Raw genomic sequence first — 56,066 nt, 5'->3', positions numbered from 1 at the left:
AGGGTACCGTTCTTCGGCGCCTCGCCCACGGTATAGCTGAGCTCGTCGCCATCCACATCGGACGCGCTGATAGCGCCGCTGATCGGGGTGTCTTCTGCGGTAGTCAGCGTTTGATCGGCGGTGACCGGTACATCGTTGACCGCGGTCACGCCGATATTCACCGTGCTAACGGTGGTACCGCCCTGTCCATCATCCACCGTGACGGTAAAGCTGTCACTGCCGTTAAAGTTGCTTGCCGGGGTATAGGTGTACTCGCCGGTAGCCGGATCCAGCGTCAAGGTGCCGTTTTTCGGCTGCTCGCCCACCGTGTAGCTCAGCTCGTCGCCATCCACATCGCTGGCGGTAATTTGCCCGATCACCGGCGTATCTTCCGTCGTGGTGAGGGTCTGATCCGACGTCACCGGTACGTCATTCACCGACGTGACGCCGACATTCACGGTACTGACCGTCGTGCCGCCATTACCGTCCGCGACCGTGACGGTAAAACTGTCATTGCCGTTAAAGTTGGCGGTCGGCGTATAGGTATACTCACCGGTGGCCGCATCCAGTGTTAGCGTACCGTTCTTCGGCTGCTCACCCACCGTGTAGCTCAGCTCGTCACCGTCCACATCGGACGCGCTGATGGTACCGCTGATCGGGGTGTCTTCTGCGGTAGTCAGAGTCTGATCGGCAGTGACCGGTACATCGTTGACCGCGGTGACGCCGATATTCACGGTACTGACGGTGGTACCGCCCTGTCCGTCATCCACCGTCACGCTAAAGCTGTCACTGCCGTTAAAGTTAGCGGTCGGCGTGTAGGTGTACTCACCGGTAACCGCGTCCAGCGTCAGCGTACCGTTTTTCGGCTGCTCGCCCACGGTATAGCTCAGTACGTCGCCGTCCACATCGGATGCGCTAATCGTACCGCTGATCGGCGTGTCTTCCGCCGTCGTCAGGGTTTGATCGGCCGTGACCGGCGTATCGTTGACGGCGGTGACGCCGATATTCACCGTGCTGACCGTGGTGCCACCCTGTCCATCAGCCACCGTCACGCTAAAGCTGTCACTGCCGTTAAAATTGCTTGCCGGGGTATAGGTATACTCCCCGGTAGCGTCGTCCAGCGTCAGCGTACCGTTCTTCGGTGCCTCACCTACCGTGTAGCTCAGCTCGTCGCCATCGACATCGCTGGCAGTAATTTTCCCGATCACCGGCGTATCTTCCGCCGTGGTGATCGTTTGGTTGGCCGTGGCCGGCGCATCGTTGACCGCGGTAACGCCGACATTCACGGTACTGACCGTCGTGCCGCCATTACCGTCCGCCACCGTGACGGTAAAGCTGTCACTGCCATTAAAGTTGCTTGCCGGGGTATAGGTATACTCCCCGGTAGCCGGATCCAGCGTCAGCGTACCGTTCTTCGGCGCCTCGCCCACGGTATAGCTCAGCTCGTCGCCATCCACATCGCTGGCGGTAATTTGCCCGATCACCGGCGTATCTTCCGTCGTGGTGAGGGTCTGATCCGACGTCACCGGTACGTCATTCACCGACGTGACGCCGACATTCACGGTACTGACCGTAGTACCGCCATTACCGTCCGCTACCGTGACGCTAAAGCTGTCATTGCCGTTAAAGTTGCTTGCCGGCGTATAGGTGTACTGCCCGGTGGCCGCGTCCAGTGTTAACGTACCGTTTTTCGGCTGCTCGTCCACGGTATAGCTGAGCTCGTCGCCGTCCACATCGGATGCGCGGATGGCGCCGCTAATCGGGGTGTCTTCCGCGGTAGTCAACGTCTGATCGGATGTCACCGGCGCATCGTTGACCGCGGTGACGCCGATATTCACGGTACTGACGGTGGTACCGCCCTGTCCATCAGCCACCGTGACGGTAAAGCTGTCACTACCGTTAAAGTTAGCGGTCGGCGTATAGGTGTACTCGCCGGTAGCGACGTCCAGCGTCAGGGTGCCGTTCTTGGGCTGCTCGCCCACGGTGTAGCTCAGCACGTCGCCATCCACATCGGATGCGCTGATGGCGCCGCTGATCGGGGTGTCTTCCGCGGTAGTCAGCGTCTGATCGGCCGTCACCGGCGTATCGTTGACCGCAGTCACACCAATATTCACCGTGCTGACCGTGGTACCGCCCTGCCCGTCAGCCACTGTCACCGTAAAGCTGTCATTGCCGTTAAAGTTGCTTGCCGGGGTATAGGTATACTCCCCGGTAGCCGCATCCAGCGTCAGCGTACCGTTCTTCGGCGCCTCGCCCACCGTGTAGCTCAGCTCGTCGCCATCGACATCGCTGGCAGTAATTTTCCCGATCACCGGCGTATCTTCCGCCGTGGTGAGCGTCTGATCCGCCGTGGCCGGCGCATCGTTGACCGCGGTGACGCCGATATTCACCGTGCTAACGGTGGTGCCGCCTTGTCCATCAGCCACCGTGACGCTAAAGCTGTCACTACCGTTAAAGTTGGCGGTCGGCGTATAGGTATACTCACCGGTGGCCGCATCCAGCGTCAGCGTACCGTTCTTCGGTGCCTCACCTACCGTGTAGCTCAGCTCGTCACCATCGACATCGCTGGCGGTAATTTTTCCGATCACCGGCGTATCTTCCGTCGTCGTCAAACTCTGATCCGCCGTCACCGGCGCATCGTTGACCGCGGTGACGCCGACATTCACGGTACTGACCGTAGTACCGCCATTACCGTCCGCCACCGTGACGCTAAAGCTGTCATTACCGTTAAAGTTAGCGGTCGGCGTATAGGTATACTCACCGGTGGCCGCATCCAGCGTCAGCGTACCGTTCTTCGGTGCCTCACCTACCGTGTAGCTCAGCTCGTCGCCATCGACATCGCTGGCGGTAATTTTCCCGATCACCGGCGTATCTTCCGCCGTGGTGAGCGTCTGATCCGCCGTGGCCGGCGCATCATTCACCGCGGTAACGCCGACATTCACGGTACTGACCGTAGTACCGCCATTACCGTCCGCGACCGTGACGGTAAAGCTGTCATTGCCGTTAAAGTTGGCCGTCGGCGTATAGGTATACTCCCCGGTAGCCGGATCCAGTACCAGAGTACCGTTCTTCGGCGCCTCGCCCACCGTGTAGCTGAGCTCGTCGCCATCGACATCGCTGGCGGTAATTTGCCCGGTCACCGGCGTATCTTCCGTCGTGGTGAGGGTCTGATCCGACGTCACCGGTACGTCATTCACCGACGTCACGCCAATATTCACGGTACTGACGGTTGTGCCGCCCTGTCCGTCCGCCACCGTGACGGTAAAGCTGTCACTGCCGTTAAAGTTGGCGGTCGGCGTATAGGTGTACTCGCCGGTAGCGTCGTCCAGCGTCAGCGTACCGTTCTTCGGCGCCTCGCCCACCGTGTAGCTCAGCTCGTCGCCATCCACATCGCTGGCGGTGATCTGTCCGACCACCGGCGTATCTTCCGTCGTCGTCAAACTCTGATCCGCCGTCACCGGCGCATCGTTGACGGCAGTAACGCCAATGCTGACCGTGCTGCTCACGGTACCGCCTCGTCCGTCATCCACCGTGACGATAAAGCTGTCATTGCCGTTAAAGTTGGCGGTCGGCGTATAAGTATATTCCCCGGTAGCCGGATCCAGCGTCAGGGTACCGTTCTTCGGCTGCTCGCCCACCGTATAGTTCAGCGTATCGCCATCGACATCGCTGGCGGTAATCTGTCCGGTGACCGGCGTATCTTCTGCGGTAGTGAGATGCTGATCAGTGATTATCGGCACCGCATTTAGTCCGACATCGTTATTGCTGTTTGTCGTCGTCAATGCCGAAGAATTGATGTCAGTTTGATCGCTTGATGTGCGTGAGTCGGCAGATAAGTTATCCGTGTCAAAACCAGTTGATACATCAACAATCTGCCCGGTTAATTCCAACACCACTGGCGTATGACTGCCGCCGCCGTCCCCGGCCTCGCCGATATCGCTATTCCCGGCTGCCGTTGGATCCAATATTTGCGTAGGGTCTTCCCCTTGAGCAATAGCGGATTGTATGGATGCGACGTCATCATTATTATCCGCCGAGGTCGTGCCTTTATTGCTCACGCCAGCAACGTCACTCCAACTGCTGTCGCGACCTAAATCCAGTGTGCGTCCATCAGGTAACGCGATCGAAACAGCGCCGTTATCTCCCGTAACGACCTCCTCACCGCTGTAGATACGTTCACCTGCGACTAATAACCGTTGACTGCCGTCCAAAGAGACGACAAAAACCTGACCGATAACGAATTTGATGATACCGATTACGCTATTCAAAATAGTTCCCCTTGCTATCTAATTATTATTTTGTGTTATGGATAATTAGTAATAGATTGCGACATCATCCTGATGACTTGCTCTTGCCGGACAAGCATACTGTAAAATTGATTTTATTATTACCGTAAACCGACTTCTTATGTGTCGATCTCTTGACTCAACGGCCAATATAATAAAAAATCCTGCCTGTTCTTTCCAGAAGAATACTCACCTTGAGTAAATAAGATGTTTTAAATGGTTTTCATTTCCTTAAAAATTAACGCACTGATATTGAATATCTTATTATCAGACTGGTTATCAAACCATAAGTGTAACTAATCTTTAGGTCGGCATAAGAAGAAAAATCACAAAATCAACATTTTTGCAGGAAAATAATATAATGGTTTATAATAAATATAGGTTATCAACTTTACTTTTCATTTCGGTTTTTAGTAATTACGTTCATGCTGATACTATTCAGGATGCAATTAAACACACTCTCAACACTCATCCAGAAGTCAGCGCTTCTATTAATAGCCGTTTTTCTGCCGACCATGATTTACGTGCGGCCAAAGGCGGATACCTCCCTTCCATAACGTTAAACGCAGGGACCGGTCGTCAAGAAACGGATAGCGCTTCCACCCGCGCCAGCGGCGATCACCGGGTCGAGTTGAGCCGTAGGGAATCCGGTATTAACGTAAACCAGATGGTTTTTGACGGTTTCGCCACGTCCAGCGAGGTCGGACGGCAACGCGCTACGGTGGATTCCCGAGCTTATAAGGTGTTAACTTCCAGCGAAAATACCGCATTAAATGCCGTGCAGGTTTATCTTGATGTGTTGCAGCGCCAGGAGTTTGTCCGCCTCGCTGAAATCAATCTCGCCAGCCATGAACGTATTTACGATCAGATAAAACTGCGCAGTCAGCAAGGCGTCGGCCGCCTTGCCGATATGGAACAGGCGGAAGCCCGTCTGGCCCAGGCCCGTAATAATGTCTTGACGGAAAAAACCAATCTTGATGATGCCCGAACCAATTACTACAGCGTAGTGGGTAAGGAACCGGAGAATCTGACTATTCCTGTCGCTTCCACGATTACTCTGCCGGCGTCTCTGGTAGAAGCGCGGAAGATCATGCTGGCCAATAATCCGTCATTGAAATCCGCCGAATCCGACATTGAAGCGACCGAAAAACAGTACGAAGCAGCCAAATCCACCTTTTATCCACGGGTAAATATTGAGCTGGCGCGCAATGTGGATAACAACATTGACGGCGTTCGCGGCCACAATAACGAATGGCAGGCGATGGTAAGAATGAGCTACAATCTGTACGAAGGCGGGAGCAGCAAAGCCAATATGGAATCAAAGGCTTATCAAATCAAAGAGGCGCAGGACGTAAGAAATAATGCCCTACGTTTGCTTAATGAAGAGTTGCGATTGGCCTGGTCTGCGTTAAATAACGCCCGTCAGCAACTTCCTATCGCCGCAGAATATGCCGATCGCAGCATGCGGGTACGCACCGCTTATCAAAAGCAGTTCAGTCTAGGCGAAAGAACGCTGTTGGATTTGCTGGACAGTGAAAATGAGTTATTTACCGCGCAACGCCGCCTGGTGGAAGTTCGATTTATCGCGCTATTTACCGAATATAGGATAAAATCGCGCATGGGGGATTTATTGAAGAGTTTATCCATTCCGGCGCCGGCAGCCAGCAATAGCCTGACGAATGTGACAACTCATGCAGAGTTACCCGTATTGAATTAATACGCCATTCGGCTATGCCAGTTCTCCGCTACGTAAGGCGGAGAACTGGTCGTTTATATTATTATGTAGCACGGATTGCGTTGCGTAAGGAAAACCCCAGCTAAATGAAGTTGCATTCTGTTCACGATACCAATACGCCTGACGAATCGGGCATCCAGGAACATAGCGACCCGCGTAGCCGGCACGACGATCCTCTGCTGGATAGCTTACTGATACTTTGCGCTTTGCAGGGGAAATCGGTCAGCAGATCAACACTCACGGCCGGTTTGCCGCTTGCCGCTCAACGTCTGTCGGTGAAATTACTCCCCAGAGCGGCGGCTCGCGCAGGCTTGCAAGGCAGAGTACTTAAGCGGCCGCTGGATAAAATTGCCGCAATGTCGCTGCCGGCGATGTTGTTATTACGCGAGGGAAGAGCAGCCATTTTATTGGGCTGGAATGCCGACGGCGATGCCCGCATCATGCCCAGTGAAACGGAAGGCGGGGAAATTACTGTCGATCGCCCGACATTAGAGCAGGACTATCTGGGGCTGGTGATGTTTGCCCAACCCCGCCATCAGTTTGATATTCAGTCCGACTCCCTTATCCCCCGCACAAAATCCTGGTTCAAAGATACGCTTAAACTCTCGCGCTTCCTTTATATGGATGCCGTGCTCGCCAGTTTGCTGGTTAATATTATCGCCCTGGCCACCCCGTTGTTTATCATGAATGTCTATGATCGGGTGGTGCCCAATCAGGCGACAGCCACCTTATGGGTACTGGCGACGGGGATTACCGGCGCGTTTATCTTTGATTTGATACTGAAGACCCTGCGCGGTATTTGTCTTGATATCGCAGGTAAAAAAACCGATCTGATTATCTCGGCCACGCTGTTTGAACGCATCACCGGGATGTCGATGAAAGCCCGTCCGGCGCGGGTCGGCAACTTTGCGCAGAATATCCATGAGTTTCAATCACTCAGAGATTTTCTTTCCTCATTAACGCTGACCAGCCTGATCGATTTCCCGTTCACGCTGCTCCTTTTGTTGGTAATCGGCATTATCGGCGGGCCATTGGTCTGGGTTTCAATCCTCGCCTATCCCATCGCGCTGCTTGCCAGTTGGGCGCTGCAAAAACCGCTAACGGCGGCGATTGAAAAAACCATGCACCTCGCCAGCGAGCGGCAAGCGACATTGATCGAAACGCTGAGCAGTCTGGACGCAATAAAAGTCAACAACGCAGAGAGCGAACGCCAGTATGTGTGGGAGCAAACCATCGGCAGCCTTAGTCGGCTGGAAATGCGCGCCAAAACATTGTCGTCGCTGGCCGTTAATCTGACCCAATGGATCCAGCAATTTGCCGGCGTCGCCATGATTGTGGTCGGCGTATATATGCTGATTGACGGCAAACTCAGTATGGGGGGATTAATCGCCTGCTATATGCTTAACGGCCGGGCGCTGATACCGATGGGACAACTGTCGGGGCTGGTCACGCGTTATCAACAAGCCCGTCTGACGATGACCACGACCGAACAAATGATGCAACTGCCGCAGGAACGCAATGAGCATGAACATCCGTTAAAGCGGGAAAACATTCGCGGCGGCATCGAGTTTCGCGATGTGACGTTTCATTACCCCGAGCAGAAAAACAGCTCTTTGCAGGGAATCAATATTTCCATCGCCGCTGGCGAAAAAGTCGGCATTATCGGGCGAAGCGGATCGGGCAAAAGCTCGCTACAGAAACTGATCGTCAATCTCTATCAGGCCGATACAGGCAATATTCTTATCGATGGCGTAGACGTACGTCAGCTGGATGTCAGCGATCTACGACACAACATCGGCTACGTGCCGCAGGATATCCAGCTTTTCAGCGGATCGCTGCGCGATAACCTGATTATCGGCGCTCGTTACGTTGAAGATGAAACCATGCTGCAAGCGGCGGAAATCGCGGGGGTTAATGAATTTGCCCGTCTGCATCCGGATGGCTACAACCTTCAGGTTGGCGAGCGCGGACAGCAATTATCCGGCGGCCAGCGTCAGTCGGTCGCGCTCGCGCGCGCGTTGCTGCTTGATCCGCCGATTCTGATTTTTGACGAGCCGACCAGCTCGATGGATAACACCAGTGAAGATCGGCTGAAAAAAGCGCTCGTTCCCGTCGTCGCCAACAAAACGCTGTTACTGGTGACGCATCGGGCGTCGATGCTGACGTTAGTTGATCGATTAATTATTGTTGATAAAGGGCGGATTATTGCCGATGGCCCGAAAGCCATCGTGATGGATGCCTTAAAAAAGGGACAGATCAATGCGTCTCGTTGAGTATGCCAAACGCATCAGGCGTTATTTTTCCGGACATGATGAAGACAGCCTTCACGCCATGCCCGAAGTCAGTCGCGCCATCGTGGAAGACTCTCCCAGAGTCATTCGCATCACCCTATGGAGCATCGGCGCTTTTTTTCTGTTTTTTATTCTATGGGCGGCTTTTGCCGACATTGACGAAGTCACCCGCGGCAACGGCAAGGCGATACCCTCCTCCCGTCTGCAAAAGATTCAGAACCTTGAAGGCGGTATCGTTACCGAACTGTTTGTTCGTGAAGGTCAGGTCGTTCAGCCCGGAGATCCTTTGCTGCGGCTTGATGATACCCGTTTCGCCTCCAACGTCGGGGAAACGGAAGCCGATCGCTTTGCGCTGATTTTGAGAATTGAACGTCTGAATGCCGAAATTAACGATCGGGAATTAACTTTATCCGCGGACATCGCGGCCCGATCGCCGGAAGTGGCCAAGGGCGAGCGGGAGCTATATAACAGTCGGCGTCAGCAATTCCACAATGAGATATCCGGGTTGGAAGAACAGTTGATACAACGCCGACAGGAACTGCGCGACTTCGTCGCCAAACAGAGCCAGTTTCGCAATAGCCTGAATTTGCTGCAACAAGAAATCAGGATGTCGGAACCGCTTATCGCCGAAGGCGCGATTTCAAAGGTGGAAGTGTTGCGCCTGCGCCGCGCGGAAGTGGAAACCAAAGGTCAGCTTGAATCCGTCACGCTATCCATCCCCCGCGCCGAATCGGCCATCAAGGAGATCGAAAACAAGATCCAGGAGACCGGCGGACGTTATAAAAGCGAGGCGTTAGCGCAGTTGAACGAAGCCCAGACCAATCTGAACAAGCTCTCGGCGACAGGCAAGGCGCTGGAAGACCGGGTCAATCGTACGCTGGTGGTGTCACCGGTACGCGGTATTGTGCAGCAAACTCTGGTGAACACCATTGGCGGCGTTATTCAACCAGGCAGCGATCTGGTGGAGATCGTTCCGCTGGATGACAAACTGCTGGTCGAGGCCAGAATCCGTCCTCAGGATATCGCTTTTCTGCATCCGGGGCAGGAAGCCATCATCAAACTCACCGCTTACGATTACACCATCTACGGCGGATTGAAAGGTCATCTGGAACAGATTAGTCCGGATACGGTAACCGACAAGGAAGGCAACAGTTTTTATATTATTCGCCTGCGCACCGATAAAAACTATCTGGGCAGCGAGGAGAAACCCCTGCTGATTATTCCGGGTATGATCGCAACGGTCGATATCATTACCGGCAAGAAAACCATTCTCAGCTACCTGCTGAAACCCATACTGCGCGCCAAAGCGGAAGCGCTGCGGGAAAGATAAATGCAAGGAGGTTACTGATAAACCTCCTGCCGCCATCATCATCCCCTACGTCAGCACGATCCCCGTCATTCCCGAGCAGTAGGCGGGAATCGGATTCTGCTGGCGACTTGTCGTATATGTGCAAGTGATCCCTGCCTACGCAGGAATCACGGATTAGGATTCGGTAGGTAGAGCTTCCTTTAATGACTTATTCAGTGAGCCGCAGTTCGGTAAGCGAACCGGCAATGGCGGCGAAAACGGCGGGCAAACTACTTACATTACTGGCATTGAAGTAAAAGTCCACCCCGCTGGCACAGTTGCTCATGACTTGAGTACCTTGTGACCCTACGTCATTACCCAAGGTTACCGTGTAGATTCTGATGCCGTTACCGTCGTTTTTAACATTCTGGCACAAGGCATTGATAAAACCGTCATAAGCACTGGTGCTTAATTTACCACGCTCTCTTTTCTCAACAACCGGCTCCATATATCTGTCTATATAGTCAGTATGGTAACCGATATCGGTACGGGTATCGGTATCATTGCAGTCTGTTTGCAAAGAACTGAACTGCGTTATCTCCCGCGGATCGTACATTTTTAGTGCATCTATCGGACACTGACGAAAAGGAATGATGCTATCGTATACATCTTTGACTGTACCTTTGTCTTTGACAGTGACTGTTGGATGAATTGTCTCCGAACGCGTCTGCATTCCTCCTTGCTCTTGATAGTCATAGGTCAATGTAAATTCCTCCGAATAGGAAAGATAAACAGGGGGTTTACTTATATTTTTATCGTTTAAGCCCTCGGGATAACCCCGTACTACAGGCCTATTCTCTCCATCCGATAGCAGTACGATAACCTTGTTCAACCTGTCGGGATTGGGATTACGCGGCCTGACGACATCCCCCCATCCCTGTTCGCCACGCCACGCTGGCGTTATCATACGCCATGCCCAGAGCAGACCAACGGGGACACCGGTATCGCCGTAAGAGGACATGCTATCGATAGCACTATCAATCACTTCCTTATTAGCACTCAGAAAAATCGCCGGAGCTTTGGTTTTTTCGGCTGGCTGTTTACAATAATTCGATTCCACCGCCAGATTGACCCGTATGGCATTATCGTTTTGTTCCGCCCATAAAATCTTCGATCCGCTAAAGCTACTAAGCCGTTTTAGCGTCTTACCGGAGCTGCTTGCAAACGGTTCATAGTTATAGCTATAAGTTAAAAATAGGGGTTGAAATCCGGCATCAGGCGTCAAAGCAGCGGCAGGCATCGGATTGTCTTGCGACCAGTTACCGCCTGGTTCGGCAATACAGCCCGACCAGATGTTTTGCAGATAATCTTCCGTTATCCTGATCCTGTCTTTTTGACTCGGATTTTTAACCCAATCCGCGTTCAACCATTTCAGCGCCTGTTCCTTGTCGCCAATCTTGACTGTGCCGGTAAACGGCACCAAACCGATATCGACCGTGTTTTGGGGTACGCCAGCCACCTGTTTATTGGCGGCGGTAAACAGGGTATTAACCAGCGTCTTGCTTGAGCTTTTTAGCACATCCATACGAGTCTTATAATCCACCCCGCTGGGATCGTCCATCGAACCGGAATTATCCAACGCCAGCACCATCTCTATGTCGCTGCGGGTGCGGCGCACCGCCTCATTTTGCGCCGAGAGATTAAATGCGGTTCTGTCGATCATACCCGTCACCAGCAGCGGCAAGGTGCCGGTGGCGGACATCGAAACAAGTTGCCCCCCGGTGGCATTGCCTGACTCATCCGTTTCTAAATCATACTTTATTATCACCTTATCTTTCGCGACGGAACTGCCGAGAAAGCCCTGCGGCATATTGCTGAAAAAGTAGCTGATGGCGTCGGCGCGCCAACTGGTTTCTTCATCCGAACCGGTGGGAACCGGTGTATAAGTATCCAGATTGCGTCCGGCGGAAATGACCGCCGTATCCAGCGCGTTCTGTAATTTACTCTGCGCCATGCTGTAGCGGATAAAGTCGATAGAGCCCAGCAGCGCCAGTAATATCACCGGGAAACAAAGCAGATAGGTCAGGGTGACGGCGCCACGCTGATCCCGTTGCAGGATAAGTAAAAACCGCTTTAATACGTTCATGGTTCCCTCCCTTGTCGTCATCATTCCAGGACGCACAATGAACTGAAACGCGGGCGATAGAATACCTCGCTGACAATTCGCTTCTCACCGCCCAGCGCCTGCCACAAGGCCGAACTGATGGCGAACGGGGTGTAGTTATAGAAAACTTCCACCGCGATCACCGAATCCTCCTTATTTTTAATGGCAGGAGCAGGGAAGTCTGTCGACGGTGTAAGCTGTGAAACGATACTGTGGCTATTGGTGCTGCCTTTATAGGCTCTTGACCAACAATTAGGCTTATCAGGCCAAACTAAATTGCCATTTTTATTAGAGGTCACTTGATAGAGACTGATAACCATTCCCCCGTTATTGTTATAATCAAGCGGAGTCATCAAGTCCGAGGCGATGGAGCTGTAGGTGCAAACCGACTTCAACAACGTACAGTCGGTGCCGTCATTTAACTTCGACTGCATAGACAGGCTGTTGGCCACTAAAAATGCCGTGCGATCCACCACCGACGCGGTTCTGAAATATTGGTACAACTCCCATGAGGCGATAATGACAAATACCCCGATAGGAATAAGCAATGCCGTTTCAACCGCCACGACGCCCCGATTGTCACGCCGAAAGCACCGTAATGTCGGTTGAATACCACGTTGCCAAAACTGGGAAAAAATGTTCATTACCAGGCTTCTCACTCATTCCGGATCAGGACGACCCGCTCGAAACGCACCTTGCTCAGCCCCAGCCAGGAGATAAAACCGGTCAGGCCGGGGCGATCGAATCCCAGACGATAAATCACCATATCGCCTCGTCCTCCGCTATCACATACCGGGATATAGTTCTCGTCGTACGCATCGCCGAACGCATTATCCCCCCCCGGGGTATAGACCTTTGCCTCGGCATAAACGTTACTGTCATCACTAATCCAGCCTGACAGGGTCTCGTTCATCACCTTGTTTACCGCCAGTTGGCACTCCCCGGTAATGCCGATACGCCCCAGGCGCGCCACCCGGTTGGCGGCCACATCCAGATGGGCGTCCGCCAGCATGATGAATGCCACCTCAATGGCGACAAAGATCACCGCAAACAATAGCGGCGCCGCCAGCGCGTACTCCAACGCGGAAACCCCTTGCTGGTTGCGGCGCAACCGCGACCACTGCCGTATCAAACGCCTCATGGCCGCCCCGCGCCGGCTTGCCCCATGTTCTGGCGCAGGTAGCGGTAAAACGCCAGATTATCCTGCACCATATCCTGCGACTGCGTGCTCATCAGGATATCTTCGGCGGCGTCGTCCCGCCCCAGCATGCCGTAAGCCAGCGCCAGATTATCCCTCTCCTGCGGCAACTTGCCGGATACGCCGGTAACCCCCAACAACGTGTTGATCGCCTCGCGCGGTTTGCCGCCAAGCGCCAGCGATAATCCCAGGTTATTGCGCAGCGCCGTATCGTCGGGATATCTCTGGAGTCCGCGCCGATAGGTGCTCTGCGCCTGACCATGATCCCCCGCCAGATCATAACTGACGCCCAGGCCGGACAACGCCCGAGGGTTGTCTGGAAAACGCGTGAGGATTGACTGGTAACGAGCAATGGCTTCCGGCAGATTGCGTTGGCGGATCTGGATCCTGGCGGAACCTAACCAGGCATCGATATTTTCCGGATCCAACCGTTGCGCCTTCACATAGGCGTTGTCAGACGCGCCAAATTCCCCCTGGAGGAAATGGGCGTCTCCCAGCCCCATCCAGACAGCGACGACGCCCGGATTACTCTGCGCCAAACGGCTATAAATCGACATCGCCAGCGTAAAGTCGCCGCTCTGCAACGCGCTGGAAGCGATGCGCAAATCGCCGGACTCCAACTCAGACTGGCTCTGAACACGTTTGCCGGACAACTGTGCGGATGGATGCATGGCCGCACAGCCCGTAAGCAATGTTGCTAAAAACAGCGCCATCGCTATTCGATATTTCCCGTCCATCGGTCTTCCCCTTTCCATTGTTTTTTCATTATTGTTGCTGAGCAAAAAAAGCGATCAGTCCCAGTACCGCCGGCCCCGCCGCCACAATTAACACCGTGGGCAGAATAAACAGCATCATTGGCAGGGTGATTTTCACCGCCAGTTTGGCGGCTGCTTCCTCCAGCCTCATCATCCTGGCGGTACGTTCGGTTTTTGCCAGAATGCGCAACGCCTGGGTGATAGCCGTGCCGTACTGGCGGGATTGCAGCAAGGTATTCACCAGGGTATTCATCGATTCCAGACCGGTGCGTTGCGCCAGTCGTTTCAGTACGACTTCGATATCGCTGCTGATCTGCAATTCGGCCGAGGTTAAACGTAATTCATCCGCCAACGCCGGACAGACGGTTTCGATTTCCACTGCGACCCGATGTATAGCGCTGTTCAGTCCCAATCCGGCATTGGTGCAAATCACCAGCAGATCGAGCGCATCCGGCAACCCTTGCTGAATCATGCGCTGACGCCGCACCACCATTCTGTCCAGCAGCACGCGCGGCAGCAGCAGCCCCAGATAGACCGCCGCCAGACAGAGCAGGACGCCGTAAATCCGCTCTCCCGCCAGCAAAGGCCAGATAAACACCCCCACCAGTGTCAGCAATACAGCGATTGACAGCAGAGCCAGCGCAATCATCACCATCAGCGCCTGCGGGTTGCGAAATCCGGCGGACACCAGCTTGCCGGCGATTTCCGTACGCTGGGCGATACTGAACAGAGGAACGGAACTGCCGATCGAGTTCAATGTGCTCATCAAACGCTGAGCCAGTCGACGCCGCTGTCCTGACAGCGTCGACGCCAGTTGCTGACCACTCTTGCGTGTTATTTCACCCCGCATGCGTTCCGTAAGTCTGGCGCGACGACTGGTGCGGGCATACAAATACAGCCCTACGCCCAACAGGGCGAACAGCAGGGAGCTTAGTTGCAGCAGAATCATGTCAAACCTCCATGCTGGCGATCTTGCGAATCGAGATCACCCCCAGCGACAGCATAATCCCTGCCGCCCACAGTAATTTTTGCCCCATAGGCGTATCGAACAACACGCTGATGTAATCCGGACTGAGCACAAACAGCGCGCCGGCGATAAAGAAAGGCAACGCGGTCAGGATAATGCCGGATAAACGCCCTTCGGCCGTCATGGCTTTGGTTTTCAGTCGCAGGTCGCGCCGGGCGCGAATAATGCCGGATAAGTTATCCAGGGCTTCAACCAGCGAGCCGCCGGTGTCGCGTTGTAATGCCAGGCAAACGGCGAAAAAAGAAAAATCCGGCAGTTCAATGCGCAGCACCGCATCATCCATGACCTCCTGAATATCGTTGCCCAGCAGCAGGCTATCGCCCATGCGGCGAAACTCCGGCCCAAGCGGCGCGTTGAAGCGTTCTCCGACATTGCGAATGGATTGCACCACCGGGATCCCGGCCTGACTGGCGCGGGTAATCGAATCCATCGCATCCGATAGCTGGCCAAGGAAATTGACCTGAAAGCGCTCCACCAGTTTGCGATAAAGAAAAACGGCGATCGCCAGCGGCGCCAGCAACAAAGCAACCGGGATGCTCCACCATGTGACCGGGATGAAACCCAGAAATAGCGACAGCATCATCAACAACAGCGTCGCCAGTGCGGCGCCGAACAGCTTCCGGCTACCCTGCGCGCCGCCGACGGTATCGATCCGGTTGAAATAGTAGCCTAAGGTACCCATCGCCTTACGCCGCCGATAGCGACGCGCCTCTGTCTGCGCCCGTTCCAAATCCTGCAAGATCTTCTTACGCGATACGTGACGCGATATCCCGGTAATCTCTTTCAATTTCTGGCGGATACGAACGGCGGATCGGCGGCGCAATACATCCATCAATACGATGATCGCCAGCCCGATCAGCAATGCGAAGGCGAAACATATTATGGTGACGACATCAACCGTGCTCATGGGTGCATCGCCTCCAGCAGTGCGGTTTCCATACCGAAATAGCGGGCGCGTTCGGAAAAAATGGGCCGCATGCCGCTGCTATCATAAGTTCCCCTGACTTCTTCTTCGTAAGCGCCGGCATCATAGTTGAAGCGGAATAACTCCTGCATCACGATGACATCGCCCTCCATGCCCGCCAGTTCGGTAATACTGGTGATACGCCGTGTGCCGTCGCGCATACGCTCAACCTGCACGATCATATGTACCGCGCTGGAAATCTGGCGACGAATGGAATACAGCGGCAGATTGCCGTTGGCCATCAATACCATGCTTTCCAGACGAATCAGGGCATCGCGCGGATTGTTGGCATGCAGGGTGGTCATCGAACCATCATGGCCGGTGTTCATCGCCTGTAACACATCAAGCGCTTCCGCGCCGCGGGTTTCCCCCAGAATGATTCTATCCGGCCGCATACGCAGGGCATTACGCACCAGGTCTCCCTGCGTTATTTTACCGCCGCCTTCCAGATTGGCCGGCCGCGTTTCCAGCCGTAACACATGCGGCTGCTGCAACTGCAATTCAGCCGCATCTTCCACGGTAATGATGCGTTCGGAAACCGAGATAAAACGCGACAACGCATTAAGCAGCGTGGTTTTTCCCGATCCGGTGCCGCCGGAAATGAGGATATTCAGCCGACTGGCCGCCGCGATTTCCAGCACCCGCGCCATCGCCGGGGACAGGCTGCCTTTCGCCGCCAGCCGCTGCAACGTCAGGTTTTTACGCGAAAACTTACGAATCGAGATCGACGCGCCGTCAATCGCCAGCGGCGGTAGAATCACGTTGACGCGGCTGCCGTCAGCCAGACGGGCATCCACCATCGGGCTGCTTTCATCCACTCGCCGACCCACCGATGAAGCAATACGCTGGGCGACGCTGACCACATGCGCGTTATCGCGAAACTTCAGCGGCGTCAGTTCCAGCTTGCCGAAACGCTCGACATAAATTTGATCCGGACCATTTACCATGATGTCGGAAATGGTGTCATCCTGTAGCAACGGCTCAATCGGCCCGACGCCGAACATATCATTAAGGATCTCCTGTCCCATCAGCTTCTGTTCGCTTTGCGTCATCGCCATCGCTTCCGCGACCACCGTTTCCGCGATGATCGCTTCCACGTCGAGCCTGACTTCATCACGCGTACGCTGTAATGCGCTGGAGACATCGATAGTGGCGAAGACGGTCTGCCGTATTCGGGCATAATGCACGGAGCGCACCACCGTATCCTCATTCCCCGGCAGACGATAAGTCGCCGGCGGCATTTCCTTGTCCAACAGCGCCTCCTGCTCGGTCAGTGCCTTGTTAGCTTGCTTGACATGCTCGCGTACGTTCGTTGCCGATACGCTTTCATCCGGCGGCGACACATCGTGATCCACGGGTTTACGGCCAAAACTCATGAAGACCTCTTAAGGCTCAGAGGCGACCACCATGCCGCTTTGGATTTACCCGGCGCTTCGCCGGTCAGGATGCCGGCAAGCTGTTTTATTCCCTGAGCAAACTCGCCGCGATCCGACAGCGGCTCCGCCAGATTCTCCGCCAGCGACAGCGACTGCGCGTCATAGCCGATCTGCACCGCAACCGGCAGATCCACGGCTTTGATAAAATCATCGCGATTGACTTTGTTACGGTTCAGCGGTTGCGGCTGGTTCACAATGTTGTATATCGTCGCCGGATTCGGATGCGCTTCGATATGGCGCGCCAGTCTGACCAGGGCTCTGGCCGAATAAACCGACTGCTCCGCGACGATACAGGCCAGGCTGGCATGGTGAAACGCCTCTGAGGACAGCGCGCCGCCCCGTTGCGGCACATCCAGAACGACATAGTGAAAATGCTGGCTCAGCGTTTTCAGTAATTCCCCCAGAACCCCTTCCGTCGCCTCATAGGGCTCCATGTAATCCAGTTCGGCGCCCAGCGCGTATAAGCGGTTGTCCGTGGTGCTGAGCGTTCGTTCCAGATACTGAAGATCCAGCCGACTGACATTTCCCAGAATCTCAACCAGCGCATTTCCTCCCGCCAGACCCAGCATGCTGATGCCATTGCCGCCGTAAAAATCGAGGTCGATATAAACCACCCGCCGATGGGCGCCGCCGGAGGATAATTGTCTGGCCAAATGCACGGCGACGCTGGTCGCGCCCACGCCGCCGCGCGTGCCGACGACCGCAATGGATTTGCCCAACCGCCGCTGCCGCACCGGATTGCGATCGTCGTCCTCCAGCACCCGGCGCAACAATTCCGTCCCCAGCGGTTTCACCAGATAATCCTGTACGCCGCGCTGCAACAGGTTACGATAGAGGCCGATATCGTTGCGTTCCCCCACCACATACACCTGTACTGAGGGTTCACAGGCATTGGCCAACCGATCCAGTTCATCCAACGGCCCGCTGGAACCGGAGATATCCACCAGCAGACGTTGAGGCGAACGACCCATTTTCTTCAGCCAGACGATAGCCTCGTCTATATTGCCTCTCTCAACCCGGCTATCCGTCACCGTACTGGTTTTGAGAAAACGAGTCAGTTCATCTTTACTGTCCGTATCCAGCACAAAGGCCGCAAAGCTCACCATACGCAGCTCACTGCGCTCTTTATCACCCAGTACACTCATATATCCGTATCCGTTTTAATCGCTAATATCCGCCGTGGACTCGGTTTCCCGCAGTGGTTCAACTTTATTTTCGCGATAGCGCGTTACCGCCAGCGACGCCGCATCCGCCTGCATACCGCTGTACCGCCGCGGCGACGTCAGATCCTGCGGACGGGCCAGGCTGGCCGCAAGATTGGTGTAAGTCGCGCAGCCGAAGGCAATCCGCCAGCGATCGTCATCCCGCCAGTCACGCTTAGGTTGCAGCATGCTCCGGCAATCAGGCGGAACCGCCACCCACGACTTCCCTCTCTGTTGCAGCTTGATAGAGGACACATCCGGCATGCCGTCGTCATCACGTTGCCATGAGCTACAGCCGGTGAGCAGACCTATCGCCCCGCCGATAAACAGTAAAACGAGATACCGACGCAGCCCGGTAAACATAACCATCATCACACTCCCTTTGCTATGGACGAACTTCCTCGACAGTGAGTTTTTAATACACAAAACCGGCCGATCCCGCTAAACGGGGAACCTTATTCTGCAAGGGGTCGACGCCGCTCTTTTTATTCAGAATATATTCGATGTCTGAATTCGCTCTCATGCTGTCCAACGGCGTCGCCAGTTGGTTGGCGGCGGTCGGACGCACCAGATACGGCGTCACAATAACGACCAACTCACTCTTGTTGTTTTGATAATTGGAAGAAGAGAACAGCTTGCCCAACACCGGAATGGAGCCCAGACCGGGGATTTTGGAAAGCACATCTCTGACGTTGTTCTGCAACAACCCGCCGATGGCGAAGCTCTGCCCGCTGGCCAGCTCTACCGTGGTTTCCACCCGCCGGACGGAAATACCGGGCACGCTCAGCCCATCCACTACAATGCTGCTATTGGAGTCGATCTCGCTGATTTCGGGACGAACCTTGAGACTGATGCGATCGTCCGACAAGACGGTTGGGGTAAAATCAAGCGCGACGCCAAACGGTTTGAACTCGACGGTAGTGGTGTCCGACTCCTGTCGGACCGGCACCGGAAATTCTCCGCCGGCCAGAAAACTGGCGGTCTGACCGGAGATGGCGGTGAGATTGGGCTCGGCCAGAATGCTGATCAGCCCCTCTTGATCCAACGCGTCGATCATGGTTTCAATCGAGGTACTGCCCGACTTGAACCCGCCGACGACGCCATAGTTGCCTGATGCCCCGGTATAGGTCGTCACCCCGCTGATGGCATCGGTTGAAGCAAAATCCCGCAATCCTCCCAATCCAAGCAGAAAGTTTCCCGGACTGGAGAGCACTTCCCAGTTCACGCCCAGTTGCTGCGTGACCGAACGCGACACCTCGGTGACCCGTACCCGCAGATGCACCTGAACCGGACTGGCGATCGCCAACGAGCTGAGCAATTCATCTTTCTCACCGAGATAGGGTCGAATGGTACGGGCAATCGCCTCGGCCGTTTCGGCGTTAGGCACCTGGCCGGCCACCATGATCGAACCTGGCGACGACGTCAGCGTCAGACGCAGTTTCGGAAAGCGCTGGCGTAATGTCGTTTGCACTTCGGACAGATTATGTCTCACCACAATGGTACGTCGAGCCAGTTGCTTGCCGGCATTATCCAGTATGTACAGCGATGTGGTACCCACCCGTTTGCCCAACACCAGCACCGAACCCGGCGTCGGCGACTGAACATCGGCGATTTCCGGATCGGCCACGAATACCGACGCCATATCGTCGGATATGTTAATCAACTCCCCCGCGCCGACGGATAGCGTCATCGCCTGCGTCTTGACGGAAACGCCCAATAATAAGCCGGCCAACGCCAGCACCAACATATGCCATGAAATTCTAGCGAGCATTAGTGACAAACTCCTGTTCCTGTCGTTGACTGCCGCGCATGATGATCACCCGTAGCGATCGAGGCGGACTGATTTTCCCTTCCGAGTCTGATACTGGCGCCCCATGTTCTCCGGCGCCCAATGCGCGGGAAACATCCCCGCCCCACACCGGGCGACTCTCATTTGCGCGCTCGCTATCCCACGCCACGACCGAGGCGGTTGCGCTCTGCACATTGTCTGAGATAACCGCATCCCGATCGTCCAGCGCGAAACTACGCAGCGCCATCGATAGATTCCCCAACTGCGCCGCCACGGTGACGGCTTCGGCGGCGCGCGGCGCCACTTCGACGGTAACGGTTCTGGCGCGGTTGGCTTTGCCGTTATCCTCCGTTTGCCGCTGAATACTCGAACCCACGGCAATAATACGCACCCGCTCGACCACCGTTTCACTGACGACCTGGCGCGCATCACGTCCGCGACTACCCGCCTGCGGGTTAAGACGCTGGGTCAGAATAATATCGACGAAATCGCCCGGCTGAATCAGTCCGGCATTGCCGGAAACATCATCCACCGGCACGGAAACCGCGCGCATGCCCGGCTTTAATACCGCAGCCAGAAAACCGGGGGCATCCGGACGGATAACATCACCGGTCAGAATCAACGCCCCTTCCTTTAATGGTTTCCTTACCAGCGCGCCATTCAGATTGGCGCCGGTACTGCCTTCACGCAGCGCGCCTTCCGGCACATGGTCCTCGGAATAGGCTTTCCAGCCCAGATCGCCCTCGCGCAGCAACAGTCCGGCCGGTAATTCAGCGGCGGCAACGCGCACCTGCACCGGTTTTTGCGGCGGCGCGCTGGCGCTGACAAACCAGATGCGGGCAACCGCGGCCAGCATTGCCGCCGCAAGCAGGATCAAGGAAAATTTCAATACTGAAGACATCAACAGGCCACTCCCGGCTTGATGATCAGATGGCTGAAAAAGCGACCTGTCGTTAAAAATCGAGGGTCGGATGGATGATGGATTAAGGCAACAGACCCCATCCCTGGCTGATTAACGCCGTTATCCCTCCGGCCACCAGTGCGACGCCGTAAGGCACCCCGCGCCGCGCCGACAGAATATGGCCAAACGACGGCAATGATTCTCTTGCCGGCGTCTCCGACGCCACCTGCGGCTTTCTATCCGCCAGCAGGTCCGCCAGCCACCCGGCAATGCCCAACAGCGCGCCGACCAGACCGATCGCTACCAAAACGGCGGCCGCCGACTGCGGCCCCGCCCATAACATTACCGCCACGCCCAATTTGACATCGCCGCCGCCGATGCCGCCGCGTACAAACGGCAACAGCAGCAGCAGAAAAACCACGACGGCGACTAAACCGTGCATCGCAAACTGAATCCAACTTATTTCCTGACTCCAGGCATAAACGGGAAACAACAGCGCGTAATAACCAATCCAGCGGTTAGGCAAACGTCGTTGGGTCAAATCGGCGCGTATTAATAGCCCAAACAGGGCTATTAATAACGCGGTGATAATTAGCTTTAAAAAAAGCATTTATAAAAAACGTTAGCCTTTAGGCGTAGCATCCACGGCCTTTTGAATAGATGTATTAGCACTTTTGAAAAGTGTTTCAATCTTCCCGCTAAATTGAGTTACACCTGTAGCCACTACCACCACAATCACCCCAGCCAGAATGGCATATTCCAGAGCCGATACGCCGCGCTCATCCTTCTTTAATGACTTAAATAATTTACGTACCATTTTTTCATTCCTTAAAAAATTAATATTAGTTAAACAACATCCGCGCACAATCAACCCGCGCCCGCCGGGTAAAATAACTCAACAGAGCGCCAGGTAAGATTATTTGCTTATACTTAATGCCCAAGGGTAATAATGAAAATTTCCTTATGTTACCCCAAAAAGACAAAACGAATCCTAATCCAAATTCAGGGCTTATCTCAATAAATTTGAGTTAAGTTTTTATTAAAATTTGATGAACATCACAAAAAAATGCAAGAAACAATTCAATAATTGTGCTATTAGCACAATAACTTACATGCAAACGTTACATTAGCATTGTTTAATAATTATTAATAAACACAACTATTTTAGCGTCAATGAGAAAAAAGTATCCTCCTTATACCTGACTCTATACGCGGATAATGACAAGAGTCTTACCCTGCCCTAGATATAGTGAAAAATTATTGCAATTAGTTCCTTTCGCCAATGGTAATTTCTCTATTCCGGTCAACAATGTTGTCTTTGCGACGATGATGACAAAATGACGAAAACCATTAAGTTAAAAAACACATTAACAATTTTATGGAGTGGAAAACCGGCCTTTTACCAGCCGGGTTCTTAAACTAATTATCACTGATGACGAAATCGGCAACGTCATCGGCAATGAATATCAGGGTAACGCATAGAGAAAGATATTAATTTAAAACCAATACTTTTAATTGCAATTATTGCATTATTAATGATTACTTAAATCATGATAAATTTGCGTCTGACCGGCCCCCATTGCTTTCGCCTGATACATTGCAGAATCAGCATTAATGGCTAATGTCAGGGAGTCTGTGCCGTGCTCAGGGTAAAGCGCAATCCCGATGCTACAGGAGATATCCATTTTTTTCCCTTCGATATCAAAAGGTTCATTTAATGCATGATGAATTTTTTCAGCAACGTACAGGGTGTTGTCCACCTCTTTGATACCTTGCAATAAAATAATAAATTCATCGCCGCTGCGCCGATATACCGTATCGGATTCTCTGACGGCGGTGCGCATACGCGCCGCTGCTTCTTTTAGTAACAGATCGCCGACGGCATGACCAAACGAGTCATTTATCTGTTTGAATTTATTAAGATCGAGGAACATCAACGCAATTTTTCTGCCTGTTTGCTTAGACAACAAAATCGCCTGTTCCATTTGTTCGGCAAAGGTTAAGCCATTTGCCAATGACGTTAATGAGTCATAATGCGCCAACTGGCGATAGTGTTCTTCACTGCGCCGCAACATATCAATGGCACGGTATCGCTCTATCGCGATGGATATTAATTGGGCCGACTTCTCTATGGAAAAAATCTCTTCATCATTAGGGACATAGACTTTTCGGTGATAAACGCTCAGTACGCCTAATACTTCTTTATTCTGCCCGTAAACCGGTTCAGACCAGCACGAGCGCAAACCCGCATAAAGCGCCAGACCTTTATGCAGAGACCAGTCCGGATGAACAGAGATATCATCTGTTATCACGCGTTTTCCGCGATAAGCGGCGGTACCGAACGAAGCCACGCCATTGGCAATCTTGACGTTATGAATCGCATTTTTATAAAAGCCGGGCAAACTGGGCGCCGACCCCAGAATCAGGCATTTTTTTTCTTTATCCACCAGCAACACCGAACAGACAATCCGGCCGGGATTTTTCTCTTCTATGCTGAAGATAATCGCATCAAGAATATCTTTTAACGGCGCTCCGCTTGATAAAAGCTCCAGAGCCCGATTATAGGAGTTATCGTGATGTTCCTGTATTTTTCTCTCCGTGATATCCAGCTTAACGCCGACATATTGCGTACAATTATTGGTTTTATTGTATATCTTTGCGATATTGGCCTTCTCCCAATACAGCTGTCCATCTTTGCGGCGGTTTATAAACTCGCCGCTCCATATTTCACCTTTATTTAAGGTAGACCAAAGATCTTCATAAACAGCCGCGTTAGTCATTCCTGAGCTTAATATATTCGGTTTTTTGCCAATAACCTCGTCGGGCATATAGCCGGACATACTCACAAACTGACGATTTACGTAAACGATCTCACAATTTTCATTCGCGATTACAATAGAAGCTGGGCTATATTCCGTTGCAAAGAACATCATATTGACAAAATCTTGTCTTTTCTGCTCTGCATTCAACTTTTGTTTAAGCTTTCTATTCTTTACAACAGACAGCAGTAGGAGTGCTGATAATATGGTTATTATTATAATTTCAGACACAATAACACTCTCCTCAGGTCCGAGAGGTCCTGATCGTGCAACTCACGGCACAGACGACGAAAAATCCCGGCAATAGCCCCTTTCCCCGTCGTTTTGCAGGATAACTGGCACATTTCCAGAGAGCGGAAAGGATAAAAGAAAAAAATCTCCAGATGACTGGAGGACTCAGAAGCATGGAAACATCAACATAAAAACCCCGCATTTCACTGTGTGCAGATAAGAAAAAAAATCCCAAAAAATGTTTAAATTTAATATTAGTAATGCTTGCGTTATAAGTTTCTCTAATGGGATTTAAAAATATGTCATGATCTACCTGATAGTACATTTTGACTATCCCGCCTTTGTAAGCAAATCATTTATACCAATAAATTTCATCGTTTTAATAAAAAAAATCTATCATAAAGCCGTTTTTGATCGTTCATAACAAACATTGATTTTTTTATCATTAAAAATCAATTAATTAAGTTAATAAAAAAGTCTACTGACTGGTGTCCTGACCTCGTTATCTCTTCCCCTGTAACCAGTCATTAAAACCATGTATCCAGCCAGTTAACAACATAAATCACGTTAAATAACAAAAAATCAAGATAAAATAATTATAAAAAGAACATCGACGAGATAACTTATCATTTATATTCATAAGTATAATTTATTGTTAAACATAGACCATTTATGCAATTGGCGAAAATTAATACCAGACAGGGAGGAAAATAAAAGAGGGATACAAATGCAGAGGAAATAGTGGTGTTGCAGGCAGATCACTAAATTAAATGTTCATTATTCAGAACTCTGTTTTTAGCGCCTCAAAGTTATCGAATGGTTGTGGACGCGACAGATAATACCCTTGTGCGGCATCGGCCTGCGAGGCTTTAACAATGGTCCACTCTTCCTGGGTTTCAATACCTTCGATAACCACATAGTTGCAAAATCGAGCGAGTAAAGAGATTAGCGCGGGAAAAACCTCACGACCTTCTCCACTTTGCTGTAGCAGGATAAAAAGTTCACGGGCAACTTTGATGCAATCATATTGCGCCAACATTAATGATGAAAAGTTCGCCACCCCGCAGCCAAAGTCATCCAACCATAACGTTTGTACTTCCGGAAGTTTGGTTAATGCTTCTTTCGGCAGTCCGCCCTGATTTTCCACCATTTCAAAGCGGAGCCAGGGCATGGCGGCAACAAGACGTTTAGCTTCATGGCTCTTCTGTAAAGCAAGCAACGTCATGCCATCAATGTTGACCGACGCCAGTAGATCGTCACGGGTAAAACGCAAGTGCCAATTCGATAGCAACTGTAGCTGTTCGACAATAATCTGTAAGCGTTCTTCCACATTGATATTGGCAAAGTATGTTTCGGGAGAGATAAAGGTTTGCGGCAAAGTCGGAGAAAAAACGGAGGTTAACAATTCAATAGCCATAAGCTTACCTGATGTGCGGTAAATTGGCTGAAAAGTATACCGCCGCAGGCATTGATTCCAGTAATCGGAACCCAATGACTCAACGTCCCCTTGCTGAGGCAGCAATAGCTTAAACTGATTAACATTCCCTTCCTGCTGCACTATGCGTTCCGCCATTAGACTGACATTGTTAATTATAAAAAAACTACGCTATACAGGTTATATCGTTATCGACTCTCCGGTCGTAAACTTTATTGACGATACAGAAAACCTGCCCCACATGAAAGCTGAAAACACAGGAGGATCAATATCATAATTAACTTAATTTGATTTTTAAATCAACAAATTAAAACCTAATAATCACACTTATATCAGTTGATTCGTATAGCCTAACGGATAAATCCAGCAGCAATTTAACGAACAGATAATGATTTTACCCCGTAACTTCGCACATCAAGAACGGTAGCGCGTGTTTTAACGGCTTTCAGCAGGTATAATCTGCGCCCTGTTTGTAAGGTAGAAGATTATCATGGCGTTACTCATCACCCATAAATGTATCAATTGCGATATGTGTGAACCGGAATGCCCAAACCAGGCGATATCAATGGGAATGGGCATTTACGAAATTGATGCAACCCGATGCACGGAATGTGTCGGACATTACGACACACCAACCTGTCAGAAAGTTTGCCCCATCGACAATACCATCATCAAGGATCCCGAACATCAGGAAGGCGCTGAACAGTTGTGGGAAAAGTATGTGCTCATGCACCATGCAGACAAGCTCTGAGCTTAACTTTCGATGATAACCGTTGCACAAGCGTAACGTCGCTCATCAGCTAATGTCACATGCACATGTTTTACGCCCAGATGGGTTGCCAACTCGGATGCTTTAGCAAAAAAACGCAGACTGGGTTTCCCCAGTTCATCGTTAAAAACCTCAAACTGAGCAAAAGCCAGTCCATTGCGAATGCCTGTACCAAAAGCCTTCGCCGCTGCCTCTTTTACGGCGAAACGCTTAGCAAGAAAACGGACTGGCTGTTGGTGCTGCTGGTATTGCGCCCATTCATTTTCAGTCAGGATACGACGAGCCAGACGCTCGCCCGAGCGCTCAATCACCGATTCGATACGGGCAATCTCGACAATATCCGTCCCAAGGCCGAGGATCGCCATTAACGACGGGCTTCCCGCATCAGCGCTTTCATTTCGGCCACCGCATCGCTCAATCCGCTCATAACCGCACGTCCGATGATTGAGTGGCCGATATTCAGCTCGTGCATTTCCGGCAACGCCGCGATGGGTTGTACATTATGGTATGTCAACCCGTGGCCCGCGTTCACTTTCAATCCTTTTTCGGTCGCATAGGCGGCGGCTTCGCGGATACGGTCAAATTCATATTGCCGGGTCCGATCGTCAGCGGCATCGGCATAGGCGCCGGTATGAATTTCAATATAGGGCGCGCCGCTCGCGATAGCCGCATCGATCTGTTTTTTATCCGCATCAATAAACAAGGAAACCTGGATCCCCGCCTGACTCAATCTGGCGACGGCGGCGTTCATCTTTTCCTGCTGGCCTGCGACATCCAATCCCCCTTCGGTTGTCACCTCCTGACGTTTTTCAGGCACCAGACAGCAAAAATGGGGCTGCAACTCACAGGCGATGCCGACCATTTCGTCAGTCACGGCCATTTCCAGATTCATTCGCGTTTGAATGGTTTTTCTCAGGATACGGACGTCACGGTCGGTGATATGGCGTCGGTCTTCACGCAGGTGAACCGTGATCCCATCCGCGCCCGCCTGTTCGGCTAAGAACGCAGCCTGTACCGGATCGGGATAGGCTGTGCCTCGGGCATTACGAAGGGTTGCGATGTGATCAATATTAACGCCCAACAACAGTTCTGACATGGTAAATCCTCGATAAAATAATGCGTAATACGAGGCAGTTTACACCGATGTCCGCGTTTCTGGGTATAAGAGAAGCTGGATTATTTATCAGAAGAAGGCGTTTTGGATAAATTAAGATTGGGTAAAAACTGGCGAAACAGTTCACGACTTTTCAGCGGTTTACCACCGAGGTAAGGTTTTAGCGCAATACGCGTAAACCGCTTGGCCGCCCGTAACGTCGCCGAATCGGGAAACTCGCGTGACGCAAGCGCACGCAATTCACGTCCGGTAAAACTAGCGTTATCGACGACCAGGCTGGCGATAAATCCTTTCTCTTCACGATATCGGTAGGTCATGGTATCCGCGACCGGCTCGCCGCTTCCCGCACAGTGCAGAAAATCCACGCCATATCCCAGATTCCCCAGCAAGGCCAACTCGAAACGACGCAGCGCCGGTTCGGGAGACGCATGTTGAGAAGCAAGCTGCTGTAAACAATCGAGATAATCAAAAAAGAGAGCGGAATAGCTGGTTTCATGCTCAAGAACGCGAATAAGCAACTCATTCACATATAAGCCGCTGTAGAGCATGATGCCGGAAAGCGGAAGCGCCAGAGAAACCGGCTCGGCATTACGTAAGGTTTTCACTTCGCCCCGACCGCTCCAGCGCGCCAGTAGCGGAGTGAAGGGTTGTAAGCTGCCTTTCAGACTGGAGCGACGGGCGCGGGCGCCTTTAGCCAGAACGCGAACCCGGCCGTCGCTTTCACTGAATAGATCCAGTAATAAACTGGTTTCGCTATAAGGTCGCCCATGTAAGACAAATGCGCGCTGCCAGCCTTCCATCGGCGCGGACCTTACAAGTCTTCACTGTAACCCAGGCTGCGCAGAGCACGCTCGTCGTCTGCCCAACCTGATTTTACTTTTACCCATAATTCGAGGTGAACTTTGGCCTCAAACATCTCTTCCATGTCCTGACGCGCTTCAATGCCGATGGTCTTGATCTTGGAGCCTTTATTCCCGATCACCATTTTCTTCTGGCCTTCGCGCTCGACAAGAATCAGACCGTTGATGTCATAACCGCCGCGCTCATTGGTTACGAAACGCTCAATTTCCACCGTCACCGAATAGGGCAGCTCTTCCCCCAAAAAACGCATCAGTTTTTCGCGAATAATTTCCGAAGCCATAAAGCGCTGGGAACGATCGGTTATATAATCTTCCGGGAAATGATGTACAGCCTGCGGCAGATGTTTGCGTACAATGCTGGCCACCGTATCGACATTGGTCCCTTTTTCAGCGGAAATCGGCACTACATCCAGGAAGTTCATTTGTTGGCTGATAAATTGAATATGCGGCAACAGTTTGGTTTTATCCGTTACGTTATCCACTTTGTTGATCGCCAGAAGAACCGGGCATTTCTGGTCACGCAGCTTGTTCAGAACCATGTCATCGTCATCGTTCCAGTGCGTACCTTCTACGACAAAAATGATCAGCTCAACGTCGCCGATAGAACTGCTGGCCGCACGGTTCATCAGGCGATTGATGGCCCGTTTTTCCTCAATATGCAGCCCTGGGGTATCCACATAAATAGCCTGATAAGGCCCTTCGGTATGAATCCCCATGATACGATGTCGTGTCGTCTGGGGTTTACGCGACGTAATAGAAATTTTCTGCCCCAGCAGCTGATTCAATAATGTGGACTTCCCCACATTAGGCCGGCCGACAATTGCGACAAAACCGCAGTATGTCTGTTCTTCGCTCATTCAAGCTCCAGTTTTTTCAACGCTTGTTCTGCCGCAGCCTGCTCAGCCTTCCGGCGGCTCGAACCGGTGCCTACGACCGATTCACTAAAACCACTCACCTGACAGTGAATAGTAAACTCTTGATCGTGAGCTTCACCTCGCACCTGAACAACCAGATAGGTCGGCAGCGGCAAATGACGCCCTTGCAAAAATTCCTGTAACCGCGTTTTAGGATCTTTTTGCTTATCGCCAGGACTGATCTCATCCAGACGGCTTTGATACCAGTTCAGAATCAAGCGCTCAATGGTCTGAATATCGCTGTCGAGAAAAATGCCGCCGATCAACGCTTCCACCGTATCCGCCAGAATGGAATCGCGGCGGAAACCGCCACTCTTCAACTCTCCGGGGCCCAGACGCAAGCATTCGCCCAATTCAAATTCTCGCGCAATTTCCGCCAGCGTATTACCGCGCACCAGGGTAGCCCGCATCCGGCTCATATCCCCTTCGTCAACCTTGGGGAAACGATGATACAGCGCATTCGCGATAACAAAACTCAGGATGGAATCGCCCAGAAATTCAAGTCGCTCGTTGTGCTTACTGCTGGCACTCCGATGTGTCAGGGCTTGCAACAAAAGTTCGTACTGCTGAAAAGTATAGCCCAGCTTTCTTTGTAAACGGTTTATTAGGATGGGATTCATGCGTTACCAATAGATCAACAATGCGTCAAAAACAACAGCACACGGAACAGCCCTGCTTGGCTAGGACCAGCCAAAACTGTTTCGTTTGCATAGGCTCCCGACCGGGAGCCAACGTTCATTTCTGAGAATATTCTACAACGGACAGCGTAATAATGCTGCGTGTTTATCATCACTGATTAGTGAATACTGCCGATTCGGCTTAACCGAACGCCCGTCGGCCATTCACCTTCTTGTTTTTCAAAGCTCATCCAAATTGCGGTGGCTTTACCAACAAGATTCCTTTCCGGGACAAAACCCCAATAGCGACTATCCAGGCTATTATCGCGATTATCCCCCATCATGAAATAATGGCCGGCCGGCACAACCCAGGTCGCGAGCGGTTGTTGTGACTGCTGATAATAGCCGCCGAGTTGATCCCGCACGCCGGGAACAATCAAAATATTGTGCGTGGCATTACCCAACGACTCTTTGCGAATGCCCAGTCGCGCGCCGGCGATTTTATCTTCACCGACCGGAATTTGGTAAAACCCGCTGCGGGACTCCAGTTCAGGTTGATTAAATGTCTGCACGAAATCGCTGGGCTGAATATTATTATAGGTAACCGCTAATGCTTTATCGCAAGTTTGCGATCCATCGCAGCCTGGATTAATCGTCACTTGCTTGGTCAACGGATTATAGCTGACACGATCGCCCGGCACGCCCACTACGCGCTTGATAAAATCGACCTTGGGATCGGCCGGATATTTAAATACCGCAATATCGCCACGCTTAGGGTGACCCGTTGCAATTAAAGTTTGCTGAGTAAAGGGTTCTTTAATACCGTAGGCATACTTCTCAACCAGGATAAAGTCGCCGATCAGCAATGTCGGCATCATGGAACCAGATGGAATCTGAAAGGGTTCATAAATAAAAGAACGCACAATTAAAACCAGCGCGACAACCGGAAATACCGATGCAACCGTTTCAACCCATCCTGGCTGCGCAACGACTTTTGGCAATTCGCTGCTGTTCGTCCCTTCACTTGATACCGCTAATTTCTTGCGGCGCGCCGGCGCCCACATAAAGCGTTCCAAGCACCAGACAATTCCCGTGATTAGCGTTACCAACGCCAAAATTACGGCAAACATATTGGCCATGCCAACTCCTCAGGATTTATTTGTTGTCTTTGCCAACGTGAAGAATAGCAAGGAAGGCTTCCTGCGGTAATTCAACGTTACCCACCTGCTTCATACGTTTCTTACCGTCTTTCTGTTTCTGCAACAGTTTCTTCTTACGGCTGACATCACCGCCATAACATTTCGCCAGCACGTTTTTACGCAACTGCTTAACGGTCGAGCGGGCAATGATGTGATTACCAATCGCCGCCTGGATGGCGATATCAAATTGCTGGCGTGGAATAAGCTCTTTCATTTTTTCCACCAGTTCGCGTCCGCGGTATTGCGAATTGTCCCGGTGAGTGATCAGCGCCAGCGCATCCACGCGCTCGCCGTTGATAAGAACATCAACACGCACCATATCGGAAGCCTGGAAACGCTTGAAATTATAGTCCAGCGAGGCGTAACCGCGAGAGGTTGATTTCAGTCGGTCAAAGAAGTCGAGCACCACTTCCGCCATCGGAATTTCATACGTCAGCGCGACCTGATTACCGTGATAAACCATGTTGGTCTGTACGCCGCGCTTTTCAATACACAGCGTAATGACGTTGCCCAGATATTCCTGCGGCAACAACATATGACATTCAGCGATAGGTTCGCGCAACTCCTGAATATTATTCAGCGGCGGCAGCTTCGACGGACTGTCGACATGCACGATCTCTCCGCCGGTCGTTTCGATTTCATAAACAACCGTAGGCGCGGTGGTGATCAGATCCAGATCATATTCACGCTCCAGTCGCTCCTGAATGATCTCCATGTGCAACAGCCCAAGGAAACCACAGCGGAAACCGAATCCCAGCGCTGTCGAGCTTTCCGGTTCATAAAACAGAGACGCGTCGTTTAAACTCAGTTTACCCAGCGCATCGCGGAAGGCTTCATAATCATCGGAACTTATCGGGAATAACCCGGCATAAACCTGTGGTTTTACTTTCTTGAAGCCCGGCAGCGCTTTTTCCGCCGGCTGACGGGCCGATGTCAGCGTATCGCCGACCGGCGCGCCCAGAATATCCTTGATGGCGCAAACCAGCCAACCCACTTCACCACAATTAAGCACGTCGCGGTCAACCTGCTTCGGCGTAAAAATGCCCAGGCGGTCGGCGTTATAGACCTGACCGGTACTCATTACCTTGATTTTTTCACCTTTGCGCATCGAGCCATTTTTAATGCGCACCAGTGAAACAACCCCCAGATAGTTATCAAACCAGGAGTCAATAATCAGCGCCTGAAGCGGCTCTTCCGCACTCCCTTGCGGCGGCGGAACATCGCGCACCAGGCGTTCCAAGACTTCGGGTACGCCTATGCCGGTTTTAGCCGAGCAGCGCACCGCATCCGTGGCGTCAATACCGACAATATCTTCAATTTCCTGCGCGACCCGATCCGGATCGGCCGCAGGCAGGTCGATTTTGTTTAACACCGGCACCACTTCCAGATCCATATCAAGCGCGGTGTAACAGTTCGCCAGCGTTTGGGCTTCAACCCCTTGACCCGCATCAACCACCAGCAACGCGCCTTCGCAGGCCGCCAGTGAACGGGAGACTTCATAAGAGAAGTCGACGTGGCCGGGCGTATCAATGAAGTTTAACTGGTAGGTTTGACCATCCAGAGCTTTGTAATCCAACGTCACGCTCTGCGCTTTAATCGTTATACCGCGTTCGCGCTCCAGATCCATTGAATCCAGAACCTGCGCAGCCATTTCACGTTCGGTTAAACCACCGCAAATCTGGATAATTCGGTCAGATAACGTCGACTTACCGTGGTCGATGTGGGCAATGATGGAGAAATTTCGTATATGCTTCATTATAAAAAGTTTTCTACCTTGATATTTCTGAAATTCTTGCCGATGGGCATGCGCATGAGGTGAAAACGACAGCGATGAGCTTCCACCTGAACCGCTGCATTCTACATGCCGAACGTCCGAAAACCTAGTCATGTCCGGCGCATTACTCCCGATTATGGCGGTTTTATTGGGAATAGCGGAACGACAGGATGAAAGAAGGTGTTAAATTGATGACAACGGCTGAAAAATCATGGGAATTACTCGGCTACGGTTTTGATTTTCAGTAACTCGCCCGGCAACGCGACTTGCAAGATAACGGGTTGATAACGACCATTTTTCCCCAGGTGATCCACCCAGCGCCTCACCGATAAAAAAGCCAGTCCGCCGCCCAGCAACGCGCCGAGAATGGCAGACAGCTCATTGGCGAAGAGCAACTGTAAAAGCGCCGCGCCGGCGAGCAATCCCACAAGCGGCACAAAATAAACCATAACGGCAGACTGTAGCAGACGCGCTTCGGCAATACCGAGCTCAACCCGCTGCCCGATTTGCAAAGGCTGCTCACAGGGTACCCGCAACTGATGCTCGGCAGGCGCCCCCAGTTGGTTCAGCAGCCCGGTTCCGCATGTTGCGCGCGATTGACAGCCGCCGCACCCCGAACGCTGCTCACAGTGCAAGACGGCAATGCCATCCTGCCATGAAATAACCGTCGCCCACTCTTTAATCATTTATTGCGCCTTCAGAATAATATTTTCCGCCACACGCTTAGCCGTGGCCGGCGGAAGCTCACCGACTACGGTGATCTCATTCTTATCACGAATTTCAGTATGTATGGTGCGTCTCCCGGTACGAACGGATTGTTCAGACTGCGTTTCGGAAGAGGGACTGATATTGATGGAGAAACTAAACAGACCATCGCTGTACAGGCGCGTTTCAATCGGAATATTGACGCCCGGCAATGTCCTTCGACTGTGAGAAACCTCTTTCATTCCCGCAGGCAGCCACTCGGCCAACCAGGCGAAGTCGCCGCTTGTTTGTCTGGGCCTTGGCAAGGCGGGCGGCAAGTTTATACTTTCCAGCGGGCGCAACGCCTTGGCAAGGTTATCATCCACGATCAGCGACGTCGCCAGAAACTGTTCCAGACGCTCGCCATTACGATCCTGCAAATCAACCCGCAGCGGCAGTTTAGACTCGGCGTCCATCCAGACCGCATAACTGTAACGCGTCGCATCCTTGGAGATGATCCTGACGCCGACGGCCAGACGATCGGCGATACGAACGCGCCCATCGGCAGGAATGAAATCGTAATACTGCGCGATGTTTTGGTAATTCGCATAGACCAGCGCGGGTAATGAATCGACGATGTGATCGCTCGACAGCGTGAAGGGCTCCAGGTCTGAATCGAAATAGCTGATTTCATTGCCGCGCTGTACGATTTCACGCCGCGGGCCGTCCATGAAAACCAGTTGCGCTAATGCGCGATCGTTCACCACGACATGGCGATAGCGCAACGACTCAAATCCCTGGAGGGTAATATTGATGAAAGAAATTTCGTAGTTTAACGAGCGACTGGCTTGGTTCATTTGTTGCAACAACGCCCCGGACGCAGTTTGCGCCGGGGCGATGCTGGAATAAAACAAACTGCCGATCAGCAAACAGACGGTTAACCAGACAGGCTTCATTACTGAGGCTGAGTTCCTAATGATTGAGTTCCTGGAACCTGGATTGCAGCTTGCTGATCATCATGATGCTGGAGTTGTTCAGCGTGCAAACGGCGCTGTAGTTCATAATCTTGCAAAATAGCATTGAGGCGATTGCGTTGCGCGTCAAATTTTTGCTGACCATTATGGGAAGCTACGCTTTCCGACGGTACGCCGAAGCTGACCGGCGAAGCGGTTCCCATTGCCGGTAACGTACTAAACGCGGCGGGTTCCGTTATCCCGCTTGCCGAATCAACCTGATTATAGTTTTGCACGCCGACAATAACGGCCAAAGATACGCAGGCTGCGACCCCGACCTGAGTCAACTGACTAGCCCACGGCCGAATTTTGTGCCAGAACGGCATCTGGGACCAACGCTCAGGGTGTGGCTGAGATTCTGGTTGCGCTTGCGGAACCAGACGAACAGGTTCTTTTTCAATCGCAGCAGCCACACGGGAGGCTATATCAAGGTGAATAACATTTTTGCCTTCACCGATATCCCCACGCAATGTATCGCGGATTAGATGATAACTTTGCCAACTTTGCTGCAACTTGTCATCTTGTGACAAGGACTTCAGCAGTTCGGAATCAACTGCCTCACCATCCATTAAAGCGGAAAGTTTCTCTTTCTGCATACCGACACCCTTACTTTGTCAAATCCATCATTAATCATACGCCATGGCTGGAACAGGCTAGCGCTGAATAAGCGGTTGTACTTTATTATCAATAGCCTCCCTGGCCCGGAAGATACGGGAACGAACAGTGCCGACTGGACAATCCATAATGGCGGCGATCTCTTCGTAACTCAGTCCATCTAATTCACGCAGCGTAATCGCCAGACGTAAATCTTCCGGTAAAGACTCAATGGTACGGAAAACAATACTTCTCAATTCCTCTGACAACATTAAATTCTCAGGGTTCGATATTTCTTTCAATGCTCCTGCATTTTCATAATTTTCCGCATCATTGGCGTCAATATCGCTGGAAGGAGGACGTCTTCCCTGGGCCACCAGATAATTTTTCGCCGTATTCACGGCGATACGGTATAGCCATGTATAAAAAGCACTATCGCCACGGAATGATTCCAATGCACGATACGCTTTGATAAATGATTCCTGTACCACGTCCGGGACGTCCCCTTGGGGGACGTAACGGGATACCAGGCTCGCCACCTTATGCTGGTAACGAATAACCAGTAAATTAAACGACTTTTGGTCGCCTTTTTGGACCCGCTCAACCAGAACCTGATCTGCTAGCTGCTCGCTCATCCGAGGTAATATCTCCTCAAACCGTTCTCCACACGTAAATAATACCGCCAGCCATAAATATAGTTATCCCAGAGCAAGCTCTACGTTAGAGCCGATATCCCGTATAAAGTTCCAGCCAAACCGTTTTATTCCCGCTATCTTGCAAGTTGCAGGCGCGTTGACATCAGTGCCCGGTTCATCGCAGAGCCCCGTCTTCATCCGATCGCCGCAAGCGGCGCTCAAGTCCGCTCCCGGCTTATTTGCCGCCCCAGCACGCTGGTTTTTATATTTATCATCAAGCATATCTGATCGATCATACGATAAATCCGCGGCATTAGCACCAACCGACCCGGTTTGAGGGTGGGTATTTATACATCTTTACAGGGGACACAAAATCAATGCATGGATAAAACATTGAGTGCTACCATCAATTCCCCTCTTTCTCATACGTGACGATACGAACATGCAACCGACCACTGAATACACTTGTGATGTATTGATCATCGGCAGCGGCGCTGCCGGGCTGTCTCTCGCGCTTCGTCTGGCTTCTCACGCAAACGTTACCGTTCTCAGCAAAGGCCCGCTGAATGAAGGTTCGACCTTTTACGCCCAGGGCGGTATCGCCGCGGTTTTTGATGAGACCGATAGCATCGAATCGCATATCGAAGATACATTAATCGCGGGCGACGGACTGTGCGAACGTGAAGCCGTCGCTTTCATCGCCGGCAATGCCAAACACTGCGTACAATGGCTGATCGAACAAGGCGTATTGTTTGATACGGAAACCGGCGCCGGCGGTGAAGAACGTTATCACCTCACCCGGGAAGGAGGACACAGCCATCGCCGAATTCTCCACGCCGCGGACGCCACCGGGAAAGAAGTGGAAAATACGCTGGTAAAAAAAGCCCTGTCGCATCCCAACATCCATATTATGGAACGCTGCAACGCCGTTGATTTAATCACCTCCGACAAACTGGGCCTGCCGGGATCCCGCCGGGTTGTCGGCGCCTACATCTGGAACCGTGAACGGGAAGCGGTTGAGTCTTGTCGGGCGAAAACCGTGGTTCTCGCCACCGGCGGCGCATCCAAAGTGTACCAATACACCACCAACCCTGACATTTCATCCGGCGACGGCATCGCCATGGCATGGCGTGCGGGTTGCCGGGTCGCCAATATGGAATTTAATCAGTTTCACCCGACCTGCCTGTTTCACCCGCAGGCGCGCAATTTTCTGCTGACGGAAGCGTTGCGTGGCGAAGGGGCTCACCTTAAACGCCCCGACGGCAGTCGCTTTATGCCGGACTTCGACGCCAGAGGCGAACTGGCTCCGCGCGATATCGTCGCCAGAGCCATCGACCATGAAATGAAGCGCCTCGGCGCTGACTGCATGTATCTGGATATTAGCCATAAGCCGGCGGAATTCGTCAAACAACACTTCCCCACCATCTATGAAAAGCTGTTATCGCTGGGGATTGATATCACTATAGAAGCTATTCCTATTGTTCCGGCCGCGCACTATACCTGCGGCGGCGTTATGGTCGATCGGCGCGGCCACACCGACCTCGACGGGCTGTATGCTATCGGCGAGGTGAGCTACACCGGTCTGCACGGCGCGAACCGCATGGCGTCAAACTCGTTGCTGGAGTGTCTGGTGTACGGCTGGTCGGCATCGGAAGATATCCGGCAACGCCTGCCGCACCTCGAGTTGATAAAAACGCTCCCGGCCTGGGATGAAAGTCAGGTTGATAATTCGGACGAACAGGTTGTTATCCAGCACAACTGGCATGAGCTCAGACTCTTTATGTGGGACTATGTCGGGATCGTTCGAACCACAAAACGGCTGGAGCGGGCGCTGCACCGCATTAATTTGCTTCAGAATGAAATTGACGAATACTATTCGCACTTCCGTATTTCCAACAATTTGCTGGAATTGCGCAATCTGGTTCAGGTAGCCGAGTTAATCGTTCGCAGCGCATTGGACAGAAAAGAGAGCCGCGGATTGCATTATACCCTGGACTATCTCAGCCAGTTCGATAGGCCCAATCCTACCGTTCTCACGCCATAGCACAGCCTGTTTATGTGGATTCCTCGTGGAATCTACATAAACAGATAAAAATATTGCGTCAGTGCCTGAAAGGCGTCGGAATAACGCTGCTCGGCATCACGTATCGCTAATTGCCGAACCAGAGTCTCTCCCGGCTGTCGTGAAAACGCGCACAAGACGCGGTGCGCGGGTCGGGAAGACGACTCCGCTACATCCATGCGCCGGCGCATAAACCAGCCCTGCCGCTGCGCCTGCCGCACAAAATCGTCAACAACCTGTATCGGCAACACCACGCAAAACAATCCGTCGGGCGTAATCAAACCGCGCGCGCAGTCCAGCAGCCGTTCGTGCGTCAGCGCGACGGTATAGCGAGCCTGAGTACGCTGCATCGTGCCGCAAGCGACGCCCGGCGAGAAATAAGGCGGATTGCTGACAATCAGGGAATAGTCCGCGCGCCGCCCCTCGGCAAAGGTCGCGATATCATCAAGGTAAACCTTCATCCGTGCCGACCAGGGAGACGCGGCGATATTTTCCGCCGCCTGCTGGGCCGCGGCGCTATCCAGTTCAACCGCATCAATCAGAACCGCATCATGAGTCCGTTGCGCCAGCATCAGCGCGATCAAACCGGAACCACAACCGATATCCAGAATTCGCCGCGCAGCGGAGACCGGCGCCCAGGCGCCCAGCAATATGCCGTCGGTGCCGACCTTCATGGCACAGCGATCGTGCGCGACAAAAAACTGTTTGAAGGTGAATCCGCCGCGACGCAGCGCCGGTTTATTATCAGATTGCTTGCTCATTATTACTCGTTCCCGATCAAAACCGTCGTAGCATAGGGTAAACATCTATACAGTAAAAGCGCGGTTGTCTGTTTAAACAGGTGAAGAACCCGGCCAATACGTCTATAATCGGCGCCCCAAACAGAGGTAGACCATGACAGCAACGAATTTTTCCGAGTTAGATCTTGATGACAGCCTGTTAGACGCCCTGCGCGATATGGGTTATGAACGTCCGACGGCCATTCAGATGGCGGCAATTCCGCCGGCGATGGACGGTCGCGATGTGCTGGGCTCTGCGCCAACCGGCACAGGCAAAACCGCAGCGTACCTCTTGCCGGTTTTGCAGCATCTGCTCGATTTTCCTCGTAAAAAATCCGGCCCGCCTCGCATTCTTATTTTAACGCCGACGCGCGAACTCGCCATGCAGGTCGCCGACCAGGCTCGCATTATGGCCGCACATACCCACCTGGATATTGCCACCATCACCGGCGGCGTGGCGTATATGAACCATGCCGAAGTATTTAGTGAAAACCAGGATATCGTCGTGGCAACCACGGGCCGCCTGCTGCAATACATTAAAGAAGAAAACTTTGATTGCCGCGCGGTTGAGACGCTGATACTGGATGAAGCGGATCGCATGCTGGACATGGGCTTCGCGCAGGATATCGAGCATATTGCCGGTGAAACCCGTTGGCGGAAACAAACGCTGCTGTTCTCCGCAACGCTGGAAGGCGAAGCGATTAAAGACTTTGCCGAGCGCTTGCTGAACGACCCCGTCGAAGTTGAAGCCGATCCCTCGCGTCGCGAACGTAAAAAAATCCTGCAATGGTATTACCGCGCCGACGATATCAAACACAAAACGGCCTTGCTTTGCCATCAGTTGAAACAACCGGACGTCACCCGCTCCATTATTTTCGTCCGCAAGCGCGAGCGGGTACATGAGCTGGTGGCCTGGTTACGCGAGGCCGGTATTACCGCCTGCTATCTTGAAGGCGAAATGGTACAGACCAAACGCAATGAAGCGATTAAGCGTCTGAGCGACGGACGGGTAAACGTTCTGGTGGCGACCGACGTTGCCGCCCGTGGTATTGATATCAACGACGTCAGTCACGTGTTCAACTTTGATCTGCCGCGCACCGCTGATACTTATCTGCATCGAATTGGCCGTACGGGCCGGGCTGGTCGTAAAGGCTGCGCCATCTCTCTTGTCGAAGCGCACGACCATCTGCTGCTTGGCAAGATCAGCCGTTATCTGAATGAGCCGCTCAAACCCCGAGTGGTTGATGAACTGCGTCCGGCGACCAAAGCGCCAAGCGCTAAAACAACGGGCAAACCATCCAAGAAAGCATTGGCCAAGCGGAAAGAGAAAAAAGAGAAAGAGAAAGAAAAAGAGAAGGTCAAGGTGAAGGTACGTCACCGGGACAGCAAAAACATCGGCAAACGCCGTCAGCCGGCCCAAAAAGCGGGCGAGTCTGGCGAATAAAGCGTCGGGATGTAAAAAAGGGAGCCTCGGCTCCCTTTTGTATTTACGTCACGCCCTCGAATAAAACGAGTTACAGGCTTTCGGTAAAAGTACGAGTAATAACGTCGCGCTGTTGTTCTGGCGTCAACGAGTTAAAGCGCACGGCATAGCCGGAGACACGGATAGTCAGCTGCGGATATTTTTCAGGATGCTTAACGGCATCTTCCAGCGTTTCACGGCGCAGCACATTCACATTCAGGTGCTGACCGCCTTCCACGCGCACTTCCGGTTTAACTTCCAGAGGTACTTCACGATATTCGATCTGGCCCAGATCGCTGACTGGAACGATTTGGTCTTCGCTATAACCAGATTTAGCGCAAACACAACGTGCTTCGGATTTTTCTTCATCCAGCAACCAGAAAGAATTGATCAGCGCGCTGTTGTCCGATTTGGTGATTTGAATACCAGTAACCATTATTGCCTCCGTAAAACGGCGTATTATTGTCTAAATTGAAGCGGCGTTAGTAACAAACCGCCATCAATTTTTAACGATTATATAAAACAAAAGAAATCTGTCTTCTTGTATACCAGTACGATAGCCGGCTTTCTTTGATTTAAATCAATTTTACTTGACTGTTAAATTTTGCCTCCACGGCAATTTATTGTTTCATATCAATTTTAACGCCAACCGCCAGCTAAAATATTTTTGTAAATTTTCAATTTTTTTCAAGGCAATCAATGTCTCCGCGCATTTTCCTGCCGTTACGGTTTTACCTCGGAACAATTGAACGGTAAGCTACGGGCAACAGAATCTCGGATAAAATAAAGAGAGCATGATGGCGACTTCCCTAACCTGGCACGACGTGCTGGCTCAAGAAAAACAACAACCCTATTTTATGAATACACTGGAATTCGTTGCTAAAGAGCGCGCGGCGGGAAAAACGATCTATCCACCGCAGAAAGATGTTTTTAATGCTTTCCGCTATACCGAACTTCATCAGGTTAAGGTGGTTATCCTCGGTCAGGATCCTTATCACGGCCCGAATCAGGCCCATGGATTATCCTTTTCGGTTCGTCCCGGCGTGCCTGCCCCGCCATCGCTGGTCAATATCTATAAAGAGCTGGCTAATGACATTCCCGGTTTTGACATCCCGAAACATGGCTTTCTACAAAGCTGGGCGGAACAAGGGGTGCTGCTGCTTAATACCGTTTTAACCGTTGAGGCGGGTCAGGCGCATTCTCACGCCAATCTGGGCTGGGAAACCTTCACCGACCGCGTTATCGCTGCCCTGAATGAAAATCGAGAAGGCATCGTCTTTCTACTCTGGGGATCGCACGCGCAGAAAAAAGGCAACATTATTGACCGCCAGCGCCATCACGTTCTGAAAGCGCCGCACCCTTCCCCGCTGTCGGCCCATCGGGGCTTTCTCGGATGCAAGCATTTTTCCCAGGCTAACCGATTACTGGAACAGCAAGGTCTTGCCCCGATAGACTGGACGCCGCGTCTGCCGGAGAATCAATAAAGCAACGCTGCCTTCAGCCGCTGGAGGCAGCAATATCAAGGCATTGAAAGAGATAATAACCCAGGGAATGATATAACAAGGAGAAGGCGTGATTTGGTGGAGCTAAGCGGGATCGAACCGCTGACCTCTTGCATGCCATGCAAGCGCTCTCCCAGCTGAGCTATAGCCCCACATCAAGTGGCCTGTTCGCGATATAAAACCAAACAGAGGGATTGTTTGGTGGAGCTAAGCGGGATCGAACCGCTGACCTCTTGCATGCCATGCAAGCGCTCTCCCAGCTGAGCTATAGCCCCGTATCTTACAGACCGTATCTGTGCGAACGGGTCGCATAATATGAGACCCGATTAGCGGTGTCAACGGCTAAATCCTTTTATGACGCCAACCGCTGAAAAAGACGCCAAACACACGCATAATCGATAACATATCGGCGTCGACCAGCGGTCGGAATAGCGTTTGAGAATGTCGCCCATCAAAAACGGCTTATATTCATCCAAGCCGGCTTTCTGTCCCGCAGTCTATTTCAGATATTTGTATTTACCCGAATGGCCGTCAGTCATGACGCCGGGCTTCTGGATAAAAAAGCCCGGCAGATTTGCCGGGCTTGCGTTGAGCGAATGCCATCAGCGGTTACTGCTGCGCTTCACGTTCCGTAATAAACGCCAGCGCTTTATCAATCCGCGCCAGCGCTCGCTGCTGACCAACCGCATGTACCGTGACATCCACGCCGGGCGACTGCCCCGCGCCGGTGACGGCCACGCGCAGCGGCATACCGACCTTACCCATGCCGACACCTAATTCATCCGCGGTTCCCTGAATCGCATGATGAATGTTTTCAGCCGTCCAGTCCGTAATCGCAGCCAGCTTGCCGCGCACCAGCTCCAACGGTTGACGCGCCACCGGACGCAGGTGTTTCTTCGCCGCATCGGCGTCAAACTGCTCAAAATCCTCATAGAAATAGCGGCAGGAGGCCGCCATTTCTTTCAGCGTCTTGCAGCGCTCGCCCAGTAAAGTCACCAGTTCGCTCAACTGCGGGCCGGTACGCGTATCAATGCCGGCCTGCTCGATATGCCATGCCAGATGCGTCGCCACATATTCCGGCGGCAGATGATTAATATAGTGGTGGTTCAGCCATTGCAGTTTCTCCGTGTTGAAAGCACTGGCTGATTTGCTGACGGCGTCTAATGAGAACAGCGCTTTCATCTCATCGACCGAGAAAATTTCCTGATCGCCTGATGACCACCCCAGGCGAACCAGATAGTTCAACAACGCTTCAGGCAGATAACCATCATCGCGATATTGCATAACGCCGACCGCGCCGTGACGTTTGGACAGTTTTTTACCGTCATCGCCCAGGATCATGGAAACATGCGCGTATTCCGGTACCGGCGCGCCCAATGCTTTCAGTATGTTGATTTGACGAGGCGTATTGTTGATATGATCCTCACCACGAATAACGTGAGTGATTTCCATATCCCAGTCATCAATCACCACACAGAAGTTATAAGTCGGCGAGCCGTCCGTACGACGGATGATCAGATCATCAAGCTCCTGATTGCTGAATTCGATGGGGCCGCGGATGCGATCGTTAAAGATAACGGAACCTTCCTGCGGGTTACGAAAACGCACCACATGAGGTTCATCATCCGCATGATGCGCGTGGGAATCACGGCAACATCCGTCATAACGCGGTTTTTCGCCGTTTTCCATCTGTTTTTCACGCAGCGCGTCCAGACGTTCTTTCGAGCAATAGCATCTATAAGCGGTGCCGTTTTCCAGCATCTGGTCGATAACGGCGTTATAACGATCAAAGCGTTTAGTCTGATAATACGGACCTTCATCCCAGTCGAGATTCAACCAGTTCATGCCATCCATAATGGCATCGATCGCGTCCTGAGTGGAACGCTCCAGATCGGTATCTTCAATTCGCAAAACGAACTTGCCGTCCTGATGACGAGCAAACAACCAGGAATAGAGCGCGGTACGGGCGCCGCCTACATGAAGATAGCCAGTTGGACTGGGCGCGAAACGGGTTTTAATTTTCATTTGGGATTACAGCCTTTTTACACAACGGCTGTCGGCAGATACCGACATGAGTTCAAATAACAGAAAGTGGGCAACATTCTATCATTCTGCTCCGATTCCTCAACGCTGTAACGCAGCGTCGCACGCTTTATTCCTTACAGAATTGAATAAGGAAGCATCGCCATCGCCCAGAAATAAGACGTCCTGACTAATTTTACAACGAACAGCCATTTTACTTTTAAAAAGCGTTGACTCACTTTCAACTATCCCTATAATGCGACTCCACACAGCGAGGGTGATTAGCTCAGCTGGGAGAGCACCTCCCTTACAAGGAGGGGGTCGGCGGTTCGATCCCGTCATCACCCACCACTCTTCTAGAGTGCCGCGTTGTGTGAAGTAAGAAGAATTGAGATTGGGTGATTAGCTCAGCTGGGAGAGCACCTCCCTTACAAGGAGGGGGTCGGCGGTTCGATCCCGTCATCACCCACCAATCTCATTCCAGCTATCTTCTTACTGAAAATGAAGTACGGAAGTGGGTGATTAGCTCAGCTGGGAGAGCACCTCCCTTACAAGGAGGGGGTCGGCGGTTCGATCCCGTCATCACCCACCACTTCTGCGGGTCGTTAGCTCAGTTGGTAGAGCAGTTGACTTTTAATCAATTGGTCGCAGGTTCGAATCCTGCACGACCCACCATTATCCGCAAAGTTTTTCCTTTCTGAAATACATTCACTCAAAATCACCATGTCGTACGCGTCGTCCAGATGAGAAAAAATCGTCGGAAACGACTTTTAACAATGCTTGCGTTATCCCAGCAAGGGCAAGACGAATAACCTGCGCTCAGGTTCAAGCCAAGCGCTTTGCAACAGCAACGCGTCCCAGGCCATAAAAAAACGCCCTTTGCAGAGCGTTTCTTCAGTATTGCGATAATCATCAGACTTAGCGGTAACGATCAGATTTCCCAGTCATGGTTATAACGTTTGGGTTTGAACTGGATAACGTCCCCTTTTTGCAAACCACGCAGGCTCAGATCGTCGCGCGCCACCTCGGCCTCTATCAGTTCCTGTTGATTGCCAATCTTTAAGGACAGGCGGGTTAATGCGCCCAGCGGACGAATATCGCGAACAATCACCGGCTGATAGCCATCCTGCGCCTGAACGGACAAGGCCACTTCATGCGGCCGGAACAGAATGGTTTCATCCGTCTGTTCAACCTTCAGCAGGTTGCTGTCGCCCAGAAAATGATAAACAAACTCGCTGGCCGGATGGTTATAGACCTCATCGGGCGAGCCGATTTGCTCAATAACGCCTTTATTCATCAGCACGATGCGATCGGCGACTTCCATCGCCTCTTCCTGATCGTGCGTAACGAATACCGATGTCAGGTTGATATCCTCGTGCAGTCGCGACAACCAGCGGCGTAGCTCCTTGCGCACCTTGGCATCCAGCGCGCCGAAAGGCTCATCCAACAGCAGGATGCTGGGCTCGACGATCAATGCCCTGGCCAGCGCGATACGCTGGCGCTGACCGCCGGATAGTTGCTCAGGATAGCGATCCGCCAGCCAATCGAGTTGAACCAGACCGAGAAGCTCATGCACTTTCTTTTCAATATCGCGTTTTGACGGACGGATATTTTTCGGCTTCATCCGCAGCCCGAACGCCACGTTGTCGAATACCGTCATGTGACGGAATAAGGCGTAGTGCTGGAAAACGAATCCCACATTACGCTTGCGCACATCATGCACGGAGACATCTTTGCCATGGAAAATAATGTTGCCGCTATCCGGCTGTTCCAGACCGGCGATAATACGCAACAACGTGGTTTTACCACACCCGGACGGCCCCAACAGCGCCACCAGCTCGCCGCTCTCAATGGCGAGATTAATTTGATTCAGAGCCTGAAACTGACCAAATTGTTTATTAATATTGCGGATCTCAATGCTCATTTTTGGTCAACTCCTGTTGTTTCTCAAGTTGCTTCGTCAGGCGGCTCTCACTCCACTGGCGCAGCAATAGAACGATCAGCGACATCACTAACAGTAGAATCGCGACGCTGAAAGCGGCGACAATGTTGTACTCGTTATAAAGAATTTCGATATGCAGCGGCAGCGTATTGGTCAGCCCGCGGATGTGGCCGGAAATCACGGAAACCGCGCCGAACTCGCCCATCGCTCTGGCGGTACATAATACTACGCCATAGATTAACGCCCACTTTACGTTGGGCAGCGTGATGAACCAAAACATCTGCCAGCCGTTGGCGCCCAGCAGTCTGGCCGCTTCTTCCTCCTGCGATCCTTGCTGTTCCATCAAGGGGATCAATTCGCGCGCCACATAAGGCAGCGTGACGAAAATGGTCGCCAGCACAATGCCCGGCACCGCATAAACAATCTCCAGATTATGCGCGGTCAGGAACGGATACAGCGAGCTCTGCGCGCCAAACAGCAGGACATAGACCAGACCGGCGACCACGGGAGAGACGGAGAACGGTAAATCGATTAACGCCAGCAAAAAACTTTTGCCGCGGAATTCAAATTTGGTCACGCACCATGCCGTCGCCAGGCCGAAAACGACATTCAGCGGCACCGAAATGACCGTTGCCAGCAATGTCAGCTTCAGCGCGGAGATCGCATCCGGTTCGGTAATGGCATCCCAGAATGCCCCGATCCCGTTATTTAATCCCTGCGTCACCACCATCAATAGCGGCAAAACCAGAATCAGAAAAAAGACAATCCACGCCAGTGAAACCAAAACATAATACGCCACCGGATTTTTTTTGGATTTTTTCAACTGGGTTTGAGTAGAAATAACCTGTTCCATTACCACTGCCTTACAGTTTCGGTTGAATACGACGCTGCAATAAATTAATCAGCAGCAGCATAATAAAAGAAACCAGCAGCATAAATACGCCAATTCCGGTCGCGCCTTTATAGTCATACTGATCGAGTTTAGAGACGATCAGCAGCGGCAAAATTTCTGTTTTAAAAGGAATATTCCCCGCGATAAACACCACGGAACCATACTCGCCCACGCCGCGGGCGAACGCCAGCGCAAAGCCGGTCAGCCAGGCGGGAAGCAATGCCGGGATCAGGACATGGCGGAACACTTGCAGCGGACGCGCGCCAAGACAGGCCGCGGCTTCCTCGATTTCTTGCGGAATATCCGCCAAAACGGGCTGCAACGTCCTGACGACAAAAGGCAGGGTGACGAAAATCAATGCCAGCGTGATGCCGATGCCGGTATAGGCGATTTTAAAGGGAAACAGCGAGCCAATCAGTCCGTTCGGCGCATATAAGGCGGTCAGCGCAATCCCCGCCACCGCCGTCGGCAGCGCGAACGGCATGTCGATCATCGCGTCAATGACCTTGCGGCCGGGAAAGGTGTAACGCACCAGCACCCATGCCAGCAGCGTTCCCAAAATACCGTTGATAAACGCGGCCATCAGCGCCGTACCAAAGGAGAGGCGAAGAGAGAAAAGCACCTGTCGGCTGGTAATCAGATCCCAAAACTGTACCAACGTCAATTGGCTGGCGTAAAGAAACATCCCTGCCAATGGAATAAGGACAATCAACCCTAAATAACTCAAGCTGAAACCTAAAGTTAATCCAAAACCGGGAATTACCGGGGAGCTACGTTGTGACATACGGTGCCTTTAATAGTCATACTCAATGATTCTGGCAAATTAAACTTTGCCGACGAATCAAAGCCGCTGAATTCAGCGGCTTTTCAACATCAGAAATCCGTTACTGCTTATTTATTAATTTCCTGGAAGATTTTGTCAAATACCGCGCCATCCTTGAAGAACGTGTCCTGCGCGGCTTTCCAGCCGCCGAAGTCTTTATCGATGGTCACCAGTTTCACCGGCGCGAACTGACCTTTAAACTCTTCGGCAATCTTTTCATTGCGCGGACGATAGAAGTTTTTGCCGATAATCCGTTGCGCTTCGTCGCTGTACAAGTATTGCAGATAGGCTTCCGCCTGTTTGCGCGTGCCTTTACGCTCGACCACTTTGTCAACCACCGCCACCGGGGGTTCGGCCAGAATGGACAGCGACGGCGTCACGATTTCCAACTGATCGCCGCCCTGCTCTTTCAAAGAGAGGTAGGCTTCGTTTTCCCAGGCCAGCAGCACATCGCCCAGTTGGCGCTGCACAAAGCTAATCGTCGAACCGCGGGCGCCGGTATCCAGAACCGGAGCATTGCGATACAGATCGGTGACAAACTTCAGCGCCGTTTCATCATTACCGCCGGGTTGCGCTTTGGCATAAGCCCAGGCCGCCAGGAAGTTCCAGCGTGCGCCGCCGGAGGTTTTCGGGTTTGGCGTAATCACTTCAATACCCGGTTTGACCAGATCGCCCCAATCCTTAATTTGCTTCGGATTGCCTTTTCTCACCAGGAAAACGATGGTGGAAGTATAAGGCGTACTGTTGTCAGGCAAGCGCGCCTGCCACTTCGGATCGATAATTTGCTGATTCAGATTAAGCGCATCGATATCGCCGGCCAGCGCCAGCGTTACCACATCGGCCTGTAAGCCGTCGATAACGGAACGAGCCTGTTTACCCGATCCGCCATGCGAATTTTTGATCGAAACATCCTCGCCGGTGGTCTCTTTCCAGTGCTTGATAAAAGCGGCGTTATATTGCTGATAAAGCTCACGGGTAGGATCATAAGATACATTCAGTAACTCGGTTGCCGCGGAAGCGACGCCGGAAAAGAGCAGCGTCGCGGTCGCAAGAGATAGTCCCAGACGGCGTATTGACATCATTATCACTCCCTAAAATTGAACTGTATTTTTAACTGTCGTTTTTCAAGTTATAGCAATATCGGCTTCCCTTCCGCCTCAGGACAACGGCTTAATGCATTATCATTTCTGATGTATTGCATCAACCGATGCCCAAAGGTGGCAGCGAATACCCGCCATGAAAATAACGATGGATGTGACTGATTAGCGCAGCTTACACAGGCATCAGGCCAACAACATAGGGGTGACAATAGAGGATATGGGAAAGGGGCAAAAATACTGTTTCGCGATAATTTATACCCTCGCGTTATATTGTTTATGGATATGTAATAGTTTTCAATCTAAGTAAATAATACCGGCCAGAACGGCGTTTCCACGGCCTCATACCGCGCCAGCGTGGTCGACAGCTACTTTTCCTCATCCAGTTGCAGAGCGATATACAACAGCAGACGGTCGTCGAAATTGCCCAAATCCAGCCCGGTGAGCTCGGAAATGCGGTTAAGGCGATATTCCAGCGTATTGCGATGAATAAATAAGGCTTTTGCCGTTGCGCCAGGCTGCACGTTATGACGAAACCAGGCGCCTAGCGTGCGGCGCAACAGACCATTGCCGTCCATCGCCGTCAGTCTGGTTAACGGACGCGCCAGTTCGTTCGCCTGCCAGCCGCCTCGCAGGCTATCCAGCAATACCGGCAACATTAAATCCTGATAATAGTAACAGCGCTGAGCAGGCATACGCTGCTTGCCGACGCTCATGGTCGTGCGGGCGGTGCGATAGGAACGGGCAATGCTGCCGGGACCGGAGAAATAGTTCCCCAACGCCAGACGAACACGCAACCGGCTGCTTTCCGCCATGCGGGACAGCAGGGTGTCCACGCGCCGGCGATGTTCTTCCGCATCCCAGCGCCCGTGGCTGTTGAGTGCGGGCTTCAACACCACCATTTCCGTCAGGGACACAATGGCGATCAGGTTGTCGCGCTCCGGCGTCGTCAATAGCGTTTGCAACTGTTGAAGTTCGGCCATCGCGCTGTCTACGCCTAGCTGTCCGCTATCAACCTCAATCACGGCCACGACGCGCGGTTTATTAAGATCGATACCTAAACGTTGCGCCCACTCCATCAACGCGGGTGACAGCTCATCCGTTCGCAACAGGTTAAGCACCAGTTCTTCACGCAGGCGACTATCCTGCGCCAGGATATGCAGCAATCTTGCCTGCTCAAGCATCATTTCCGCCGTCATGCAGACCAGTTCGCCATACTGGCGTAACTGTCCTGGATTACCGGTCAAACCAATCACCCCGACGATATCGCCGTCAATGCGCAATGGCAGATTGATGCCGGGACGAACGCCATGTAAATGCCGCGCAACCGCGTCATCGATATCAACCACCCGTCCCTGAGATAACGCCAGTAAAGCGCCTTCATGCAATTCACCCAATCGCGCCCGATCGCCGCTGCCGATGATCTTGCCGCTTGCATCCATCACGTTGATATTACTATCAATAATTTGCATGGTCCGCGCGACAATATCCTGTGCCATTTGGGCATTGAGATGATACGACGCCATTTTTACCTCGAAGAGGAACATTGACAATCGCACCAGCATAGCGCCGCGCCGGGCGTCGCACATTGTGCAAATCAACAAAGAATCGCGGATTCACCTGAAACTGTGGGAACTCTCACAAAATACAGGCGGAAGGAGAAAGGAAAGGCATAGCCGGGTATCACGATACCCGGCGGAGGTTGATGACAAAGTGCGTTGAGCGTTGAGAATGGATAGATCGTAAAGACGCTGCGAGTACATCCCTGTAAGCTCGAACCGCGCGAATAGGAATCTCATCCCTGAGATTCCCCCTTGCAGGGCCGTCGCAAGCGACGTTCAAAGGCGTTCCCAACGCCTTTGTCCCTGGCGCGGACGCTTTACTCTTCTATACCATTCTCACCGTTCCGATTCGGCAGAGACTGTTGAGGGTTATTGCATCAGCAGATAAATATTACTTTCACCGCGGCGGATACTCAGCGCCAGCACCGCCGGCTTGCTATCCAGAATTTTACGCAGCTCGCCGAGATTCTGAACCGGTTGCTGATTCACACCCAGGATAATGTCATCCTTTTTCAAGCCGATTTTCGCCGCCGCCGAGCCGGCTTTCACGTTATCGACTTTGACGCCTTTCTGACCATCGATCTGGGTATTGCTCAATTCGGCGCCTTCGATGCCGGAATACAGGTTACCCGATGCGACCTGAGCCTGAGTGCTTTGCTGCAACGTGACCGTCACCGTAACGGGTTTGCCGTCGCGCAGCAGCCCCAGCGACAGCTTGCTGCCGACCGGCAGCGAACCGACCTGCGCCCGCAATGCCGCGAAACTGCTTATCGCCTTGCCGTTTAGCGACACAATGACGTCGCCGGCTTTAATACCGGCTTCAGCCGCGGCTGATTTCGGTTGAACCTGGCTGACGAACGCGCCGCGCTGCGCATCGACTTTCATCGCCTGCGCCAGGTCTGAATTCAGCTCCGTCCCGGTAATGCCCAGTTCACCGCGTTTTACTTCACCAAACTCGACAATCTGGGCAACCAGACTTTTCACCATATTGCTGGGGATGGCAAAACCGATACCGATATTGCCGCCGTCAGGCGCCAGGATCGCGGTATTTAAACCAATCAATTCGCCATTCAGGTTGACCAGCGCCCCGCCGGAATTACCGCGGTTGATGGCGGCGTCGGTTTGTATGAAGTTTTCATAATTTTCGATATTCAACCCGCTGCGCCCCAGCGCCGATACGATCCCGGAGGTCGCCGTTTCGCCCAGGCCATATGGGTTGCCGATCGCGACAGTGTAATCCCCTACGCGCAGTTGATCGGAGTCGGCCAATTGGATCGCCGTCAGATTTTTAAAGCTTTGCAACTGCACCAGCGCAACATCGGAGCGAGGATCTTTACCGATCACTTTGGCGTCATATTTACGGCCGTCATTGAGACGAACCTGAATTTTATCCGCATTGTCCACCACATGGTTATTCGTTACCACGTAGCCTTTTTCCGCATTGATGATTACGCCGGCGCCCAATGCCTGAAAGGCCTGCTGGCGGGATGGCTGCCCGTCGCCGTCATCTCCGCCCTGACACATGGGGGATTCCTGAAACGGCGAGCCGTCCTGACAGAATGGCGAGTCTTCGCCAAAAAACGGCTGCAACTGCTGCGGGATCTTTTCCCTGGCGACGCTGGCATGCCCTTCTACAGAGATACTCACCACCGACGGCATGACTTTTTCCAGCATCGGAGCCAGACTGGGCAGTTGATTGGATGAAGATAAGGAAGGGGTCGGCTCCGCCGCATTCGCGCCAAGCGATCCCATCGCCATTGCGAGACTTAATGTCAGCGCACTTAGAACCAATGATTTTCTTTTCATGGGAATAGGTCTCACAGTAATCAACAGGCAAGCTCTCACCGCCTTTATACCCTTCATCGCGCAAGATGCGGGGTAGATGCAGAGGTGTGCTGTATAAGATAAATATGGATCAACTTGGTTCATTAATGGAAGACGCTGAACCGTAAGAAAATATTGGCGCTCTTTACAAAAGTTATTATTCCGCCGCCATCAGTCGGCGATATTCGTCATAGGCATAAAGATCGGTCATGCCGCTGATATAATCCTGTAGCAAACGCGCGCGGAAATAATATTCGCGAATTTCCCGCTCTTCATATGATAAGTGCCGCAGATTCTCCACGGCTTCGCGGTAAGCCATGCAATGTTTGCTGGATAATTTATGAAACAGCCGGGTTTCAATCGGATAGCGTTTGTGCGTTTCCTCGTTGACCAACTGACTGAAATCCTGATACGACATATCCAGCAGCGGGCTATAAATCTCCAGCAACCCGCGGATAACCCGGTAGCCCTGAAGCTCCAGTTGTTCCACTTCATGGTGATTAAAGACGTGTTTCAAGGCGACGTTTTTAAATATTTTCAATAATCGATTCTGCGCGCTTTCATCCTCCAGCAGCGCCTGATTAAACGCCCCCGAATAAATATCCGGCAGGTTATCGATAAAACGCTGGGAAGCATGCGGCACCAGCGTGGCGACCGTATTCACCCGCAGATTCATAAAAAACTGATCGTTGATGCTGCGCCAGCGGTGACGATTTCGGGTCTCATAGGATTTTCCCACCGTTTCGCTGAATAAATCCCCCGGCTGAACGTCGCCCCAGGAATGACGCAAATGCTCATAGAGCTGTTCGATGGTGAGAATATCTTTCTCGACGGCATCTTCCAAATCGGCGATGCAGTAAGAAATATCATCCGCCGCCTCCATAATATAAGTCAGCGGATGGCGATGGAATTCCCCCATCGACAGCTCTTCGCGCAGCTTGGTGACGAAGGCTTCCTCCGCCAGATAATAGCCTGGCTTTTTCATCAGATAAGAAAATTCCGGCGGCGGAGTTTCGCACCGGTACGCGGGCCTGGTGTATTTCAATATGCAGCCGACCTGGCCGTAGGTCAGATTCAGCTTAAGCAAGGTATGCACCAGGCGAATGGCCTGCGCGTTGCCTTCGAAATGACTTAAATCCTGCCGAATACGCCGCCGCAGTTCATTGAGGCCATCCTCCCGGCAACGTAAAAAACCGACCCGGCATTTATCTTCGCGTGCGTCATCCGTGACCGCATGCGCGACGTCCATTAACTGTCCGAACCAGTTATTGATCGCCGACTCGCCGAAATGACCAAATGGCGGGTTACCGATGTCATGCATCAAACACGCCATCTCCACCATGCTTTCAAACGGGGTTTGTAGTTGGGCGAGTCCCAGCGCCTCCAACCGATTGTCGCGCTTGAGGCGTTCGAGTATATCCTTGACGATGTAGCGGCCGACCTGTTGCACCTCCATGGAGTGGGTCAGACGAGAGCGCACCGCGGCATTGCGTTCCAACGGAAAAACCTGGGTTTTTTGCTGCAAGCGGCGAATGGCGGCGGAGTTGATAATACGTCCGCGATCGCTCTCGAACTGACGAACAATGGCATATTCATCTTTAGCCGCAATCGGACGACTGAGCGGACGCTGAAAACTCATCTTTTTCGCGAAATCGATATCAGACATAGGACTCCCCATTTAGTGCCGCCGCATCGCCATCTAACCCCGTAAGCCATGATAGACTAGCGGACGCTATACTCGTGCTATTTATAACAAAATTTGTGGGGAATACTATGAAAGTCGGCATTATCGGAGCTATGGAACAAGAAGTTACCCTGCTTCGCGATCGTATCGAAAACCGTCAGACCATACAGCGCGCAGGTTGCGAAATTTACACCGGTCGGTTAAACGGCGTTGATGTCGCCCTATTGAAATCCGGCATTGGCAAAGTCTCTGCCGCGCTGGGCACCACATTATTGCTGGAGCACTGCCGCCCGGACGTGGTGATCAACACCGGTTCGGCCGGCGGATTGGCCGCAACGCTGAAGGTCGGCGATATCGTCGTTTCCGATGAAGTGCGCTATCACGACGCCGACGTCACCGCTTTTGGTTATGAACCCGGCCAGATGGCGGGCTGCCCGGCCGCCTTCACCGCGGACGAAGGGTTGATTACGTTGGCCCAGGACGCCATCGCCAAGCTAGATTTGAACGCGGTGCGCGGTCTGATCGTCAGCGGCGACGCGTTTATCAATGGCGCGGAACCGCTGGCCCGCATCCGTAAAACCTTCCCTCAGGCCATCGCGGTAGAAATGGAAGCCACGGCGATTGCCCATGTTTGCCATCAATTCGCCGTCCCTTTCGTCATCGTGCGGGCGATTTCCGATGTCGCCGACCAGGAATCTCATCTGAGCTTTGACGAATTTCTGGTTGTCGCCGCCCGGCAATCCACCCGCATGGTAGAGACCATGTTACAGGCGCTGGCTGAACGTCGGTAACGCCACAATGCAATTGCGGATTCATTCTCTGTTCGGGCTTCTGCTGTTTTTCACCATCGCCGCGGCAAACGCGCTGCCGCAGCGCGTGATCAGTCTGGCGCCGCACGCCACCGAACTGGCCTACGCCGCCGGGATGGGAACCCAGTTGGCGGCGGTCAGCAGTTGGTCAGACTATCCCCCGGAAGCCCGAAAACTGGAGCAGGTCGCCTCCTGGCAGGGAATTAACCTTGAGCGGATCCTGACGCTGAAACCCGATCTTATTCTGGCCTGGCGTGAAGGCAATCCGCAAAGACCGCTGGAGCAACTCGCCAATTTTGGTATTCCCGTGGTCTATCTGGATGCCAAAACGCTCGATGATATTCCCGCAATGCTGAAGACGCTGGCGCAATACAGTTCGCATCCTGAACAAGCGGAGCAGAACGCCGCCGCATTGCGCCGGCAACTGGCGGAATTGCAGAGCCGCTACGCCGATAATCATCCTCTGCGGGTTTTCATGCAGTTTGGCGCCCACCCGCTGTTTACGTCGGCGAAAGGCACGTTGCAAAGTCAGGTTGTTTCGTTGTGCGGCGCGCAGAATATTTTCAGCGACAGCACGGTTCCCTGGCCGCAGGTCAGCCGGGAACAGGTCTTAATGCGCAAACCACAGGCTATTATCATCAGCGGTTCCGCTGATGATATCGCCGCTACGCAGGCCTTCTGGCAACCGCAATTATCCGTTCCGACGATCGCGGTGAATGAAGATTGGTTTAATCGCAGCGGGCCGCGCTTACTGCTGGCCGCGCAACAGATATGCCGGCAATTGGCCGAACTGAAAAAAAATGATTAGCAGAGTCATCATCAGCCGGGCTTAGGCAACAAAAAACCCGTGACGCGATGCGGACTCACGGGTTTTGCTTTTTTGCCGGCTGAAGCCGAATCAGATACTGAAAGAAGAACCGCAGCCGCAGGTCGTTTTGGCATTCGGGTTGCTCACGATAAAACGCGAGCCTTCCAGACCTTCGGTATAGTCGACCGAACCGCCGACCAGATATTGCAGGCTCATCGGGTCGACCACCAGCGCGACGCCCTGCTTTTCAATGGTCATATCCCCTTCGTTGATCTGATCATCAAACGTAAAACCATACTGGAAGCCGCTGCAACCGCCGCCGGTAATATAAACCCGCAGTTTCAGATCCGGATTTTCTTCATCAGCAATCAGGAGTTTCACCTTGTTCGCCGCTGCATCGGTAAATTGCAGGGGCAATGCCACTTCGTCGCTCATACTTTTACTCCCAACCTACATTCTTATCGGGTGATACGTTATTCACTCAATTATACGCTTATTATTCAATAGCGGGTTAAAACGTGCAAGATTTGACGTCAGTCAGCGCGTGACGCCGCGTATTAAGCCTTGTTCCCGCCGCAATCCGCCGCGCTTGCCGTCGAACCGCGGCGTTGTATTTTCAGTCCGTATCGCCGCACAACGATTTTCATAACCGCGGCCAGTTGATTAGAATGACCTTACTTTCCACGACAAACGTAAAGTCAGGATCCTTTAATGAACAAATCTGAAAGTCTGTACGCCGCGGCACAGCAACTTATTCCGGGCGGCGTCAATTCGCCGGTTCGCGCATTTAACGGCGTGGGCGGCGTGCCGCTGTTTATCGAACGGGCGGACGGAGCCTATCTTTACGATGCCGATGGCAAATCCTATATCGATTACGTGGGTTCCTGGGGACCGATGATATTGGGACACAACCACCCCGCCATTCGTCAGGCGGTCATCGCCGCCGCCGAGCGCGGGTTAAGTTTTGGCGCTCCGACGGAAATGGAAGTGCGGATGGCGCGGCTGGTGACCTCGCTGGTGCCGACCATGGATATGGTGCGTATGGTCAACTCCGGCACCGAAGCGACCATGAGCGCCATCCGTCTGGCGCGAGGTTTTACCGGACGCGACAAAATCATCAAATTC

Annotated in this window: 48 protein-coding genes and 6 tRNA genes (1 of these 54 running past the window's edge); 14 read left to right on the top strand and 40 right to left on the bottom strand. The window is 52.4% G+C overall.

The genetic code is table 11. The annotated features are described in order from the left end of the window. Positions 1 to 4,247 (bottom strand): retention module-containing protein (locus ABRZ28_RS18365; RefSeq protein ID WP_330521083.1); only part of this gene is annotated, 4,247 nt, incomplete at its 3' end. Between the two features lie 379 nt (positions 4,248 to 4,626). Between ABRZ28_RS18365 and ABRZ28_RS18360 the strand changes: the two genes are divergently transcribed. The 3 genes from ABRZ28_RS18360 (at position 4,627) to ABRZ28_RS18350 (ending at position 9,621) form a co-directional block, all read left to right on the top strand. Further along, positions 4,627 to 5,982: a TolC family outer membrane protein gene (locus ABRZ28_RS18360; RefSeq protein ID WP_319604285.1), complete on the top strand. Its 1,356-nt coding sequence runs from the start codon at positions 4,627 to 4,629 to the stop codon at positions 5,980 to 5,982. Between the two features lie 104 nt (positions 5,983 to 6,086). Beyond that, positions 6,087 to 8,273: a type I secretion system permease/ATPase gene (locus ABRZ28_RS18355; protein ID WP_330521082.1), complete on the top strand. Its 2,187-nt coding sequence runs from the start codon at positions 6,087 to 6,089 to the stop codon at positions 8,271 to 8,273. Then, the gene (locus tag ABRZ28_RS18350) at positions 8,260 to 9,621 is read left to right on the top strand and encodes an HlyD family type I secretion periplasmic adaptor subunit (protein ID WP_319604287.1); all 1,362 of its coding nucleotides are present in this window, start codon (positions 8,260 to 8,262) and stop codon (positions 9,619 to 9,621) included. Before ABRZ28_RS18355 ends, ABRZ28_RS18350 begins: the two co-directional genes overlap by 14 nt. A gap of 187 nt (positions 9,622 to 9,808) precedes the next feature. Here the strand turns inward: ABRZ28_RS18350 and ABRZ28_RS18345 are convergent, their stop codons facing one another. The 15 genes from ABRZ28_RS18345 to pdeH form a co-directional block, all read right to left on the bottom strand. Continuing rightward, positions 9,809 to 11,725, bottom strand: coding sequence for a TadE/TadG family type IV pilus assembly protein (locus tag ABRZ28_RS18345; RefSeq protein ID WP_330521081.1), 1,917 nt, complete (start codon positions 11,723 to 11,725; stop codon positions 9,809 to 9,811). A 20-nt stretch (positions 11,726 to 11,745) separates the two neighbouring features. Further along, positions 11,746 to 12,387, bottom strand: coding sequence for a TadE/TadG family type IV pilus assembly protein (locus ABRZ28_RS18340; protein WP_330521080.1), 642 nt, complete (start codon positions 12,385 to 12,387; stop codon positions 11,746 to 11,748). Positions 12,388 to 12,398: 11 nt separating this feature from the next. Then, positions 12,399 to 12,884, bottom strand: a complete 486-nt coding sequence (locus tag ABRZ28_RS18335) for a TadE/TadG family type IV pilus assembly protein (protein WP_330521079.1) — start codon at positions 12,882 to 12,884, stop codon at positions 12,399 to 12,401. Further along, entirely contained in the window at positions 12,881 to 13,678 is a 798-nt protein-coding gene (locus ABRZ28_RS18330) for a tetratricopeptide repeat protein (RefSeq protein WP_330521078.1), read from the bottom strand. Before ABRZ28_RS18330 ends, ABRZ28_RS18335 begins: the two co-directional genes overlap by 4 nt. Positions 13,679 to 13,706: 28 nt before the next feature. Beyond that, positions 13,707 to 14,645, bottom strand: a complete 939-nt coding sequence (locus ABRZ28_RS18325) for a type II secretion system F family protein (protein ID WP_330521077.1) — start codon at positions 14,643 to 14,645, stop codon at positions 13,707 to 13,709. 1 nt (position 14,646) lies between these two features. Beyond that, positions 14,647 to 15,630 carry a type II secretion system F family protein gene (locus ABRZ28_RS18320; protein ID WP_330521076.1) on the bottom strand — a complete coding sequence of 328 codons (984 nt, stop codon included), beginning with the start codon at positions 15,628 to 15,630 and terminating at the stop codon, positions 14,647 to 14,649. Continuing rightward, positions 15,627 to 17,063 (bottom strand): TadA family conjugal transfer-associated ATPase, encoded by a 1,437-nt coding sequence (locus ABRZ28_RS18315; protein WP_330521075.1) that lies wholly within the window; start codon positions 17,061 to 17,063, stop codon positions 15,627 to 15,629. The genes ABRZ28_RS18320 and ABRZ28_RS18315 overlap by 4 nt, the downstream gene beginning before the upstream one ends. Beyond that, complete coding sequence (locus ABRZ28_RS18310; protein ID WP_330521074.1) at positions 17,060 to 18,268, bottom strand: CpaE/TadZ family protein; 1,209 nt, start codon at positions 18,266 to 18,268, stop codon at positions 17,060 to 17,062. Before ABRZ28_RS18310 ends, ABRZ28_RS18315 begins: the two co-directional genes overlap by 4 nt. Before the next feature lie 15 nt (positions 18,269 to 18,283). Continuing rightward, on the bottom strand, positions 18,284 to 18,697 hold the full coding sequence (locus ABRZ28_RS18305; RefSeq protein ID WP_319604298.1) for a CpaD family pilus assembly lipoprotein: 414 nt from the start codon (positions 18,695 to 18,697) through the stop codon (positions 18,284 to 18,286). 43 nt (positions 18,698 to 18,740) lie between these two features. Next, positions 18,741 to 20,096 (bottom strand): type II and III secretion system protein family protein, encoded by a 1,356-nt coding sequence (locus ABRZ28_RS18300; protein WP_319604299.1) that lies wholly within the window; start codon positions 20,094 to 20,096, stop codon positions 18,741 to 18,743. Next, positions 20,086 to 21,015, bottom strand: coding sequence for a Flp pilus assembly protein CpaB (gene cpaB / locus ABRZ28_RS18295; protein WP_319604301.1), 930 nt, complete (start codon positions 21,013 to 21,015; stop codon positions 20,086 to 20,088). Before cpaB ends, ABRZ28_RS18300 begins: the two co-directional genes overlap by 11 nt. An 82-nt stretch (positions 21,016 to 21,097) precedes the next feature. Further along, positions 21,098 to 21,625, bottom strand: coding sequence for an A24 family peptidase (locus ABRZ28_RS18290; RefSeq protein WP_330521072.1), 528 nt, complete (start codon positions 21,623 to 21,625; stop codon positions 21,098 to 21,100). 12 nt (positions 21,626 to 21,637) lie between these two features. After that, positions 21,638 to 21,832: a Flp family type IVb pilin gene (locus tag ABRZ28_RS18285; protein WP_330521071.1), complete on the bottom strand. Its 195-nt coding sequence runs from the start codon at positions 21,830 to 21,832 to the stop codon at positions 21,638 to 21,640. 715 nt (positions 21,833 to 22,547) lie between these two features. After that, entirely contained in the window at positions 22,548 to 24,065 is a 1,518-nt protein-coding gene (locus tag ABRZ28_RS18280) for a sensor domain-containing protein (RefSeq protein ID WP_330521070.1), read from the bottom strand. 781 nt (positions 24,066 to 24,846) lie between these two features. Then, a complete protein-coding gene (gene pdeH, locus ABRZ28_RS18275) occupies positions 24,847 to 25,638 on the bottom strand; it encodes a cyclic-guanylate-specific phosphodiesterase (RefSeq protein WP_319604305.1) in 792 nt (263 codons plus the stop codon). Positions 25,639 to 25,990: 352 nt separating this feature from the next. Here pdeH and ABRZ28_RS18270 point away from each other — a divergent pair, with 352 nt between their 5' ends. Next, a complete protein-coding gene (locus ABRZ28_RS18270; RefSeq protein ID WP_330521069.1) occupies positions 25,991 to 26,251 on the top strand; it encodes a YfhL family 4Fe-4S dicluster ferredoxin in 261 nt (86 codons plus the stop codon). A 2-nt stretch (positions 26,252 to 26,253) separates the two neighbouring features. Here the strand turns inward: ABRZ28_RS18270 and acpS are convergent, their stop codons facing one another. The 11 genes from acpS to rpoE form a co-directional block, all read right to left on the bottom strand. Next, a complete protein-coding gene (gene acpS, locus ABRZ28_RS18265; protein ID WP_319604307.1) occupies positions 26,254 to 26,634 on the bottom strand; it encodes a holo-ACP synthase in 381 nt (126 codons plus the stop codon). Next, a complete protein-coding gene (gene pdxJ / locus ABRZ28_RS18260) occupies positions 26,634 to 27,365 on the bottom strand; it encodes a pyridoxine 5'-phosphate synthase (RefSeq protein ID WP_319604308.1) in 732 nt (243 codons plus the stop codon). Before pdxJ ends, acpS begins: the two co-directional genes overlap by 1 nt. 80 nt (positions 27,366 to 27,445) lie before the next feature. Beyond that, positions 27,446 to 28,183, bottom strand: a complete 738-nt coding sequence (gene recO, locus ABRZ28_RS18255; protein ID WP_319604309.1) for a DNA repair protein RecO — start codon at positions 28,181 to 28,183, stop codon at positions 27,446 to 27,448. A gap of 11 nt (positions 28,184 to 28,194) precedes the next feature. Further along, on the bottom strand, positions 28,195 to 29,100 hold the full coding sequence (gene era, locus ABRZ28_RS18250) for a GTPase Era (protein WP_319604310.1): 906 nt from the start codon (positions 29,098 to 29,100) through the stop codon (positions 28,195 to 28,197). Then, a complete protein-coding gene (rnc, locus tag ABRZ28_RS18245; protein ID WP_319604311.1) occupies positions 29,097 to 29,777 on the bottom strand; it encodes a ribonuclease III in 681 nt (226 codons plus the stop codon). Before rnc ends, era begins: the two co-directional genes overlap by 4 nt. 176 nt (positions 29,778 to 29,953) lie before the next feature. Then, positions 29,954 to 30,913 (bottom strand): signal peptidase I, encoded by a 960-nt coding sequence (lepB, locus tag ABRZ28_RS18240; RefSeq protein WP_319604312.1) that lies wholly within the window; start codon positions 30,911 to 30,913, stop codon positions 29,954 to 29,956. Between the two features lie 16 nt (positions 30,914 to 30,929). Further along, positions 30,930 to 32,729 (bottom strand): translation elongation factor 4, encoded by a 1,800-nt coding sequence (gene lepA, locus ABRZ28_RS18235; protein ID WP_319604313.1) that lies wholly within the window; start codon positions 32,727 to 32,729, stop codon positions 30,930 to 30,932. 236 nt (positions 32,730 to 32,965) lie between these two features. Continuing rightward, positions 32,966 to 33,433, bottom strand: a complete 468-nt coding sequence (gene rseC / locus ABRZ28_RS18230) for a SoxR-reducing system protein RseC (RefSeq protein ID WP_330521068.1) — start codon at positions 33,431 to 33,433, stop codon at positions 32,966 to 32,968. Continuing rightward, on the bottom strand, positions 33,434 to 34,387 hold the full coding sequence (rseB, locus tag ABRZ28_RS18225) for a sigma-E factor regulatory protein RseB (protein ID WP_319604315.1): 954 nt from the start codon (positions 34,385 to 34,387) through the stop codon (positions 33,434 to 33,436). Next, on the bottom strand, positions 34,387 to 35,040 hold the full coding sequence (gene rseA / locus ABRZ28_RS18220) for an anti-sigma-E factor RseA (protein ID WP_330521066.1): 654 nt from the start codon (positions 35,038 to 35,040) through the stop codon (positions 34,387 to 34,389). The genes rseB and rseA overlap by 1 nt, the downstream gene beginning before the upstream one ends. Before the next feature lie 57 nt (positions 35,041 to 35,097). Continuing rightward, entirely contained in the window at positions 35,098 to 35,673 is a 576-nt protein-coding gene (rpoE, locus tag ABRZ28_RS18215) for an RNA polymerase sigma factor RpoE (protein WP_319604317.1), read from the bottom strand. 442 nt (positions 35,674 to 36,115) lie between these two features. Between rpoE and nadB the strand changes: the two genes are divergently transcribed. After that, positions 36,116 to 37,717 carry an L-aspartate oxidase gene (nadB, locus tag ABRZ28_RS18210; RefSeq protein WP_330521065.1) on the top strand — a complete coding sequence of 534 codons (1,602 nt, stop codon included), beginning with the start codon at positions 36,116 to 36,118 and terminating at the stop codon, positions 37,715 to 37,717. A 32-nt stretch (positions 37,718 to 37,749) separates the two neighbouring features. Here nadB and trmN read toward each other — a convergent pair whose 3' ends face one another. Beyond that, positions 37,750 to 38,496 carry a tRNA(1)(Val) (adenine(37)-N(6))-methyltransferase TrmN gene (gene trmN, locus ABRZ28_RS18205; protein WP_319604321.1) on the bottom strand — a complete coding sequence of 249 codons (747 nt, stop codon included), beginning with the start codon at positions 38,494 to 38,496 and terminating at the stop codon, positions 37,750 to 37,752. A gap of 133 nt (positions 38,497 to 38,629) precedes the next feature. Between trmN and srmB the strand changes: the two genes are divergently transcribed. Further along, positions 38,630 to 39,958, top strand: a complete 1,329-nt coding sequence (gene srmB, locus ABRZ28_RS18200; protein ID WP_330521064.1) for an ATP-dependent RNA helicase SrmB — start codon at positions 38,630 to 38,632, stop codon at positions 39,956 to 39,958. Between the two features lie 70 nt (positions 39,959 to 40,028). Here srmB and grcA read toward each other — a convergent pair whose 3' ends face one another. Beyond that, positions 40,029 to 40,412 (bottom strand): autonomous glycyl radical cofactor GrcA, encoded by a 384-nt coding sequence (gene grcA, locus ABRZ28_RS18195; protein ID WP_330521063.1) that lies wholly within the window; start codon positions 40,410 to 40,412, stop codon positions 40,029 to 40,031. A gap of 361 nt (positions 40,413 to 40,773) precedes the next feature. Between grcA and ung the strand changes: the two genes are divergently transcribed. Beyond that, positions 40,774 to 41,460, top strand: coding sequence for a uracil-DNA glycosylase (gene ung, locus ABRZ28_RS18190; RefSeq protein ID WP_319604385.1), 687 nt, complete (start codon positions 40,774 to 40,776; stop codon positions 41,458 to 41,460). A 94-nt stretch (positions 41,461 to 41,554) separates the two neighbouring features. Here the strand turns inward: ung and ABRZ28_RS18185 are convergent. The 3 genes from ABRZ28_RS18185 to gltX form a co-directional block, all read right to left on the bottom strand. After that, a tRNA-Ala gene (locus tag ABRZ28_RS18185) sits at positions 41,555 to 41,630 on the bottom strand. 47 nt (positions 41,631 to 41,677) lie between these two features. Further along, positions 41,678 to 41,753 (bottom strand) — tRNA-Ala (locus ABRZ28_RS18180). Between the two features lie 334 nt (positions 41,754 to 42,087). After that, positions 42,088 to 43,503, bottom strand: a complete 1,416-nt coding sequence (gene gltX, locus ABRZ28_RS18175; protein WP_330521062.1) for a glutamate--tRNA ligase — start codon at positions 43,501 to 43,503, stop codon at positions 42,088 to 42,090. Between the two features lie 272 nt (positions 43,504 to 43,775). Between gltX and ABRZ28_RS18170 the strand changes: the two genes are divergently transcribed. The 4 genes from ABRZ28_RS18170 (at position 43,776) to ABRZ28_RS18155 (ending at position 44,175) form a co-directional block, all read left to right on the top strand. Next, a tRNA-Val gene (locus ABRZ28_RS18170) sits at positions 43,776 to 43,851 on the top strand. Positions 43,852 to 43,896: 45 nt separating this feature from the next. After that, positions 43,897 to 43,972 (top strand) — tRNA-Val (locus ABRZ28_RS18165). 44 nt (positions 43,973 to 44,016) lie between these two features. Beyond that, positions 44,017 to 44,092 (top strand) — tRNA-Val (locus ABRZ28_RS18160). 7 nt (positions 44,093 to 44,099) lie between these two features. Continuing rightward, positions 44,100 to 44,175 (top strand) — tRNA-Lys (locus tag ABRZ28_RS18155). Between the two features lie 256 nt (positions 44,176 to 44,431). Here the strand turns inward: ABRZ28_RS18155 and ABRZ28_RS18150 are convergent. The 7 genes from ABRZ28_RS18150 to dgt all read right to left on the bottom strand — a co-directional run bounded on the left by ABRZ28_RS18150 (position 44,432) and on the right by dgt (position 53,306). Continuing rightward, positions 44,432 to 45,424 (bottom strand): sulfate/molybdate ABC transporter ATP-binding protein, encoded by a 993-nt coding sequence (locus tag ABRZ28_RS18150; protein WP_319604326.1) that lies wholly within the window; start codon positions 45,422 to 45,424, stop codon positions 44,432 to 44,434. Further along, positions 45,414 to 46,295, bottom strand: coding sequence for a sulfate ABC transporter permease subunit CysW (gene cysW, locus ABRZ28_RS18145; RefSeq protein WP_319604327.1), 882 nt, complete (start codon positions 46,293 to 46,295; stop codon positions 45,414 to 45,416). Before cysW ends, ABRZ28_RS18150 begins: the two co-directional genes overlap by 11 nt. Positions 46,296 to 46,305: 10 nt before the next feature. Next, positions 46,306 to 47,118: a sulfate ABC transporter permease subunit CysT gene (gene cysT / locus ABRZ28_RS18140; RefSeq protein WP_319604328.1), complete on the bottom strand. Its 813-nt coding sequence runs from the start codon at positions 47,116 to 47,118 to the stop codon at positions 46,306 to 46,308. 107 nt (positions 47,119 to 47,225) lie between these two features. After that, complete coding sequence (locus ABRZ28_RS18135; RefSeq protein WP_319604386.1) at positions 47,226 to 48,236, bottom strand: sulfate ABC transporter substrate-binding protein; 1,011 nt, start codon at positions 48,234 to 48,236, stop codon at positions 47,226 to 47,228. A 386-nt stretch (positions 48,237 to 48,622) separates the two neighbouring features. Continuing rightward, positions 48,623 to 49,780 carry a CdaR family transcriptional regulator gene (locus tag ABRZ28_RS18130; RefSeq protein ID WP_319604329.1) on the bottom strand — a complete coding sequence of 386 codons (1,158 nt, stop codon included), beginning with the start codon at positions 49,778 to 49,780 and terminating at the stop codon, positions 48,623 to 48,625. Between the two features lie 405 nt (positions 49,781 to 50,185). Beyond that, complete coding sequence (gene degP / locus ABRZ28_RS18125; protein WP_319604330.1) at positions 50,186 to 51,622, bottom strand: serine endoprotease DegP; 1,437 nt, start codon at positions 51,620 to 51,622, stop codon at positions 50,186 to 50,188. Between the two features lie 175 nt (positions 51,623 to 51,797). Next, positions 51,798 to 53,306 carry a dGTPase gene (gene dgt / locus ABRZ28_RS18120; RefSeq protein ID WP_330521061.1) on the bottom strand — a complete coding sequence of 503 codons (1,509 nt, stop codon included), beginning with the start codon at positions 53,304 to 53,306 and terminating at the stop codon, positions 51,798 to 51,800. A 107-nt stretch (positions 53,307 to 53,413) separates the two neighbouring features. Between dgt and mtnN the strand changes: the two genes are divergently transcribed. Then, positions 53,414 to 54,115 carry a 5'-methylthioadenosine/S-adenosylhomocysteine nucleosidase gene (gene mtnN / locus ABRZ28_RS18115; protein ID WP_319604332.1) on the top strand — a complete coding sequence of 234 codons (702 nt, stop codon included), beginning with the start codon at positions 53,414 to 53,416 and terminating at the stop codon, positions 54,113 to 54,115. Positions 54,116 to 54,122: 7 nt separating this feature from the next. Further along, entirely contained in the window at positions 54,123 to 54,941 is an 819-nt protein-coding gene (gene btuF / locus ABRZ28_RS18110) for a vitamin B12 ABC transporter substrate-binding protein BtuF (protein WP_330521060.1), read from the top strand. A 90-nt stretch (positions 54,942 to 55,031) separates the two neighbouring features. Here the strand turns inward: btuF and erpA are convergent, their stop codons facing one another. After that, a complete protein-coding gene (gene erpA / locus ABRZ28_RS18105; protein ID WP_319604334.1) occupies positions 55,032 to 55,376 on the bottom strand; it encodes an iron-sulfur cluster insertion protein ErpA in 345 nt (114 codons plus the stop codon). A gap of 276 nt (positions 55,377 to 55,652) precedes the next feature. Between erpA and hemL the strand changes: the two genes are divergently transcribed. Next, positions 55,653 to 56,066, top strand: the start of a protein-coding gene (hemL, locus tag ABRZ28_RS18100; RefSeq protein WP_330521059.1) for a glutamate-1-semialdehyde 2,1-aminomutase. 867 nt of this gene lie beyond the right edge of the window; 414 of the gene's 1,281 nt are visible here — the first part of the coding sequence; its start codon is at positions 55,653 to 55,655; its stop codon lies beyond the right edge, outside the window.

The organism is Brenneria sp. g21c3, from assembly GCF_040240345.1.
Taxonomy (GTDB): Bacteria; Pseudomonadota; Gammaproteobacteria; order Enterobacterales; family Enterobacteriaceae; genus Brenneria.
Note: the sequence above shows the minus strand (reverse complement) of the source record. Positions and strands in the feature narration are given on the sequence as shown.

What these genes read in the sequence shown, in the direction of transcription:
- ABRZ28_RS18360 (WP_319604285.1), top strand. Translation starts at nt 4,627, where the DNA reads ATGGTTTATAATAAATATAGGTTATCAACTTTACTTTTCATTTCGGTT.
- ABRZ28_RS18355 (WP_330521082.1), top strand. Translation starts at nt 6,087, where the DNA reads ATGAAGTTGCATTCTGTTCACGATACCAATACGCCTGACGAATCGGGC.
- ABRZ28_RS18350 (WP_319604287.1), top strand. Translation starts at nt 8,260, where the DNA reads ATGCGTCTCGTTGAGTATGCCAAACGCATCAGGCGTTATTTTTCCGGA.
- ABRZ28_RS18345 (WP_330521081.1), bottom strand. Translation starts at nt 11,725, where the DNA reads ATGAACGTATTAAAGCGGTTTTTACTTATCCTGCAACGGGATCAGCGT.
- ABRZ28_RS18340 (WP_330521080.1), bottom strand. Translation starts at nt 12,387, where the DNA reads ATGAACATTTTTTCCCAGTTTTGGCAACGTGGTATTCAACCGACATTA.
- ABRZ28_RS18335 (WP_330521079.1), bottom strand. Translation starts at nt 12,884, where the DNA reads ATGAGGCGTTTGATACGGCAGTGGTCGCGGTTGCGCCGCAACCAGCAA.
- ABRZ28_RS18330 (WP_330521078.1), bottom strand. Translation starts at nt 13,678, where the DNA reads ATGGACGGGAAATATCGAATAGCGATGGCGCTGTTTTTAGCAACATTG.
- ABRZ28_RS18325 (WP_330521077.1), bottom strand. Translation starts at nt 14,645, where the DNA reads ATGATTCTGCTGCAACTAAGCTCCCTGCTGTTCGCCCTGTTGGGCGTA.
- ABRZ28_RS18320 (WP_330521076.1), bottom strand. Translation starts at nt 15,630, where the DNA reads ATGAGCACGGTTGATGTCGTCACCATAATATGTTTCGCCTTCGCATTG.
- ABRZ28_RS18315 (WP_330521075.1), bottom strand. Translation starts at nt 17,063, where the DNA reads ATGAGTTTTGGCCGTAAACCCGTGGATCACGATGTGTCGCCGCCGGAT.
- ABRZ28_RS18310 (WP_330521074.1), bottom strand. Translation starts at nt 18,268, where the DNA reads ATGAGTGTACTGGGTGATAAAGAGCGCAGTGAGCTGCGTATGGTGAGC.
- ABRZ28_RS18305 (WP_319604298.1), bottom strand. Translation starts at nt 18,697, where the DNA reads ATGATGGTTATGTTTACCGGGCTGCGTCGGTATCTCGTTTTACTGTTT.
- ABRZ28_RS18300 (WP_319604299.1), bottom strand. Translation starts at nt 20,096, where the DNA reads ATGCTCGCTAGAATTTCATGGCATATGTTGGTGCTGGCGTTGGCCGGC.
- cpaB (WP_319604301.1), bottom strand. Translation starts at nt 21,015, where the DNA reads ATGTCTTCAGTATTGAAATTTTCCTTGATCCTGCTTGCGGCGGCAATG.
- ABRZ28_RS18290 (WP_330521072.1), bottom strand. Translation starts at nt 21,625, where the DNA reads ATGCTTTTTTTAAAGCTAATTATCACCGCGTTATTAATAGCCCTGTTT.
- ABRZ28_RS18285 (WP_330521071.1), bottom strand. Translation starts at nt 21,832, where the DNA reads ATGGTACGTAAATTATTTAAGTCATTAAAGAAGGATGAGCGCGGCGTA.
- pdeH (WP_319604305.1), bottom strand. Translation starts at nt 25,638, where the DNA reads ATGGCGGAACGCATAGTGCAGCAGGAAGGGAATGTTAATCAGTTTAAG.
- ABRZ28_RS18270 (WP_330521069.1), top strand. Translation starts at nt 25,991, where the DNA reads ATGGCGTTACTCATCACCCATAAATGTATCAATTGCGATATGTGTGAA.
- acpS (WP_319604307.1), bottom strand. Translation starts at nt 26,634, where the DNA reads ATGGCGATCCTCGGCCTTGGGACGGATATTGTCGAGATTGCCCGTATC.
- pdxJ (WP_319604308.1), bottom strand. Translation starts at nt 27,365, where the DNA reads ATGTCAGAACTGTTGTTGGGCGTTAATATTGATCACATCGCAACCCTT.
- recO (WP_319604309.1), bottom strand. Translation starts at nt 28,183, where the DNA reads ATGGAAGGCTGGCAGCGCGCATTTGTCTTACATGGGCGACCTTATAGC.
- era (WP_319604310.1), bottom strand. Translation starts at nt 29,100, where the DNA reads ATGAGCGAAGAACAGACATACTGCGGTTTTGTCGCAATTGTCGGCCGG.
- rnc (WP_319604311.1), bottom strand. Translation starts at nt 29,777, where the DNA reads ATGAATCCCATCCTAATAAACCGTTTACAAAGAAAGCTGGGCTATACT.
- lepB (WP_319604312.1), bottom strand. Translation starts at nt 30,913, where the DNA reads ATGGCCAATATGTTTGCCGTAATTTTGGCGTTGGTAACGCTAATCACG.
- lepA (WP_319604313.1), bottom strand. Translation starts at nt 32,729, where the DNA reads ATGAAGCATATACGAAATTTCTCCATCATTGCCCACATCGACCACGGT.
- rseC (WP_330521068.1), bottom strand. Translation starts at nt 33,433, where the DNA reads ATGATTAAAGAGTGGGCGACGGTTATTTCATGGCAGGATGGCATTGCC.
- rseB (WP_319604315.1), bottom strand. Translation starts at nt 34,387, where the DNA reads ATGAAGCCTGTCTGGTTAACCGTCTGTTTGCTGATCGGCAGTTTGTTT.
- rseA (WP_330521066.1), bottom strand. Translation starts at nt 35,040, where the DNA reads ATGCAGAAAGAGAAACTTTCCGCTTTAATGGATGGTGAGGCAGTTGAT.
- rpoE (WP_319604317.1), bottom strand. Translation starts at nt 35,673, where the DNA reads ATGAGCGAGCAGCTAGCAGATCAGGTTCTGGTTGAGCGGGTCCAAAAA.
- nadB (WP_330521065.1), top strand. Translation starts at nt 36,116, where the DNA reads ATGCAACCGACCACTGAATACACTTGTGATGTATTGATCATCGGCAGC.
- trmN (WP_319604321.1), bottom strand. Translation starts at nt 38,496, where the DNA reads ATGAGCAAGCAATCTGATAATAAACCGGCGCTGCGTCGCGGCGGATTC.
- srmB (WP_330521064.1), top strand. Translation starts at nt 38,630, where the DNA reads ATGACAGCAACGAATTTTTCCGAGTTAGATCTTGATGACAGCCTGTTA.
- grcA (WP_330521063.1), bottom strand. Translation starts at nt 40,412, where the DNA reads ATGGTTACTGGTATTCAAATCACCAAATCGGACAACAGCGCGCTGATC.
- ung (WP_319604385.1), top strand. Translation starts at nt 40,774, where the DNA reads ATGGCGACTTCCCTAACCTGGCACGACGTGCTGGCTCAAGAAAAACAA.
- gltX (WP_330521062.1), bottom strand. Translation starts at nt 43,503, where the DNA reads ATGAAAATTAAAACCCGTTTCGCGCCCAGTCCAACTGGCTATCTTCAT.
- ABRZ28_RS18150 (WP_319604326.1), bottom strand. Translation starts at nt 45,424, where the DNA reads ATGAGCATTGAGATCCGCAATATTAATAAACAATTTGGTCAGTTTCAG.
- cysW (WP_319604327.1), bottom strand. Translation starts at nt 46,295, where the DNA reads ATGGAACAGGTTATTTCTACTCAAACCCAGTTGAAAAAATCCAAAAAA.
- cysT (WP_319604328.1), bottom strand. Translation starts at nt 47,118, where the DNA reads ATGTCACAACGTAGCTCCCCGGTAATTCCCGGTTTTGGATTAACTTTA.
- ABRZ28_RS18135 (WP_319604386.1), bottom strand. Translation starts at nt 48,236, where the DNA reads ATGTCAATACGCCGTCTGGGACTATCTCTTGCGACCGCGACGCTGCTC.
- ABRZ28_RS18130 (WP_319604329.1), bottom strand. Translation starts at nt 49,780, where the DNA reads ATGGCGTCGTATCATCTCAATGCCCAAATGGCACAGGATATTGTCGCG.
- degP (WP_319604330.1), bottom strand. Translation starts at nt 51,622, where the DNA reads ATGAAAAGAAAATCATTGGTTCTAAGTGCGCTGACATTAAGTCTCGCA.
- dgt (WP_330521061.1), bottom strand. Translation starts at nt 53,306, where the DNA reads ATGTCTGATATCGATTTCGCGAAAAAGATGAGTTTTCAGCGTCCGCTC.
- mtnN (WP_319604332.1), top strand. Translation starts at nt 53,414, where the DNA reads ATGAAAGTCGGCATTATCGGAGCTATGGAACAAGAAGTTACCCTGCTT.
- btuF (WP_330521060.1), top strand. Translation starts at nt 54,123, where the DNA reads ATGCAATTGCGGATTCATTCTCTGTTCGGGCTTCTGCTGTTTTTCACC.
- erpA (WP_319604334.1), bottom strand. Translation starts at nt 55,376, where the DNA reads ATGAGCGACGAAGTGGCATTGCCCCTGCAATTTACCGATGCAGCGGCG.